General features: G+C 73.2%; 49 protein-coding genes (2 of these 49 running past the window's edge). 22 read left to right on the plus strand and 27 right to left on the minus strand.

What is annotated here, in order from left to right:
* The 6 genes from ACIBH3_RS06280 to ACIBH3_RS06305 all read right to left on the minus strand — a co-directional run.
* Positions 1-1,624, minus strand: partial view of a xanthine dehydrogenase family protein molybdopterin-binding subunit gene (locus ACIBH3_RS06280; protein ID WP_396310727.1) — the 5' portion only. Its footprint begins 548 nt before the window's first position; 1,624 of the gene's 2,172 nt are visible here — the first part of the coding sequence; the start codon lies at positions 1,622-1,624; the stop codon falls past the left edge of the window.
* Positions 1,617-2,723 (minus strand): FAD binding domain-containing protein, encoded by a 1,107-nt coding sequence (locus tag ACIBH3_RS06285; RefSeq protein WP_396310728.1) that lies wholly within the window; start codon positions 2,721-2,723, stop codon positions 1,617-1,619. The genes ACIBH3_RS06280 and ACIBH3_RS06285 overlap by 8 nt, the downstream gene beginning before the upstream one ends.
* The gene (locus ACIBH3_RS06290; RefSeq protein ID WP_396310729.1) at positions 2,720-3,265 is read right to left on the minus strand and encodes a (2Fe-2S)-binding protein; all 546 of its coding nucleotides are present in this window, start codon (positions 3,263-3,265) and stop codon (positions 2,720-2,722) included. The genes ACIBH3_RS06285 and ACIBH3_RS06290 overlap by 4 nt, the downstream gene beginning before the upstream one ends.
* 275 nt (positions 3,266-3,540) lie before the next feature.
* Complete coding sequence (locus ACIBH3_RS06295; protein WP_396310730.1) at positions 3,541-3,702, minus strand: hydrophobic protein; 162 nt, start codon at positions 3,700-3,702, stop codon at positions 3,541-3,543.
* Positions 3,703-3,845: 143 nt separating this feature from the next.
* Positions 3,846-7,400 carry a DNA polymerase III subunit alpha gene (gene dnaE, locus ACIBH3_RS06300; RefSeq protein ID WP_396310731.1) on the minus strand — a complete coding sequence of 1,185 codons (3,555 nt, stop codon included), beginning with the start codon at positions 7,398-7,400 and terminating at the stop codon, positions 3,846-3,848.
* Positions 7,401-7,723: 323 nt separating this feature from the next.
* Positions 7,724-8,665 carry an NADP-dependent oxidoreductase gene (locus ACIBH3_RS06305; RefSeq protein WP_396310732.1) on the minus strand — a complete coding sequence of 314 codons (942 nt, stop codon included), beginning with the start codon at positions 8,663-8,665 and terminating at the stop codon, positions 7,724-7,726.
* Positions 8,666-9,068: 403 nt separating this feature from the next.
* On the opposite strand from ACIBH3_RS06305, the gene ACIBH3_RS06310 reads away from it, so the two are divergent.
* Both ACIBH3_RS06310 and ACIBH3_RS06315 read left to right on the plus strand, forming a co-directional pair.
* Positions 9,069-9,488 (plus strand): YybH family protein, encoded by a 420-nt coding sequence (locus ACIBH3_RS06310; protein ID WP_396310733.1) that lies wholly within the window; start codon positions 9,069-9,071, stop codon positions 9,486-9,488.
* Between the two features lie 139 nt (positions 9,489-9,627).
* Positions 9,628-9,849, plus strand: coding sequence for a hypothetical protein (locus ACIBH3_RS06315; protein ID WP_396310734.1), 222 nt, complete (start codon positions 9,628-9,630; stop codon positions 9,847-9,849).
* 95 nt (positions 9,850-9,944) lie between these two features.
* On the opposite strand, the gene ACIBH3_RS06320 is transcribed toward ACIBH3_RS06315, so the two are convergent.
* The 5 genes from ACIBH3_RS06320 to ACIBH3_RS06340 all read right to left on the minus strand — a co-directional run bounded on the left by ACIBH3_RS06320 (position 9,945) and on the right by ACIBH3_RS06340 (position 16,004).
* The gene (locus ACIBH3_RS06320; protein WP_396310735.1) at positions 9,945-11,420 is read right to left on the minus strand and encodes an MATE family efflux transporter; all 1,476 of its coding nucleotides are present in this window, start codon (positions 11,418-11,420) and stop codon (positions 9,945-9,947) included.
* 52 nt (positions 11,421-11,472) lie between these two features.
* Positions 11,473-12,501 carry a cysteine synthase family protein gene (locus ACIBH3_RS06325; protein WP_396310736.1) on the minus strand — a complete coding sequence of 343 codons (1,029 nt, stop codon included), beginning with the start codon at positions 12,499-12,501 and terminating at the stop codon, positions 11,473-11,475.
* A 74-nt stretch (positions 12,502-12,575) separates the two neighbouring features.
* The gene (locus tag ACIBH3_RS06330) at positions 12,576-13,970 is read right to left on the minus strand and encodes a Y4yA family PLP-dependent enzyme (RefSeq protein WP_396310737.1); all 1,395 of its coding nucleotides are present in this window, start codon (positions 13,968-13,970) and stop codon (positions 12,576-12,578) included.
* Positions 13,961-14,968, minus strand: coding sequence for an ornithine cyclodeaminase family protein (locus ACIBH3_RS06335; protein WP_396310738.1), 1,008 nt, complete (start codon positions 14,966-14,968; stop codon positions 13,961-13,963). Before ACIBH3_RS06335 ends, ACIBH3_RS06330 begins: the two co-directional genes overlap by 10 nt.
* 46 nt (positions 14,969-15,014) lie before the next feature.
* A complete protein-coding gene (locus ACIBH3_RS06340) occupies positions 15,015-16,004 on the minus strand; it encodes a TauD/TfdA family dioxygenase (protein WP_396310739.1) in 990 nt (329 codons plus the stop codon).
* 370 nt (positions 16,005-16,374) lie between these two features.
* Here ACIBH3_RS06340 and ACIBH3_RS06345 point away from each other — a divergent pair, with 370 nt between their 5' ends.
* Genes ACIBH3_RS06345 through ACIBH3_RS06360 form a run of 4 tightly spaced genes read left to right on the plus strand, consistent with a single transcriptional unit; the run spans position 16,375 to position 21,279 of the window.
* Positions 16,375-17,937, plus strand: coding sequence for an ABC transporter substrate-binding protein (locus tag ACIBH3_RS06345; RefSeq protein WP_396310740.1), 1,563 nt, complete (start codon positions 16,375-16,377; stop codon positions 17,935-17,937).
* On the plus strand, positions 17,922-18,953 hold the full coding sequence (locus ACIBH3_RS06350; RefSeq protein WP_396310971.1) for an ABC transporter permease: 1,032 nt from the start codon (positions 17,922-17,924) through the stop codon (positions 18,951-18,953). The genes ACIBH3_RS06345 and ACIBH3_RS06350 overlap by 16 nt, the downstream gene beginning before the upstream one ends.
* Positions 18,950-19,783 carry an ABC transporter permease subunit gene (locus ACIBH3_RS06355; protein WP_396310741.1) on the plus strand — a complete coding sequence of 278 codons (834 nt, stop codon included), beginning with the start codon at positions 18,950-18,952 and terminating at the stop codon, positions 19,781-19,783. The genes ACIBH3_RS06350 and ACIBH3_RS06355 overlap by 4 nt, the downstream gene beginning before the upstream one ends.
* Entirely contained in the window at positions 19,780-21,279 is a 1,500-nt protein-coding gene (locus tag ACIBH3_RS06360; protein WP_396310742.1) for an ABC transporter ATP-binding protein, read from the plus strand. Before ACIBH3_RS06355 ends, ACIBH3_RS06360 begins: the two co-directional genes overlap by 4 nt.
* Before the next feature lie 39 nt (positions 21,280-21,318).
* Here the strand turns inward: ACIBH3_RS06360 and yidD are convergent, their stop codons facing one another.
* Positions 21,319-21,858 (minus strand): membrane protein insertion efficiency factor YidD, encoded by a 540-nt coding sequence (gene yidD / locus ACIBH3_RS06365; protein ID WP_396310743.1) that lies wholly within the window; start codon positions 21,856-21,858, stop codon positions 21,319-21,321.
* A 658-nt stretch (positions 21,859-22,516) separates the two neighbouring features.
* Here yidD and ACIBH3_RS06370 point away from each other — a divergent pair.
* Positions 22,517-22,780: a hypothetical protein gene (locus ACIBH3_RS06370; RefSeq protein ID WP_396310744.1), complete on the plus strand. Its 264-nt coding sequence runs from the start codon at positions 22,517-22,519 to the stop codon at positions 22,778-22,780.
* A gap of 161 nt (positions 22,781-22,941) precedes the next feature.
* Here ACIBH3_RS06370 and ACIBH3_RS06375 read toward each other — a convergent pair whose 3' ends face one another.
* The 3 genes from ACIBH3_RS06375 to ACIBH3_RS06385 all read right to left on the minus strand — a co-directional run bounded on the left by ACIBH3_RS06375 (position 22,942) and on the right by ACIBH3_RS06385 (position 26,197).
* Positions 22,942-23,532 carry a DinB family protein gene (locus ACIBH3_RS06375; protein ID WP_396310745.1) on the minus strand — a complete coding sequence of 197 codons (591 nt, stop codon included), beginning with the start codon at positions 23,530-23,532 and terminating at the stop codon, positions 22,942-22,944.
* Positions 23,533-23,655: 123 nt separating this feature from the next.
* Entirely contained in the window at positions 23,656-25,131 is a 1,476-nt protein-coding gene (locus ACIBH3_RS06380) for an MFS transporter (RefSeq protein WP_396310746.1), read from the minus strand.
* A gap of 88 nt (positions 25,132-25,219) precedes the next feature.
* The gene (locus ACIBH3_RS06385) at positions 25,220-26,197 is read right to left on the minus strand and encodes a class I SAM-dependent methyltransferase (protein WP_396310747.1); all 978 of its coding nucleotides are present in this window, start codon (positions 26,195-26,197) and stop codon (positions 25,220-25,222) included.
* Positions 26,198-26,275: 78 nt separating this feature from the next.
* Between ACIBH3_RS06385 and ACIBH3_RS06390 the strand changes: the two genes are divergently transcribed.
* Both ACIBH3_RS06390 and ACIBH3_RS06395 read left to right on the plus strand, forming a co-directional pair.
* A complete protein-coding gene (locus ACIBH3_RS06390; protein WP_396310748.1) occupies positions 26,276-26,875 on the plus strand; it encodes a helix-turn-helix domain-containing protein in 600 nt (199 codons plus the stop codon).
* Positions 26,876-27,056: 181 nt separating this feature from the next.
* A complete protein-coding gene (locus tag ACIBH3_RS06395; protein ID WP_396310749.1) occupies positions 27,057-27,458 on the plus strand; it encodes a cytochrome C oxidase subunit I in 402 nt (133 codons plus the stop codon).
* 231 nt (positions 27,459-27,689) lie between these two features.
* Here ACIBH3_RS06395 and ACIBH3_RS06400 read toward each other — a convergent pair whose 3' ends face one another.
* The 3 genes from ACIBH3_RS06400 to ACIBH3_RS06410 form a co-directional block, all read right to left on the minus strand.
* The gene (locus tag ACIBH3_RS06400) at positions 27,690-29,339 is read right to left on the minus strand and encodes a cytochrome bc complex cytochrome b subunit (protein WP_396310750.1); all 1,650 of its coding nucleotides are present in this window, start codon (positions 29,337-29,339) and stop codon (positions 27,690-27,692) included.
* A 308-nt stretch (positions 29,340-29,647) separates the two neighbouring features.
* Entirely contained in the window at positions 29,648-30,271 is a 624-nt protein-coding gene (locus ACIBH3_RS06405; protein WP_396310751.1) for a dihydrofolate reductase family protein, read from the minus strand.
* A gap of 161 nt (positions 30,272-30,432) precedes the next feature.
* Positions 30,433-31,035, minus strand: coding sequence for a TetR/AcrR family transcriptional regulator (locus ACIBH3_RS06410; RefSeq protein WP_396310752.1), 603 nt, complete (start codon positions 31,033-31,035; stop codon positions 30,433-30,435).
* Between the two features lie 94 nt (positions 31,036-31,129).
* Between ACIBH3_RS06410 and ACIBH3_RS06415 the strand changes: the two genes are divergently transcribed.
* Both ACIBH3_RS06415 and ACIBH3_RS06420 read left to right on the plus strand, forming a co-directional pair.
* The gene (locus tag ACIBH3_RS06415) at positions 31,130-31,561 is read left to right on the plus strand and encodes an ester cyclase (protein WP_396310753.1); all 432 of its coding nucleotides are present in this window, start codon (positions 31,130-31,132) and stop codon (positions 31,559-31,561) included.
* 139 nt (positions 31,562-31,700) lie between these two features.
* Positions 31,701-32,447, plus strand: a complete 747-nt coding sequence (locus ACIBH3_RS06420) for an SOS response-associated peptidase (protein WP_396310754.1) — start codon at positions 31,701-31,703, stop codon at positions 32,445-32,447.
* A 267-nt stretch (positions 32,448-32,714) separates the two neighbouring features.
* On the opposite strand, the gene ACIBH3_RS06425 is transcribed toward ACIBH3_RS06420, so the two are convergent.
* Entirely contained in the window at positions 32,715-33,836 is a 1,122-nt protein-coding gene (locus ACIBH3_RS06425; protein WP_396310755.1) for a hypothetical protein, read from the minus strand.
* A gap of 164 nt (positions 33,837-34,000) precedes the next feature.
* On the opposite strand from ACIBH3_RS06425, the gene ACIBH3_RS06430 reads away from it, so the two are divergent.
* Together ACIBH3_RS06430 and ACIBH3_RS06435 are read left to right on the plus strand one after the other, a co-directional pair.
* On the plus strand, positions 34,001-34,621 hold the full coding sequence (locus ACIBH3_RS06430; protein ID WP_396310756.1) for a hypothetical protein: 621 nt from the start codon (positions 34,001-34,003) through the stop codon (positions 34,619-34,621).
* A gap of 307 nt (positions 34,622-34,928) precedes the next feature.
* Positions 34,929-35,108 carry a hypothetical protein gene (locus ACIBH3_RS06435; protein WP_396310757.1) on the plus strand — a complete coding sequence of 60 codons (180 nt, stop codon included), beginning with the start codon at positions 34,929-34,931 and terminating at the stop codon, positions 35,106-35,108.
* Positions 35,109-35,163: 55 nt separating this feature from the next.
* On the opposite strand, the gene ACIBH3_RS06440 is transcribed toward ACIBH3_RS06435, so the two are convergent.
* On the minus strand, positions 35,164-35,766 hold the full coding sequence (locus ACIBH3_RS06440) for a GDSL-type esterase/lipase family protein (RefSeq protein ID WP_396310758.1): 603 nt from the start codon (positions 35,764-35,766) through the stop codon (positions 35,164-35,166).
* A gap of 258 nt (positions 35,767-36,024) precedes the next feature.
* On the opposite strand from ACIBH3_RS06440, the gene ACIBH3_RS06445 reads away from it, so the two are divergent.
* Together ACIBH3_RS06445 and helR are read left to right on the plus strand one after the other, a co-directional pair.
* Entirely contained in the window at positions 36,025-36,669 is a 645-nt protein-coding gene (locus tag ACIBH3_RS06445; RefSeq protein WP_396310759.1) for a GAP family protein, read from the plus strand.
* Positions 36,670-37,245: 576 nt separating this feature from the next.
* The gene (gene helR, locus ACIBH3_RS06450) at positions 37,246-39,393 is read left to right on the plus strand and encodes an RNA polymerase recycling motor ATPase HelR (RefSeq protein ID WP_396310760.1); all 2,148 of its coding nucleotides are present in this window, start codon (positions 37,246-37,248) and stop codon (positions 39,391-39,393) included.
* Between the two features lie 159 nt (positions 39,394-39,552).
* Here the strand turns inward: helR and ACIBH3_RS06455 are convergent, their stop codons facing one another.
* Positions 39,553-39,906: a hypothetical protein gene (locus ACIBH3_RS06455; protein WP_396310761.1), complete on the minus strand. Its 354-nt coding sequence runs from the start codon at positions 39,904-39,906 to the stop codon at positions 39,553-39,555.
* Between the two features lie 109 nt (positions 39,907-40,015).
* Here ACIBH3_RS06455 and ACIBH3_RS06460 point away from each other — a divergent pair, with 109 nt between their 5' ends.
* The 4 genes from ACIBH3_RS06460 (at position 40,016) to ACIBH3_RS06475 (ending at position 44,344) form a co-directional block, all read left to right on the plus strand.
* Positions 40,016-40,495 (plus strand): GNAT family N-acetyltransferase, encoded by a 480-nt coding sequence (locus ACIBH3_RS06460; protein ID WP_396310762.1) that lies wholly within the window; start codon positions 40,016-40,018, stop codon positions 40,493-40,495.
* 344 nt (positions 40,496-40,839) lie between these two features.
* Entirely contained in the window at positions 40,840-41,754 is a 915-nt protein-coding gene (locus ACIBH3_RS06465) for a LysR family transcriptional regulator (protein WP_396310763.1), read from the plus strand.
* A gap of 110 nt (positions 41,755-41,864) precedes the next feature.
* Positions 41,865-43,445 carry an aminotransferase class I/II-fold pyridoxal phosphate-dependent enzyme gene (locus tag ACIBH3_RS06470; protein WP_396310764.1) on the plus strand — a complete coding sequence of 527 codons (1,581 nt, stop codon included), beginning with the start codon at positions 41,865-41,867 and terminating at the stop codon, positions 43,443-43,445.
* A 206-nt stretch (positions 43,446-43,651) separates the two neighbouring features.
* Positions 43,652-44,344: an ester cyclase gene (locus tag ACIBH3_RS06475; protein ID WP_396310765.1), complete on the plus strand. Its 693-nt coding sequence runs from the start codon at positions 43,652-43,654 to the stop codon at positions 44,342-44,344.
* A 477-nt stretch (positions 44,345-44,821) separates the two neighbouring features.
* On the opposite strand, the gene ACIBH3_RS06480 is transcribed toward ACIBH3_RS06475, so the two are convergent.
* Positions 44,822-46,210, minus strand: coding sequence for a helix-turn-helix domain-containing protein (locus ACIBH3_RS06480; RefSeq protein WP_396310766.1), 1,389 nt, complete (start codon positions 46,208-46,210; stop codon positions 44,822-44,824).
* 172 nt (positions 46,211-46,382) lie between these two features.
* On the opposite strand from ACIBH3_RS06480, the gene ACIBH3_RS06485 reads away from it, so the two are divergent.
* From ACIBH3_RS06485 to ACIBH3_RS06495, 3 genes are all read left to right on the plus strand, one after another.
* Positions 46,383-47,756: a M64 family metallopeptidase gene (locus ACIBH3_RS06485; protein ID WP_396310767.1), complete on the plus strand. Its 1,374-nt coding sequence runs from the start codon at positions 46,383-46,385 to the stop codon at positions 47,754-47,756.
* Positions 47,757-48,453: 697 nt separating this feature from the next.
* On the plus strand, positions 48,454-49,086 hold the full coding sequence (locus tag ACIBH3_RS06490) for a LysE family transporter (protein WP_396310768.1): 633 nt from the start codon (positions 48,454-48,456) through the stop codon (positions 49,084-49,086).
* A gap of 221 nt (positions 49,087-49,307) precedes the next feature.
* On the plus strand, positions 49,308-49,835 hold the full coding sequence (locus ACIBH3_RS06495; protein ID WP_396310769.1) for a cupin domain-containing protein: 528 nt from the start codon (positions 49,308-49,310) through the stop codon (positions 49,833-49,835).
* Positions 49,836-49,903: 68 nt separating this feature from the next.
* Here the strand turns inward: ACIBH3_RS06495 and ACIBH3_RS06500 are convergent, their stop codons facing one another.
* The 5 genes in view from ACIBH3_RS06500 to ACIBH3_RS06520 are tightly spaced (each overlapping or abutting the next) and all read right to left on the minus strand, a layout consistent with a single transcriptional unit that may run on beyond the window.
* Complete coding sequence (locus tag ACIBH3_RS06500) at positions 49,904-52,429, minus strand: acyl-CoA reductase (RefSeq protein ID WP_396310770.1); 2,526 nt, start codon at positions 52,427-52,429, stop codon at positions 49,904-49,906.
* A complete protein-coding gene (locus tag ACIBH3_RS06505) occupies positions 52,426-53,586 on the minus strand; it encodes an acyl-protein synthase (RefSeq protein ID WP_396310771.1) in 1,161 nt (386 codons plus the stop codon). Before ACIBH3_RS06505 ends, ACIBH3_RS06500 begins: the two co-directional genes overlap by 4 nt.
* Entirely contained in the window at positions 53,583-54,731 is a 1,149-nt protein-coding gene (locus tag ACIBH3_RS06510) for a GNAT family N-acetyltransferase (RefSeq protein WP_396310772.1), read from the minus strand. The genes ACIBH3_RS06505 and ACIBH3_RS06510 overlap by 4 nt, the downstream gene beginning before the upstream one ends.
* Positions 54,728-56,089, minus strand: coding sequence for an MFS transporter (locus ACIBH3_RS06515; RefSeq protein ID WP_396310773.1), 1,362 nt, complete (start codon positions 56,087-56,089; stop codon positions 54,728-54,730). The genes ACIBH3_RS06510 and ACIBH3_RS06515 overlap by 4 nt, the downstream gene beginning before the upstream one ends.
* Positions 56,086-56,641: the final stretch of a phenylacetate--CoA ligase family protein gene (locus ACIBH3_RS06520; RefSeq protein ID WP_396310774.1), read on the minus strand. Its footprint extends 707 nt past the window's final position; 556 of the gene's 1,263 nt are visible here — the last part of the coding sequence; its start codon lies beyond the right edge, outside the window; it ends in the stop codon at positions 56,086-56,088. Before ACIBH3_RS06520 ends, ACIBH3_RS06515 begins: the two co-directional genes overlap by 4 nt.

A 56,641-nucleotide genomic window follows, 5' to 3' on the forward strand; every position in this document is an offset into this window, starting at 1 on the left:
GCCGTGCGTACTCCGAGCCCGCCGTGACCAGCTCCCGGGTGTCGGCCCGGCCCACGGCGCCGGCCGCCGGCCGGTCGGCGCCCGCCGTCCGCCGCAGGTCGGTGGCGGCGGCGTGCACCGCCCAGCCCCAGGACGAGGTGCCGCTGGAACCGCCGGCGACCGACGCCCGCGGCAGGTCGCTGCTCCCGATCTCCATCCGGATCCGCTCCACCGGCACGTCCAGCACCTCGGCGGCGATCACCGCCAGCACCGTACGCGCGCCGGTGCCGATGTCGGTGGCGTTGACCCTCACCCGGTACCAGCCGTCGGGCTCGGCCTTGACCTCGGCCGCCGCCGGCGAGAACAGGACCGGGTACGTGGACGCCGCGACGCCGGTGCCGAGCAGCAGCCGGCCCTCCCTGCGGGCCCGCGGCCGGGGATCGCGGCCGGCCCAGCCGAACCGCCGCGCGCCCTCGCGCAGACAGTCGGCCAGGTGCCGGCTGCTGAACGGGCGCCCGGTGTCCGGTTCGGCCGCCGGCTCGTTGCGCAGCCGCAGCTCCACCGGGTCCAGTTCGCACGCGACGGCGAGCTCGTCCATCGCCGACTCCAGCGCGAACATGCCCGGGCACTCGCCCGGCGCCCGCATCCAGGACGGCGTCGGAACATCCTGCCGGACCACCCGGTGGGTGCTGCGCCCGGCGGGCGAGCCGTACATCACCCGCGAGGGTACGGCGGCCTGCTCCACGAACTCCCGCAGGGTCGAGGACCTGGTCAGGATCTCGTGCGCCTGCCCCCGGAGTACGCCGTCGTGCCCGGCGGCCAGCCTGATCCGCTGGACGGTCGGTGCGCGGTGGCCGACGACGGCCGCCAGCTGCCCGCGTGGCAGCGCGAGGCGCACCGGCCGGCCGACCCGGCGGGCGGCCATCGCGGCGAGCACCACGTGCGGCCGAGGCGTGCCCTTGCAGCCGAACCCGCCGCCGACGTGCTCGCTCACCACGAGGACCCGGCGGCGGTCGAGCCCGAACAGCTGCGCGAGGGTCTCCTGCACCAGGCTCGAACCCTGGCTGGAGTCGTACACCGTCAGCCGGTCGCCCTCCCACGACGCGGTGGCGGCGTGCGGCTCCATCGGGTGGTTGTGCAGCGGGCCGGTCCGGTACGTCGCGTCGATCCGGACCTCGGCGGCGGCGTGGGCGGCGTCGAAGTCCCCGCGCTCGCGGTCCGCCGGGTGCCCGCCGTTGGCCAGTTCGGGCGCGTAGATGCCGGGGTGGTCGTCCGTCAGCACCACATCGTGCGGCTCCTCGGCGTACGTCACCCGCACCCTGGCGGCGGCCCGCTCGGCAGCCTCCGGGGTCTCGGCCACGACCAGCGCCACGTACTGGCCCCGGTGGGCGACCCGTGCGGACTGGAGCACGGCCAGCGTCGGGTCGTCCGCCGGGGCGAGCCGTGGGGCGTCCTGGTGGGTGACGACGGCCAGGACGCGCGGGTCCGCCAGCGCGGGGCCCACGTCGATGGCCGTCACCTCGCCGCGCGCCACGGTGGCCGGCACCGGCCGGGCGTGGACGCAGCCGGGCGGGCGGTGGTCGTCGGCGTACCGGGCCGCGCCCGTGACCTTCTCCCGGCCCTCCAGCCGGAGCTGCTCAGCCATCAGCGTCCCCTGCCGGGTCCCGGTGCTCCGGGCGGGGGCGGTCGTCGTCCGGGCCGGACTCGGGCCCAAGCTCCGCGTGGGCCGGCCCGGGCAGCCCTGAAGACCCGGAGGGCCCGGACAGCCGGGCCAGCCGGGCCAGCAGGCGGACCGCCAGGTTCTCCGCCAGCGCCACCTTGTACGCGTTGTCCCGAAGCGGCCGGGCGGCCGCCAGCTCGGCCTTGAGCGCGCGGCGGAACGCCGCCTCCTCGGCCGGCCCGCCGAGCAGCAGCTCCTCGGCGGTCCACGCCCGCCAGGGCTTGGGTGCCAGCCCGCCGAGCGCGAGCGCGATCCCGGCCACCCGGCCGTCGCGGACGGTCAGGACGGCGGCGGCGGAGGCGAGCGCGAACGCGAAGGACGCGCGCTCCCGGGCCTTGCGGTAGCCGCTGCGGCTCTGCGGCGCGGGTGGCGGGAGAGACACCGCGGCGATCAACTCCCCGGGCAGCAGACGGTGCTCCAGGTCCGGCCGGTCGCCGGGCAGCCGGTACAGGTCGGCGACGTGCAGCGCGCGCGGCCCGTCGGGTCCCAGCAGTTCGAGCGAGGCGTCCAGCGCGGATAGCGCGACCGCCAGGTCGGAGGGGTGGGTGGCTACGCAGTGCTCGGAGGCGCCCAGCACGGCCAGGTCCCGGTGGACGCCCTCGATGGCGGGGCAGCCGCTGCCCGGGATCCGTTTGTTGCAGGGCTTGGTGACGTCCTGGAAGTACAGGCACCGGGTGCGCTGGAGCAGGTTGCCACCGGTGGTGGCGACATTGCGCAGCTGCCCGGAGGCGCCCGACAGCAGTGCCTGGCAGAGCGCCGGGTACCCGGCCCGCACGGCCGGGTGGGCGGCCAGGTCGGTGCCCCGCACCCCCGCGCCGATCCGCAGACCGCCCTCCGGCGTCTGCGCCATGCCGTCCAGCCCCAGCCGGCCCAGGTCCACCAGCAGCCGGGGCCGCTCCACACCGAGCTTCATCAGGTCGACCAGGTTGGTGCCGCCCGCCAGGTACCGCGCGCCGGGGGAGGCCGCCAGCAGGGCCACCGCCTCGGCGGGGTCGGTGGGCCGCAGGTAGGCGAACTCCCTCACGAGGCGGACTCCGTGATGGCGCGGACGATGTTGGGGTAGGCGCCGCAGCGGCAGATGTTGCCACTCATCCGTTCCCGGATCTCCTCCGGGTCCGGTTCGACGGGCCGCGCCTGCACCGCCTCCTCACCCCCGTCCGCGTTCCGCGTCGCCGTGACCAGGCTCGGCCGGCCACTCGCCGCCTCGGCCAGCATGCCGACCGCCGAGCAGAGCTGCCCGGGGGTGCAGAACCCGCACTGGAACGCGTCGTGGTCCAGGAACGCCTGCTGGAGCGGATGCAGTTCGCCGTCCGGCGCCAGGCCCTCCACCGTGACCACCGCGGCGCCGTCGAGCGTCACCGCCAGCAGCAGACAGCTGTTGACCCGGCGGCCGTCCACCAGCACGGTGCACGCCCCGCACTGGCCGTGGTCGCACCCCTTCTTCGCGCCGGTCAGCCCGAGCTGCTCGCGCAGGACGTCCAGCAGGGTGGACCGGTTGTCCAGCAGCAGCCGGTGACCGGCGCCGTTGACCTCGAGGCCGGTCTCGGTCGCGGTGGTGGTGAGCATGAACGCCTCTCTCGGGCCCTTGGCTCTTCTCTCCGGCCCTGGCTCTGCGGCCCGGGGCCGGTCGGCAGCCCGGCTCGGCAGGACCGGGGCCGCGTTCACGCGTTCCACCCGGCGCCGCCGCGCACACCTGGGCGCGGTACCGACCACCGGTTCGCCGCAATCCGGCGGCGCGCCCTCCCCGCCGCGCGGGCAGTGAGCGGTCGCCGGGCCGGCCGAGGCGTGAGCCCCGGTCAGCCCGGCGACCGGTCACGGTTGTCCGGGGTCCGGGTGGCGCATCACCACCGGTACCACCGCCCTCGCCCACTACCCGAGGCGAAGACGAATCCGAGCAGCCAGAGCACCAGCACGGCCAGTGCGATCCACCACAGCATGTGAACGGCGAAGCCGGCGCCACCCAGGATCAGGGCGAGCAGCAGCACGACGATGATGAGAGCCATGGGGTATCACCTCCATGGCCGCGTCTGCCCACGATGCGGCCGGTCATGCCCGCCGGACGCGCGCCGACCTGGGCCGATGCCGCGCCGCAGGGGGCGCCGCCGCCGCTGCCGCCCCCCACAGCACCGGGCGGCCGCGCCGCCCGCTACGTCGTGCCGGCCCAGGCGTGGGTGCCGAGCAGCGTCTTGATGTCCGAGGCGAGCCCGTTGTCCGGGTTCACCAGGAACCCGAGCTCGTACAGCGTGTTCTTGTCCCAGTTGGTGGTCAGCAGGCGGACGGGCACGTCTCCCGGGTGGGCCTGGAGCGAGCGCCGCAGCTCGGCCACCAGGTCGGGGGTGATCTTGCCGGCGGGGACGACGATCTGCACGGGCGGCTTGGTGCCGAGTTCGGCCGAGGAGACGTCCAGGGTGGTGATCTCCTGGCCGAAGATGCTCAGGGACCCGTCGCGCTCGTTGAGCCGGCCCCTGGCCGAGATGACGTTGTCCTCGATCATCTGGTCGGCCATCAGGTTGTACGTCGCGGGGAAGAACAGCACCTCGACCGAGCCGTCCCGGTCGGCGAGGGTGATGATCGCCCAGGCGTTGCCCGCCTTGTTGATCCGGCGGTCCACCCCGGTGATCAGCCCGGCGAGCCTGACCTCACCCTCGGAGCGGCCCGAACCGAGAAGCTCGGCGATGGAGATGTCGCGGTTGCGGGAGAGGATGTGCTCGGCGCCGTCCAGCGGGTGGCTGGAGACGTACAGCCCGAGCATCTCCCGTTCCAGGCTGAGCAGTTGCTTGCGCGGCCACTCCCGTTCGGTCAGTTCGAAGTCCAGGCCGATCGCCGGGGCGTCCTCGCCGCCGCCCAGCGCGCCGAACAGGTCGTCCTGGCCGATCGCCTGCTGCTTCTTCACCCCGGTCACCGCGTCGATCGCGCTCTCGTGCACCGTGCTCAGCGAGAGGCGGGTGTGCCCGAGCGAGTCGAACGCGCCCGCCTTGATCAGCGAGTCGACGGTGCGCTTGTTGCACACCACCAGCTCGACCTTGTCCAGGAAGTCTGCGAACGAGGCGTACTTGCCCTTCTCGCCCCGGGTCTTCACCAGCGACTCGATGACCGGCACACCGACGTTGCGCACCGCCTTCAGGCCGAAGCGGACGTCGCTGCCGACGGCGGTGAAGTCGACCACGGACTCGTTCACGTCCGGCGAGAGGATCTTGATCCCCATCTGGCGGCACTCCGCCAGATAGACCGCCATCTTGTCCTTGTCGTCCGCCACCGAGGTGAGCAGCGCGGCCATGTACTCGGCCGGGTAGTTGGCCTTGAGGTAGGCGGTCTGGTACGAGACCAGGCCGTAGGCGGCGGAGTGCGACTTGTTGAACGCGTAGCCGGCGAACGGCACCAGGACGTCCCACACGGCCTGGATCGCCTCGTCGGAGTAGCCGCGCTCCTTGCAGCCGGCGTGGAAGGGGACGAACTCCTTCTCCAGGACCTCCTTCTTCTTCTTGCCCATGGCGCGGCGGAGCAGGTCGGCCTGTCCGAGGCTGTAGCCGGCCAGCACCTGCGCGGCTCGCTGCACCTGCTCCTGGTAGACGATCAGACCGTAGGTGGGGCCGAGGACCTCCTTGAGGGGCTCCTCCAGCTCGGGGTGGATCGGGATGATCTCCTGCTGGGCGTTCTTGCGCAGGGCGTAGTTGGTGTGCGAGTTCATGCCCATCGGGCCCGGCCGGTACAGGGCGCTGACGGCCGAGATGTCGGCGAACTCGGTGGGCTTCATCAGCCGCAGCAGGGCGCGCATGGGGCCGCCGTCGAGCTGGAACACGCCCAGGGTGTCTCCCCGGGCCAGCAGCTCGTAGGTGGTGGGGTCGTCGAGGGCGATCTTCTCGATGTCGACCTCGACACCGCGGTTGGCTTTGATGATCTTGATGGCGTGGTCGATGATGCCCAGGTTCCGCAGGCCCAGGAAGTCCATCTTGATCAGGCCCATGGCTTCGCACGACGGGTAGTCGAAGCCGGTGATGATCACGCCGTCCTTGTCCCGCTTGTGCAGCGGGACAAGCTCCAGCAGCGGGGTCGAGGAGAGGATGACCGCGGCGGCGTGCACGCCGGTGCCGCGGATCAGGCCCTCGATGCCCAGGCCGGTGTCGATGATCTTCTTGACGTCGGGCTCGTTGGCGTACAGCGCCCGGATCTCGGTGCCCTCGTTGTAGCGCGGGTGGCTCTCGTTGAACAGGTCGGCCAGCGGGACGCCCTTGCCCATCACGTCCGGGGGCATCGCCTTGGTGATCCGGTCGCCCATCGCGAACGGGTAGCCGAGGATCCGGTTGGCGTCCTTGACCGCGGCCTTCGCCTTGATGGTGCCGAAGGTGTTCACCTGGGCGGTGTAGGCGGCGCCGTACTTGTCGGTGACGTAGCGCACCATCTGGTCGCGCTGGCGGTCGTCGAAGTCGATGTCGACGTCCGGGGGGTTGATGCGCTCGGGGTTGAGGAACCGCTCGAACAGCAGGTCGTGCTCCAGCGGGTCCAGCTCGGTGATCCGGGTCAGGTACGCGACCATCGAACCCGCCGCCGAACCTCGGCCCGGGCCGACCGGGATGCCGTTGTCCCGGGCGTACTGGCAGATGTCGGCGACCACGAGGAAGTAGGCGTCGAACCCCATCGGGGTGATGACGCCCATCTCCAGCTCGATCCGGTCCAGCACCTCCTGGCTCGGGCTGTCGCCGTAGCGCACCTTCAGCCCCGTGGCGATCTTCTTGCGCAGGTACGAGGCCTGGGTCTCGCCCTCGGGCACGTCGAACTGCGGCATCCGGTCGACGTAGGTGAAGACCTCGTCGTACGACTCGATCCGCTCGGCGATCAGCAGGGTGTTGTCGCAGGCCTCAGGCAGCTCGCGGAACAGCTCGCGCATCTCGGCGGCGGTCTTGATGTAGTAGCCGGTGCCCTGGAACTTGAAGCGGTTCGGGTCGTCCTTGTTCTTGCCCACGCCGACGCAGAGCAGGCTGTCGTGCGCGTCCGCCTGGTCGGCGGTCACGTAGTGGGAGTCGTTGGTCGCCAGCAGCGGGATGTTCAGCTGCTTGGCCAGGCGCAGCAGGTCCTGGCGGACGTCCTTCTCGATGGACAGGTCGTGGTCCATCAGCTCCAGGAAGTAGTTCTCCCTGCCGAAGATGTCCTGGTACGCGCCGGCGGCCTTGACGGCCTCCTCGTACTGCCCGAGCCGCAGCCGGGTCTGCACCTCGCCCGAGGGGCAGCCGGTGGTGGCGATGATCCCGGTCGCGTTCGCGGCGATCAGTTCGCGGTCCATCCGGGGCTTCATGTAGTAGCCCTCCATCGACGCGAGCGAGGAGAGCTTGAAGAGGTTGCGCAGACCGGTCGCGTTCTGGGCCCACATGGTCATGTGGGTGTAGCGGCCACCACCGGAGACGTCCTTGCCGCCCTCACCGTCCGCGCTCGCCGGGCGCTGGCCGCCGGGCGACCAGAACACCTGCTTCTTCTCGAAGCGCGAGCCCGGCGCCACGTACGCCTCGATCCCGATGATCGGCTTCACCCCGGTCTTCGCCGCGGCGTGGAAGAACTCGTACGCGCCGAACATGTTGCCGTGGTCGCTCATGGCGATGGCCGGCATGCCCTGCTTCTCCGCCTCCGCGAACAGCTTGCCGTTCTTCGCCGCCCCGTCCAGCATCGAGTACTCGGTGTGGACGTGCAGGTGCGCGAACGTGTCAGACACTGAGGGGGGACTCCTAGCGGATCGGGCGCGTGGTGCGGGTGCGCGGGTACAGCGGCCCGACCCTCGGGTGAGGCTGCTGGGGGTCAAGGTGCTCAACCCTAGCGGGCCGCACCGACGACTCGTGGGGCTTCGGGCGGCTGCCCGGCCGCGAGGGGTGTGCGGGGCGGCCGGGAGACCATTGGGTGCCCGATCGGGAGCGGATCGGACCACGGATGAGCGAGGCCGACCGGACCTGAATGGTCGAACGGTGCTTGCGGCAGCCGAGCCTTCCAGATCGCCGCCCGGCACACGAATCCGGCCCAGCTGCGCGCCGCCCCCGCGCTTCAGTGCGGGGCGGAGGCCACCACGACCTTCCCCCGGATGTGCTTCCCGGCGAAGTCGGCCACCGCCCGCACGGCGTCGTCGAACCGGTAGCGGGCGCCGATCTCGACCCGCAGGCGTCCGTCCGCCGCGCGGCTCGCCAGATCCTCCAGGTCGCCCGGCTCCGGGACGAACGAGCCGATGTAGACACCCGTGACGTCCCGGTCGAACCCGCTCGGACCGAACAGCGGCGACACCAGGCGGCCGCCCGGCCTGGCCGCCCGCGCGGTCGCGGCCAGGCCGTCCCCCCGGTTGATCAGATCGACCACCACGTCGACGCCGCCGGTCACCAGCGCGAGGGTCTGCTGCACCACGTCGGCCGTCCGGTAGTCGATGCTCTCGGCGGCGCCGAGCTCACGGACGTAGTCCGCGTCCTGCGGGGTGGCTGTGGCGATCACCCGGGCACCGGCCGCGCTCGCGAGCTGCACCGCGTACAGGCCGATCCCACCGGTGGCCCCGATCACCAGGACGCTCTGCCCCGCGCCGACGCCGACCGCCCGCAGCAGGCAGACCGCGGTCATACCCGACTCGGGGATGGCCGCGGCGCGCGCCGCGTCCAGGCCGGGCGGCCGCCGCGCCAGCCGGGGGCCGGCCACCGCCACCGTGTACTCGGCCACGGCGCCCGCCTGCCCGGTGAACGCCAGTACCGGATCGCCGGGCGCGTACCCGGTGACGTCGGGGCCCACCTCGACGACCGTCCCGGCGGCGTCCATCCCGATGACGAGCGGGTGCTCGACCGGGTAGAAGTCCTTCATCGCGCCCGTGATCAGCGCCAGATCGAGCGGGTTGAGCGCGGCGGCCTCGACCCGCACCACGACCTCACCCGGCCCGGCGGTCGGGCGGGGCAGATCGGCGAGGGTGATGCCGTCCAGCGGCTGGTACGCGGTGGCGACGAGGGCTCTCAAGGGTGACTCCAGGGGGTGACGTGGCGGACGGGCTTCGCCGGGGGCGGGCGGCACGGCTGTGGCGCGGAGGTGCGTGAACGCCCACCCGTTTCTACGCCCCCGGCCCGGATCGCGCCCGGAGGCTGACCGGACGGGGGACGGCTGCGACACGTACGGGGGCATCACCGCCGTGGAATCGCCGCGACGAGACCGGCGGGGGCGGTCCCGTCACGTCACCCGGTGGGTCATGTCACCCGGGTGACAGCGTCGAGTTCGGCGGCTGAACCGATCCGTCCTCGGAGCCTCCGGTCCTTGCACTGCCGGGAACTTGACATCAAGTCAGCTTCAACTTCTACGGTTGCGTCATCGATCTTCCGACGCATCCGAAACACCCGGACCCCCGAAACACCGACGGAGAGTACTGATGACCAAGCGCCCGGACGTCCTGGACCACACCGCCGACCCGCAGGACCGGGAGGCGATCCTCGAACTCCTCGCGGGAGTGGAGGCCGGCTTCGACCGGAAGGACGCGGCCCTGCTCGGCCGCGGCTTCGCCGCCGACGCGATGGTCGTCGTGCCCGACGGCACGGTGCTCCGGGGCTGGGACGAGCTGAACGCCCACCACTTGAGGCGGCTCGGCGGCCCGGCGCGTGAGTGGCGGATGGTCCTCACCACGCTCGACCTCCGGTTCCTGGGCGCAGACGCCGCGGTCGTGCTGTTCCGGCAGGAGATGACCACCCCTGAACGGCTCTTCGCCAACCACGGGACGGCCACGGTGGTCAGGAGGGACGGGCGGTGGTGGATCGCGGCACTGCAGAACACCAATGTGGTCGTCCGGGACTGACGGGCCGCGCCGGGCACGGTCGCCCGGTCACGCGGTCGCCCGGAGGGGAGGCGACCGGGGGCGCGCACTGCGCCGCCTGCCGCTCCGGGGCGGTGGGGCCGTGGGACGCCGCCCGGCCAGGGGTGACACACTGGCGATCATGACCCCTGATCGTCGCAGCCCCGTGCTGCCCAGCTTCTCCGAGCCCGCCACCGACGCCCCCGTCCCCGCCCCGGGCGGTGGCCGTCGGCCGCTGCCGGTGGAGCAGGGTGCGGACTTCCGCCAGCCGCCCGGTGAGGACGTCCCCGCGCCGCGCAGCACCGTCCGTCGGGAGGTGGCGGCCGGCGGCCTCACCTTCTCCGACCCCGACCGGCAGATCTGACCGAGGACGACCGGGCCGACCGGCCGGGGCACGGCGGCAGACGTCAGGGGGTGGCCCCGCCCGGCAAGGCGCGGGACCACCCCCTTGCCGCGTCGCTACGCGGTCGCCGTCTCGGGCACCGCGTGGCCGGCCGCGGCGGCCCTGGCGCCGAGGGCGTGGCCGTAGCGGCGCAGCAGCAGCACGGCGGTGGTGGCCAGGCCGATGAGCAGGCCGAACCACAGGCCACGGGTGTCGCCGCCGAGCGGGTAGGCGAGGAGCCAGGCGGCCGGCAGGCCGACCAGCCAGTAGCCGACGAGGGTGATGCGCAGGCCGCTGGCGGTGTCGTCCAGGCCGCGCAGGAGGCCGACGCCGATGTTCTGCGCGCAGTCGAAGAACTGCAGGACGGCGACGACGGCGAGCAGGCCGGAGGCGATCTGCAGGGCCTGCTGATCGGCCGGGGTGTCCGGGTCGAAGTAGGGGCTCAGCACGAGGTCGGGCAGCGCCAGGTAGCCGATGCCGACGACGGCCATCACCGCGCCACCGCAGGCGAGGGCGGTGTTCTTGATCCGGCGGGCGGCGTCGTACGCGCCGAGTGCGAGTTCGCGGCTGACGTTGATGGACGCGGCGTGTGAGAGGCCGACGGTGACCTGGAAGACGATGTAGATCAGCTGGTTGACGGCGGTGTGCGCGGCGAGGGCGGCGGGGCCGAAGCTGCCGGCCAGCAGGGCGGTGACGAAGAAGAAGCCGGCCTCCGAGCCGTAGGTGGCGGCGATCGGGGTGCCGAGCCCGAGCAGCTTGCGTACCGTCCCGGCGTCGGCCTTCCAGAAGGCGAGGCTGAGCAGGGGGGCGAGCTGCGGGTCGCGGCGGGCGCTGGCGTGGAGGGCGAGGAAGGAGAACAGGTAGACGCTGCTGGTGGCGACGCCGATGCCGGTGAGGCCGAGCTCGGGGGCGCCCCAGGTGCCGTGGATGAACGCCCAGTTGAGGGCGGCGTTGACGGCGATGGAGGCGATGGTGATCCGCAGCAGGGCCTGCGGGCGGCGCATACCGACGGTGAACTGCCGGATCGCCTGGAACCACAGGCAGGGGATCAGGCCCGGGGCCAGTGCGAGGAGCATGTGCTGGGCGCGGTCGGCGACGGCGGCGTCCTGGCCGAGCAGGGTCGCGGCCTGCCCGATGAGGATCATCAGGATGCCGCCGGCCAGACCGGCGATGGTCGCGACGGCGAGGGCGGCGCGGACCAGGGCCCGGACCTCGGCGCCGGCCTCGGCACCGGCGGTCAGCCCGCCCGGCGCGTCGGGGCCGCCCGGCCCTGCGGTTCCGTCCGGCCCGCCGGCGTCGGCGCGCTCCGCGCGGGCGGCGGCCGCGGCGATCTGGTTGCCGACGGAGGTGGTGAGGCCCACGCCCATGGTGCGCAGCTGGTTGAAGATCACCAGGGCGAGCCCGCCGGCCGCCAGTGCCTCGGTGCTCAGGGCGCCCATCATCACGGTGTCGGTGGTGGTCAGGGCGACCTGGGCGAGCTGGGTGAGGGCGAGCGGGACGGCGAGCGCGGCGAGCGCGCGGCTGTCCCGGGCCAGGGTGGTCAGCTGCTGCATGGTGGTTTCACGGTTCCCTGCTTGTGGGTCACTGCGGTGCGGCGCCCGCGGGTCACGGCCTGCGGAGCTTGCTGAGGGTCTCGTCGATCTCGGCCTCGACGGCGGTGTCGATGAGGTTGCGGGCGTTCATCCAGTCGTCGTTGAAGACGGTGTCCAGGTACTTCTCCCCGCCGTCGTTGACGAAGGCGACCATAACGGCGTCGGGGGCCAGGGTCTGAAGCCTGGCCAGGGCCTCGTGCACGACGCCGCCGGCCGAGCCGCCGATCAGCAGACCGGTACGACGGGCCACGACGCGGGCGGTGGCGAACGCCTCGACGTCGCCGACCTTCACACCCTCGTCGATGAGGTCGAAGTCGACCAGCAGGCCGAGGGTGGCGCCCTCGGGGGTCCCGGTGCCGGACTGGTAGTAGTCGTGGGCCGGCGGGCCGAAGGCGATGGAGCCCTTGGGCTCGACGCCGATGACGGTGACGTCCGGGACGCTCTTCCTGAGCTCCAGTGCGGTGCCGCACAGGCCGCCGCCGGTGCCGACCGCGCCGATGAACACGTCGACCCGGTTGTCGAGGGCCTGGGCGATCTCCCGGCCGACGGGGTAGTAGCCGACGGCGTTGCTGGGGTTGTTGTGCTGCTCGGTGAAGAAGGTGTTGTCCTTGCCCCGCGCCATCTCCTCGGCGAGTTCCTCACGGGCGGCGGTGTTGAGCTCCTCGCCGCCGTTCTCGGCGACGTGGACCAGCTCCGTGCCCATGGCCTTCATGCCGCGCAGCTTGTCGGCGGCGGCGTGGTTGTCGACGACCGCTGTGAAGCGGTAGCCGCGCTCGGCGGCGACGACGGCGAGTCCGAGGCCCGTGTTGCCGGAGGTGGATTCGATGATGTGCCCGCCGGCGCGCAGCTCGCCGCGCTCCTCGGCGTCGAGCACCATCTGACGGGCCATCCGGATCTTCGCGCTGCCGGTGGGGTTGTACATCTCCAGCTTGAGCAGCAGCCGGGCTCCGTTGTCGGCGCGGCACAGCTCGAACAGCGGGGTGTAGCCGATGAGGTCGGATATCCGGGTGACCACCGGGGGGCGGACCAGGGCGTCGGTCATGGGGGGCTCCTTGCGGGGCAGCGGTGGGGCGGTGGGGCGGTGGGGCACAAGGCCGCGGGTGGAGCGGCGGGGGGTCAGCAGGCGGGGCGGTGGTCCAGCCGCCAGCGCAGGCGCCCGTCCTCCTGCTGGAGGACGACCTTGGCCGGCAGCGGGAGGTCATGGAAGGGGGACTCGTTGGAGTCCATCTGGTAGCCCGCCGTGTTGGGGTAGACCAGCAGGTCCCCGGCAAGGGGGCGGACCGGGAAGGCGATCTTGCGCCAGGTCAGCAGGTCGGAGTCCAGACAGCTGGCCCCGCCCACGCAGGCCCGGTACGGCTGCGCGTCGCCGTCGCCGGCCGCCCGGCCCGGCAGCCCGTCGTCCGCGCGGCCGGCGGTGAGCAGGACGGGGTCCGGCAGGTACTCGCTGTTGAACCACTGCTCGGACAGGCTCAGGCTGGTGCCGTCCACCGTGACGATGCCGTACCCGGCACGGTCCTTGACACCCTGTCGGTCCTTGACGCCCTGGACGCGGAAGACCGAGGATCCGGCGCCGTCCAGCAGGGCGCGGCCCGGCTCCAGGAGGAGCGTCACCCCGGCCTCGCGCAGCCGTGCGGCGAGGGGGCCGCCGACCCCGTGCGGGCGGGCGGCGAGGACGGCCCGCAGCGCGTCGGCGCCGGCCACGGGGGAGTGGTACGGGTAGAAGTCACCGGCGGCGAAGGTCTTGCCCGCGTGGTAGTCGGCCGGCCCCTGGGCGGCGAGGAAGGCCTGCCAGTCCCCGGCGCCGGCGTAGTCGACGGCGAAGCCGCCGCCGATGCTGATCCGGTCGGCCGGCAGCCCGAGGTTCCGGGCCTTGACGCAGAGGTCGACCAGCTCGCCCGCCAGGTCGGCGCGCGGCTGCACCGCGTAGCCGGAGAGGTGGAAGCTGAAACCCTCCATCCGGATCCGGTCGCCGGCGTCCGCGCAGCGCAGCAGGGCGGCGTCCAGGTGGGCGTCGTCCAGGCCGAAGCGGCTGTTCGGCTGCGCCGGCGGGTGGCGGCGCAGCAGGATCCGGACCGGCCGGGGGGAGTCGAGGCGCAGGATGCGTTCGAGCTCGTCGGGGGAGTCCACGGCGATCAGCGCGCCCTGCAGGGCGGCGACCCGCAGCAGTTGGCCGGCCTTGGCGGGGCCGGTGACGACGAGGTCCTCACCGCGGACGCCATGGCCGAGCGCCTCGCGCAGCTCGCCGTGACTTGCCACGTCCACGCCCGTGCCGGTGGCCGCGCAGCGTTCGATGAACGCGGCGGCCTTGTTGGCCTTCTTGGCGAAGTACACCCGGCCCTCGACGCCGGCCTCGGTGAGCGCGGCGCGGAAGGCGGCGAGGTTGGCGTCGAAGCGCTCGGGTCGCAGGAAGTGGAACGGGGCGCCGAAGGCGTACGAGAGGTCCTGGAGCAGGCCGCTGCCGAGGATCTCGTCATGCACCGGATCGGGGTGGGCGGGGAGGGTCAGCGCCACAGCGCGACCTCGGTGCCCAGCCCCTGCGCGGCGGCGAGCTGGGCGAAGCGGTGGCCCAGGGCGATGTCGGTGACGACCAGTCCGCTGTTGTAGGCGAAGATCCGCTGGGCCGGGGACGTACGGGCGCTCGCGGCGCCGGAGAGGACGGCGGGCAGCTCCACGTCGACCGCCGGCAGCCTGCCGTCGGCGTCGGCCATGTCGGTCCCGGTGACCTGCATCTGGGCCTCGCTGGTGGCGATCACCCGGTCGGCCCGGTGCAGGGTGGAGGGGGCCAGGCCGTGGCCGACCAGGATCGACACGGCGCCGGGCCGCAGCCAGTGGGCCTCGACGGCGGCGGTGGTGTGCCCGCCGGCGGTCGCGACGACGACGTCGGCGTCGCGCGCGGCCTGCTCCAGGTCGGTGACCAGCTCGACCTCGCGCCCGGGGAAGTACCGGTCGAGCTGCGCGCGGACGGCTGCCGTCCCCTCCGGGTGGGTGCCCGAGAGCATCAGCCGGTCCAGCTGCGGCAGGGTGGTGAGCAGGAACGGCAGTGCCAGCCGCCCCTGGGTGCCGGTGCCGATCACCAGCGCGGTGCCGGCCTCGGGAGAGGCGCACTCGCGGGCCAGCAGGGCGGAGACGGCGGGGGTGCGCAGCGAGCCGATCCGGCCGCAGTCCATCATCGCCACCGGCAGACCGGTGACGTCGTCGTAGATGCTGAGCGTGGTGTAGTAGTGCTGCTGCTCGCGGCTCTCGTGCAGGCCGTGCTTGAAGGAGGTCTTGATGGCGACGACGTTGCGCTCGCCGTCGCGCCCCAGCATCGCGTACGCGACGGAGTGGCCGTCGGTGGGCTTGACGGTGAGTTTGCGCGGGTTGTCCGACCGGCCGTCGGCGAGCGTGCGGTAGGCCTGCTCGACGGTGTCCACGACGTCGGCGAGGGTGATGTCGATGTCGGCGAGGTCGCTGGTGCTCAGGACGCGCAGGGTGCCGTCGTGGGGTATCGCGGGATCCTGGGGTGCCATCGGGGGTGTCCCTTCGGGGGCGGGCGGGTGGGGGCGAGCGTCCGGTTCAGGCGTTCCAGGCTTCGAGGGCGGCCTGGCCGTAGCCGTGCTCGGCGGCCTCGGCGTCGGGGCGGCTGCGGCGGCCGGGCACCCGGACCGAGGCCCGCTTGAGCCAGCGGTCGGTGCCGTCGTACCGGGCCGTGAACGGCACCCGGCCGTGCACCACCAGGTCGTTGTCGACCACCAGTACGTCGCCGGGCTCAAGGCTCACCGCGACCGAGACGCGGGCGAGTTGGTCCTCCAGGCGGCCGTACGCGGCGCGCCAGGCCTCATCCGCCTCGTCGAGCGGGGTGTAGGCGGGGTCGAAGCGCAGCGTGAGGCCGTCCTCGGCGGCGAACAGGGTCGGCACCGGTGCCGGCCTGCCCTCGAACTGCTGGGCGTCCTCGTAGGCGTCGTCGGGGAGGATCGGCACGACCGGGCGGGTCAGCTGGGCGATGTCCTCGTCGGCCAGTTCGGTCCGGCGGATGCTGGCGGCGGTGGTGGCGATGTTGTCCTGGTTGCGCATGCAGCAGAGCAGCAGCAGGTGGGCGCGGCCGGGGTGGAAGGCGTCCTCGGTGTGCGGGGTGAGCAGGACGCTGCTGCTGGCGCCGGTCTGGACGCTCTCGTGTCCGGGCGAGGGGACGATGTTGTGCACGAACCGGCCCTCCTGCTGGCCGTCCCAGGCGATCGGAGTGCCCATCAGACCGGACACGAGCAGCAGCACGACGTCCCAGACGGCGCCGGACCCGCCGGCCGTGGACCAGTGCCCGGGGGTGGCGCCCAGCCGGGTGTCGTCGACCTGGAGCCCGCGCAGGACGAACAGGCCGTCGGCGGTGTCGACCGGGCGCAGCGCCGTGCGCAGCGATTCGCTGAGCTGGGAGCAGGCCAGCGGCAGGTCGGCGAGCAGGGCGGGGCTGGTGGCGGTGCCGTGGAAAGCCAGCAGCTTGGCCGCGGTGGTGGTGAGCTCCTCGATGGAGCCGGCGTCGAGCCGGCGTACCGGGGCAGGGGCGGTGGGCACGGGGCACCTTCCGTTGCGGGTGGGCAGGACGCAGCGCGGGCTCGCGGCGGACGCGGCCCGGGAACAGGCGAGGACGGGGGTGAGGCCGGCCCGGTGCGGCTCTGACTGCCGGGCGACGACCGAAACGTAGCAACCACAAATCGGTAAGGCAAGGCTTACCTGAGGTGGCCGCCCGTGTCCGTATCGATATCTTCCGGGAGTGTGCACGAACGGCCGCCCGCTAGCCGCAATTCCCTGCCGTCAGAGCAAATTGACTGTGCGTCGGCCGACACTGCCACCGGCCCCGGATGTCGCGAGAAGCTTGCAATGACCATCATTTTTAGGATAGGCAACCCTAAGCAACTTCTGCTCCACCGGAAAGAGGAACGACGTGAGCGTCACCAGACGACAGCTGCTGTGGGCCGGTGCCGGGATCGGGGCGGCCGGTGCGCTCGCGGCCTGCAGCAGCGGCAAGGACGGCGGCTCCAAGGACGCCGCAGGCACCGCCGCCGCGGGCCGGCAGCCGCGCGCCGGCGGCACGTTGAAGGTCGGCGCGCTCGGCAAGGCGTCCGCCGTCACCCGCGACCCGCACGGCTCCCAGGCCAATGAGAGCGACTACCTCGTCATCAGCCTGCTCCACGACACCCTCACCGCACCCGGCGAGAAGACCAACACGGCCCCCCGCCTCGCCGCCAGCTGGAAGCCGTCCGAGGACCTGAAGACCTGGCGCTTCACACTCGCCGACGGCGCGAAGTTCCACGACGGCACGCCCGTCACCGCCGACGACGTGGTCTGGTCGCTCAAGCGACTGCGCGCCACCCCCGCCGGCGCCTCCCGCCTGCCGGGCATCCAGCCCGAGGGCATCACCGCCGAGGACGCCAGGACCGTCGTCCTCGTCTCCGACTACGCCAACGCCGAACTGCCCCTGCTCACCCGCCTGACCACCTTCGTCCTGAAGAAGGACACCAAGGACGACGCGGTCGGCTCGGCCCCCGGCACCGGACCCTTCAAGCTCGACTGGTTCCGCGACGGCAACGCCCGGCTGGTCCGCAACGACGACTGGCACGGCGGCAAGGTGCTGCTCGACGCCATCGAGGTACGGATCTTCGAGAGCCCCCAGGCGATGGCCAACGCCCTGCTCGCCGGCCAGATCGACGTCGCCTCCAACGTCGGCGCCGTCGCCGCCCGCACCGCCGAGGCCCGCAAGGACATCCAGATCCTGCGCCGCCCCAACGACATGGCGATGCCCATCGTGATGCGCACCGCCGACGGCCCCTTCGCCGACCCCAAGGTCCGCGAGGCACTGCGCCTGGCCGTGGACCGCGATGCCATGGTCAAGCAGGTCCTGTCCGGCTACGGGAGCGTCGGCAACGACATCCTCGGCACCGGCGACCCCGCCTTCGCCAAGGACATCCCGCAGCGCCGCCGCGACCTCGACAGGGCCAAGCAACTGCTCGCCGAGGCCGGATTCGACACCGCCAAGACCTACGACCTCGTCACCAGCGAGGACATCTCCGGCCTCGCCGAGTCGGCCACCCTCTTCGCCACCCAGGTACGCGAGGCCGGGGTGAAGATCAACGTGGTCAAGCAGGACTCCAAGGTCTTCTGGGACGCCACCTGGCTCAAGGCCCCGCTCTACACCACGTACTGGGGCACCAACGACTCCGTCGTCTTCCTCGCCTCCAAGACCATGGTCTCCGAGGCCGGCATGAACGAGACCGCCTGGAAGGAACCCGCCTTCGACGAGGCCTACCGCAAGGCGATCGGCGCCGCCGACACCGCCGGACGCGCCAAGGCCCTGCACCAGCTCCAGGAGATCGAGCAGGTCAGGTCCGGCTACCTCCTGTGGGGCATGGCCGACGGCATCGACCTCGCCGGCTCCGCAGTGCGCAGCCTGCCCACCCTGCCCGGGTACGGGCGCGTCCAGCTCGAGAAGACCTGGCTGGCCCGTTGACCCCGGCTCAGCGCGCCGCGGTGGCCGGCGCACCGCCGGCCGCCACCGGCCCGGCCCGCCTCCTTCGGGGGCCGGGCCGGGCCGGCCGGCTCGCGCTCAGGCGCCTGGGCATGCTCGTCCTGCTACTGGCAACCGTCTTCGCCGCGATCGAGCTGCTGCCCGGCGACGCCGCGAACACCACCTCCGAACGCGGCGAGAGCGCCGCCGACATGGCCGCCCGCCGCACCGCGCTCGGCCTGGACCGGCCGCTCGCCGAACGGTTCTGGGACTGGATGACCGGCCTGCCCACCGGCGACCTCGGCACCACCGCGCACGGACAGCCCGTCACCACCGTGCTGGCCGGCCCGTTCCCCAACACCCTGCTGCTCGGCACCCTCGCCCTCGTCGTCAGCATCACCGGCGCGCTCGCCCTCGGCTGCTGGGCCACCCTGCGCCCGGGCGGGCGCACCGACCGGACGATCGCCACGCTCTGCACCGCCGCCTTCGCGCTGCCCGAGTTCGTCATCTCCGTCGCGCTGCTCCTGGTGCTCTCACTCTGGACCGGCTGGCTGCCCGCCGTCACCCTCACCGGCCCCGACGGCGCCCCCGCCTCCTGGGACATGCTCGTCCTGCCGCTGCTCGCCCTGGCCATCCCGCAGATCGGCTGGAACACCCGGATCGTGCGCGGCGCCCTCGCCGACCAGGCCGCCCTGCCGCACGTCCAGGCCGCGATCCTGGACGGCCTGCCACGCCGGCGCATCCTCAGCCACCACATGCTGCCCGGCGCACTGCCCGCCATCGCGGTGGGCACCGCCACCTCGGCCGGCATGCTGCTCGGCGGCGCCGTCGTCGTCGAGACCCTCTTCAACTACCCCGGCATCGGCGCCGTGCTCTCCGGCGCCATCTCCGACCGCGACACCCCGCTCGTGGCCGGCGTCGTGGCCGCCGGCGGAGCCGCGATCAGCGCGCTCCTGCTCCTGGCCGACCTCGTACGCGAGCACGCCCTGGGAGAGCACACCCTGGGAGAGCGCACATGACCGTCAAGACCCTCCGGCCACGCCGCCGCCGCACCCGCGCCCTCACCCGGGTGCTGCCCGCCCTGCTCCTGCTGGTCCTGGCCCTCGCCGGGCCGCTGCTGGCCCCGCACGCCATCGACCAGCCGCTCACCTTCCCGTACGCCGGCGCCGACGACACCGCGCTCCTCGGCGGCGACCTGCTCGGTCGAGACGTCCTCAGCCGCCTGCTGTCCGGCGGCGCGCCCCTGATCGCCACCGCGCTCGGCATCGCCCTGGCGGTCACCACGGCCGCCACCGCGATCGGCATCCTCGCCGCGCTGCGCCCACGCCTGGGCCGCTGGGTCGAACGCACCGCCGACCTGGTGATCCTGCTGCCGGCCGTCCTCGGCATCATGCTCGTCGCGCTTGCCTGGCCCGCCGGGGGCCGCCTGGCCGTCGGCGCCGCGGCCACCGTCCTCGGCATCCCCTACGCCGTGCGGATCGTCGCCGCCGCAGCCGCGCCGATCGCCGCGACCGGCTACGTCGAGACGGCCGCCGCGGGAGGCGAACGCCTCTGGTACCTGATGGCCCGCGAGGTGCTGCCCAACCTCCGCGCCACCCTGCTCGCGCTGTTCGGACTGCGCTTCGTGGAGGGCGTCTACATCGTCTCCATCGCCGCCTTCCTCCAGCTCGGCCCCCAGCCGCCCGAGGCCGACTGGGCCCTGATGATCCGCGAGAACGCGCCCGGCATCATGCTCGACCCGTGGGCCGTCGGCGCCCCCTGCCTCGCCATCGGCCTGCTCGCCGTCAGCGTCAACCTCGCGGCCGAAGCCCTCGCACCTGCCCGGCCCACCCCGGAGAGCGCACTGTGACCCCCACCGACCCCACCGCCCGGGTCACCGGACTCTCCATCGCCCTGACCAGCGGCACACCGCTGCTCGCCGACGCCTCGCTCACCCTGACCCCGGGCCGGATCCAGGCCGTCACCGGGCCCTCCGGCGCCGGCAAGACCACCCTGCTCCGGGCTATCGCCGGCGCCCTGCCACCGGACGCCGCCGTCACCGGCGGCACCGTCCACGTCCTCGGCCGTGAGCTCCTCGGCCACGGCGCACCCGCCCTCGCGGCCGGCGAGCTGCGCGAACTGCGCCGCCGCCACCTGGCCTACCTCGGCCAGGACCCGGGCTCCGGCCTCAACCCCCGGATGCGGGTCGACCGCCTGATCACCGAGACGGCCACCGACCGCTCCCGCGCCGCGCTGCGCGAGCTGCTCGCCCAGGTCCGCCTCCCCACCGAAGAGGCGATCGAACGCCGCCGCCCCACCGCGCTCTCCGGCGGCCAGCAGCGCCGGGTGGCGCTCGCCCGGGCCCTCGCCCGCCGCCCGGACGTGCTGCTGCTCGACGAGCCCACCGCCGGCCTCGACCCCGCCCTGCGCACCGAGATCGCCGACCTGCTACGCGAACTCGCCGACCGGCACGGCCTCGCCATCGCGCTCTCCAGCCACGACCCGGACCTCGTCGAGCGCTGCGCCGACGACACACTGGTCCTGCACCCGGCCGCCGCCTCCGAGCCGGTCGGCGCCCCGGCGCTCACCGCGTCCGGCGCGCTGGTCGCGCACCCGCGCACGCGTCCGCGGCCCGGTCCGCCACCCGCTCGGCCGGCCGGCGCCGCGCTGAGCGCACGCGGTGTCAGCGCCCGGGTCGGCGGCGGGCGTGAGCGGCGCGAGGTGCTCACCGACCTCGACCTCGACCTGCACCCCGGCGGCTGCACCGGCATCATCGGCCCCTCCGGCTCCGGCAAGACCACCCTGGTCCGCGTCCTGGCCGGCCTGCACCCCGCCACCACCGGCACCCTGACCCTCGACGGCACCCCCCTCGCGGACTCGCACCGCCGCCGCACCCGCGACCAGCGCCGCCGTATCCAGCTCGTCCCGCAGAACCCGCTGGGCGCGCTCAACCCCGCCCGTACGGTCGGCGCCACTCTCACCCGACCGCTACGGCTGCACTTCGCCACCCCGCGCAGCCGGGTCGCCGACCGGGTCGCCGAACTCCTGGCCGCCGTCGACCTGCCGGCCGACTTCGCCGCGCGCTACCCCCACGAGCTCTCCGGCGGGCAGCGCCAGCGCGTCTCCATCGCCCGCGCGCTGGCGGCCGAACCCGACGTGCTGCTCTGCGACGAGGTCACCTCGGCCCTCGACGCCGGGACGGCCGCCGGCATCATGACCCTGTTGGCGGGCCTGCGGGCCGACCGGGGCCTGGCGATCGCACTCATCAGCCACGACCTCCCCCTGGTCACCGACCACACGGACGACCTGATCACCCTCGACCACGGCCGCGCCGCCGACCCGGCCGTGACCGTGCCGGCGCCCTAGCCGCCCGGCGCCGGCGGCGTACGCCGGCCCGGCCGGCGCTCAGCGCCCCGGCACCGGATCGGATCCGCCGCCGGTGCCCGGGCGGCAGCGCAGCAGGCGACCCGCCGTCAGCCGGGCACCGCGCAGCGCGCCGTGGCGGTGCAGCGCCTGGACCGCGTAGGTCGAGCAGGACGGCGTGTACGGGCAGCAGGCGCGCCGGGTGGGGCTGATCCGCGAGCGGTAGTAGTGCACCGCCCCGTACATCCCCGCCGCGACGGCGCCCTGCGGTGGAGGCGCCGCCGGGTCCGCCACCCGGCCGGTGCGCCGGCCGGAGAGGGCGCCGGCGGCCGACTTCAGCGCGGACGCCAGCATGACCGGGATCAGCGCGATCATGCAGGGATCGGCCAGCTCGCCCAGGCACTCGCACCCGTCGCAGCAGTCGTTGTCGCGCTTCTTGTTCCGCCGCCGGTGCTCCTGCCAGGCGTGCTGCTGCCGCTTGCGACGCCGGCGCTCCTGCTCGGGCAGCCACCACCAGGCCCGCCCGGGCCACTTCGGCGGACCGGCCTGCTGCGGCACACCGTACGGGTCGTAGTGGGACACGGCTGTCGGCCTCCCGGGTCGGTTCGTCGATCACTGCGGCAGCCGCCCAAGGTACGGCATGCGCCCTGCTGCCTCGGACGACGAGACACCGCGCGCGGTTCCCCGGCCGTGCCGCGCGCCGGGCCCCGGGCCCGCTCGGGACACCCGGTGGCCGCCGGAGGCGAGGCCGCCACCCGGGAGACGGTCGAGGCGGTGGCGAACGGCCTCCATCGGGTCCACGCGGGCCGGAACTCGCGGGCCTGCTGCAAGGCCTGTGGGAGGGGAGCCCACGCCCCCGCCGGGCCCGCCGCCCTACCCGGGCCTCGAACGGCTGCCGGCGATCCTCTGCTCCGAGAGCCCCGACCCGCGTGACCCGCAGCGCCACCACGCCATCGAGGAGGCCCGCTTCGTGCCGGCCGGGAACGTCGGACGGTACTGGGCATGGCTCGGCGAGGTGTGCGTCACCCCGCCCGTGATCCCGCCCCCGAGAGCAGCTGAGCATCCGCCCTGGCCAGGAGGGGAGGCCCGGCCGCACGCCTGCCTCGTACTGCTGAGCCCGCCCGCGGCTCCGTGGAGCCGCGGGCGGCGGGTGCCGCGCCGGACCGGACCGGGCGGCAGGGCCGTGACCCGGGGCGCCGACCCCGGTACGGTCGGAGCAGCGAACGAGGGAGGGGTGGCGATGACCGCGACGGTGGAGCCCGGGGCGCTGCGCGTGCCGCGCAGCATCAACGGCATCGAGGCGGCGCTGACGCCCGATCAGCGGGCGGCCTTCCACGCCGAACTCGGGCCGGTGAAGGATCCGGTCGACCGGGAGACCGTGATCGCGGTGTGGTGGCTGAGGGCGATGAGCGCCGCGTACGGCGCCGACCGCCCGGCCTTCCGTCGGGCGGTCGCACCGGTGCTGGCGGCCGGCCGGGCCCGGCTGCTCGACGGCGCCGCCTGAGCAGCCCGGCGCGCCGCTGTTCAGCGTGCTGGGGCGGAGGAGAGCGCTGCCGGGGCTGGAGCGGGAGGCGCTGATGACGGGCCGGGAGATGGTTCAGGAGACCTGCGCGGCGGCCCCGCCTCCAAGGGGGGCGACCGCCACCGGCGCAGGCCGCCTCGCTCCTACGCGCCCTGGTCGGCCTCCCGCGCTGCGCGCTCCAGTCGGCGGCGGTGGTTCTCCCACCATGACGGGTCGCCGGGCGCCAGGTCGTCACTCTCCTCCCGCAGGCCCGCCGTCCCGTCGATGAGCTCCCGGACGATATCGGCATGTCCGGCATGCCGGTCGGTCTCGGCGATCATGTGGACGAGCGTCCGGTGCAGCGTCACCTCGCTCCGCTTCCCCCAGGGCACCCGGCCGACCGCGTCCAGCGGCAGTGCGGCGATCGTCGCGTCCGAGTGGGCCCACACCTCGCGGTACAGCCCCACGATCTGCTCACGCGTCTCGCCGGGCACCGCCCACAGGTCCGAGTTGGGCTCGGCGTCGCCGGCGATCCAGAGCGGCGGTGCGTCGAACGGCCGCCCGAAGGCGTCGCCGAAGTACACCGCCTCGGCGCTGGTCACGTGCTTGACCAGCCCCAGCAGGTTGGTGCCGGTCGGGGTCATGGGCCGGCGGATGTCGTACTCCGACAACCCTTCGAGCTTCCACAACAGGGCGTCGCGGGCATCCTGCAGGTAGACGCGCAGGTCTGACTTGGGGTCTGTGTCGGTGGCCATGGAGCCAGTCTGCCGCTGACGCGATCCCTGTCCACCGCATTTCGCCCTTCGCCAACGGCCCGGGCAGCCACCCCCGGCAGCCACCCCGGGCAGGCCACGTCGTGCAGTCCGCGTGCCGCGGCCTCACACGCTCGGACAGCTGGCCTGCTCACGCATCGAGGTGCGTCGCGAGGTAGCGCGGCGGCCTGCCACCGTGATCGCGAGCGCGAGGACGATCAGCGCCGCCGCGACCGCGAAGGTGGTCCGCATGCCGGTGGCCACGGCGTCGGGACCGGCCACGGTGATGTCGGTCGTCGCCGACGCGAGTGCGAACACCGCGCCCATCACGGACGCACCGGTGACGAGCCCGAGATTGCGGGACAGGTTGAGCATCCCGGAGATTACGCCCCGCTGGTCCGGGCTGACATCGGTCATGACGGCGGTGTTGTTGGCCGTCTGGAACACCGCGTACCCGGCGGTGACCACGACGATGGGTGCGATGTAGCCGGCGATTCCGAGCGCCGGGGAGATCACGGACAAGGCCGAGCAGCCGGCCGCCATCGCGACGAGCCCGGCAACCGTCATCCGTGCTGCGCCGAAGCGGTCCGCGACCCGGCCGGCCGGCACCCCGGTCAACGCGGCGACCAGCGGACCGGCCGACAGGACGAGTCCGACGAGAGCCTCGCCGAGCCCGAGCGCGCGGGAGAGATAGAACGGCCCGACGACCAGCGTCGCCATCATCACCGTCGAGACGAGCGCGCTCGTGGCGAGGCTCGCACCGAGCGCCGGAGCGCGGAACATCGCGGGCCGGATCAGCGGCGACGCCGCTCCCGCCTCCGCGCGCACGAACAGGCCGACCCCCAGGGCAGCGGCCACCAGCAGAGCGATGTTGAGCCCCCCGAAGCTGCCGCGCCCCAGCGTCATGGCGAGCGCGTAGGCCCCGAGCGTCAGGGCCAGCAGCAGAGTCCCCAGCCGGTCGAACCCGGCCCGGCCGCCGCCGGGCGCCCGCCGGTCGGCGGGCAGGTGGCGGTGCGCGAGCAGCAGGGCCAGGATGCCCAGCGGCGCGTTGACGAGGAAGATCGCCCGCCAGCTCAGCCCGGAGATCAGCACGCCGCCCAGCGACGGACCGAGAGCCGTCCCGATCGCGGACATCGTCCCGAGCAGCCCCATCGCGCTGCCGGTCCTCGCCTTCGGCACCGTCTCGCCGACGAACGCCATGGTGAGGGCCATCATGACGGCCGCTCCGATCCCCTGCACGGCCCGGGCGGCGATCAGCAGCCAGAGCGTGGGCGCGACGCCGCACAGGGCCGAGGCCACCGTGAACAGCAGGATGCCGGCCAGCAGCAGCCGCCGGCGGCCGATGAGGTCACCCAGCCGTCCGACGCTGACGATCAGGGTGGTGATGGCCAGGAGGTAGGCGAGGACGATCCACTGGACCTGCTGGAAGGAGGCGCCGAACGCCTCGGCCAGCGTCGGCAGAGCGACGTTGGCGATGCTGGTGCCGAGCGAGGACAGCAGCATCGACAGCGAGAGCGCGGCGAGCACCCACCGAACCGCGGGTGCCCCCTCCGTACCTCTGTCGACCACGGCTTCCTCGCGCGCTGGACTGATCGGCTTCAACGTGAACTCCGTTCGCTGGTGACTCCCCGAGCCCCGTCGGGTGACGGCGGGGCAGAGCGGGCGGTGCCGAACCCCGTGTCCGGCAGGGTCACCGAGCCGGGCGTACGCCCGTGTGGACCGTGGTGGCGGAGAGGAGGAAGGCGTCGGGCCGCCGCAGGATGCCCTCGGCGGCTTCGGGATCGAGCAGCACGTCGAGGGTCGCGACGTCCTCCGGAGCCAGGGACTCGCTCATCGCCTCCCGCAACCGGGTCAGATGGCCGTGAAGGAAGGCGCGGGCCGTCCCGCCCAGCGGTGCGGGCAGGTCGAGGAGGGAGGTGAAGCTGCCGACGCCGGTGAGGCCGGCGCGGCCGAGCATCGCGGGCCAGTCCTCCACCACGGAGGTACTGCCGGGCAGCTCGGTGCGCATGATCTCGAACCAGTGCTCATGGACGGCGTCGAGCCGGGCCTGGAGGCCGGGCCTGCCGATGCCGATGTCGCGCGGCAGGAAGCGCATCGGCAGCCCGCCCTCCGCCACGGCGAGCACCCCGCCGGGCCTCAGCACGCCGGCGAGCGCGTCCAACGTGTCCTGCTGGTCACCGAGGTGGTGCACGGCCTTGCTGCTCCAGACCAGATCCGCCGTGCCGAGGCCGCCACCCTCCCCGTGCCGGTCTCCGCCGTCCAGGCCCTCGGGCAGCTCCGCGTGCCGGACGGCCACCCGGCCGCCGAGGCCGAGCCGCTCGGCGCGGGCCAGGGCACGCTCCAGCAGTCCGGGTGTGCCGTCCACGGCGACGGCCTCGGCGTCCGGGAAGGCCTCGGCGAACACGCAGGTCATCACGCCGGGGCCGCTGCCGATGTCGAGGATGCGCCGGACTGCGTGCTCCCTGCCCAGCAGGTCGCTCAGCTGCGCTGCGATCCGGCGCAGGACCGGGAGCTGCAGTTCGCCGTTGTTCTCCAGCAGGGAGGCCATGACCTCCCAGTCGATGTCGGTGTGGTGCTGTCCGTGTCCGTCGCCATGTCCGTGCCCCTGTCCGTGCCCGCGCGTGGCTGCGGGTCGGTGTCCGTGTCCGGAATCGCTGTGTGCGCTCATGCCGAGGAGCGTGCACCTGCCCGGCGCGGGGCGGCAACTTCTGTTGCCAATCCTGGGACAGCGCGGTGGAATGCCCGTATGGACACGCCACCGCCCCTCCAGCCACCGCCCCTCCAGGCGGTCCTCGACGAAGTCGCCCCCCGGCTCAGACGGCTGCGCGCCAAGCACGGTCTCACCCTGGCCGCGCTCGCCGAGACGACGGGCATCTCCAAGAGCACGCTGTCCCGGCTGGAGTCCGGACAGCGCCGCCCTAGCCTGGAACTGCTGCTACCGCTCGCCGGCGCGTACCGCGTGCCCCTGGACGACCTGGTCGGCGCCCCCGAAGTGGGCGATCCCCGGGTGCGGCTGGCGCCCCGCACCCTGCCGAACGGCGGCACGGTCATCCCCCTGACCCGGAGCCCGGGCCCGCTCCAGGCCTACAAGATGATCATCGCCGACCGCGGCGCGGAGCCGGAGCTGCGTACGCACGAGGGCTACGAGTGGCTCTACGTGCTGGACGGCCGGCTGCGGATCGTCCTCGCGGAGCACGACCTGGTCCTCGGCGCAGGCGAGGCCGCCGAGTTCGACACCCGGCTGCCGCACTGGTTCAGCAGCGCGGACGGCCGGCCCGTCGAGATCCTCAGTCTGTTCGGGAGGCAGGGCGAGCGCATCCATGTCCGCGCGAAGTCCCGTACCTGACGGCCTGCGCCGGCCGGTGGGGCGCAGCGCGCCGCGTGGATCACGGGGTGCGTCACTGGTAGTAGTGCAGTGGCGACGCTGCGGCGCAGGTGCCGACGCCGGGCCGGGTGCTGCTGTTCGGCCCGGTGCGGGGCGTCGTCGTCGATGGGCTTCCGACGGGCTACGGGGCAAGGAGTGGTCAATGGGCGGCGGACGGCCGACGCGTGGCGGGAAGGGCGCTCGACGGGGCCCGGGCAGCGGAGCGGACGGCACCGAGGAGTGCCGCACGGGCGTCTCGCAGCTGGAGAGCTACCTCGTGTGGCAGTCCGAGGTCGCCTCCGCGGAGCGGGACGCGGTGCGCTTCAGCGGGCAGTTCGGCTGGTTGCCGGGGGCGCAGCGTGAAGAGCTCGAACGGGCCTACGTCGCCGACCGGTTGGAGTACGCCGAAGGGGTCGTCGACCGGGCCGCGCGGCGCTGCCGCCAGATGGGGGAGTACTACCGCCGCCGGTGCTGGCAGATCTGCGCGCGCTGGGCCTCTCTCTGCATGGCGGCGGTCGCGGCGACGGCCCTCCTGGCGGTGCTGCCCGTGGTGCTCCGGGGGTAGCCGGGGCGGAGCCGGAGTGCGGAGCGGGGTGGGGGGGGGGGGCGGGCCCCCCCCCCCCCCCCCCCGGGGGGGGGGCCCCGGGGGGGGGGGGGGCCCCGCCCCCCCGCCCCGCCCCCCCGGGGGGGGGGGGGGGGGGGGGGGGGGGGGGGGGGGGGGGGGGGGGGGGGGGGGGGGGGGGGGGGGGGGGGGGGGGCGCCCGGCCCCCCCCCCCCCCACCCCTGGTGTGCGGCCTCAGTGGTGGGCGTGGCCGCTGACGACTTCCCGGTGCTCCTCGGCGGTGGGCTTGGGGATCTGCCCGTACAGGCCGAAGTAGTTCCGCGACAGCCAGTGCTTGAATCGGGCCACCCTCCCCGGCTTGCCGTTCGGCTGCTTGGGCTGGGGCGGCGGCAGCGGGATGTACTGCTCGTGCGCGGTGAGCTCGTGCATGCGCTCCGGCGGAAGCGGGAGGTGCACCTCCACGTACTCGCCGTGGGGGAGGCGCTTGATCACGCCGCTCTCGCGGCCGTGCAGCACCTTGTCGCGGTCGCGCCGTTGCAGGCCCAGACACCACCTCTTGGTGATGTAGTAGACCACCACCGGTCCGACGAAGAACCCGATCCGGACCGTCCACGTGATCGCGTTGATCGACAGATGGAAGTGAGTGGCGATCAGGTCGTTGCCGCCTCCGATGAGCAGGATCACGTACAGCGCGGACCAGGCCGCGCCGAAGCCGGTGCGCACCGGGGCGTTGCGGGGCCGGTCCAGGAGGTGCCGCTCACGCCGGTCGCCGATGAGCCACGCCTCGAAGAAGGGGTAGCTCCAGATGGCGGCCAGGACGAGGGGGAAGACCACCAGGGGCACGAACACGCCCATGTTCAGGGTGTGGCCCCACGCCCGGATCTCCCAGCCCGGCATGACGCGCACCAGGCCCTCCGAGTACCCCATGTACCAGTCGGGTTGCGCGTCTGTGGACACCTGGTCGGGCCGGTACGGGCCGTACGCCCAGATCGGGTTGACGGTCGCGATGGCCGACATCACCGAGACGATGCCGAAGACCAGGAAGAAGAAGCCGCCGGCCTTGGCCATGTAGACCGGCATCAGGGGCATGCCGACGACGTTCTCCTCGGTGCGGCCGGGCCCGGCCCACTGGGTGTGCTTGTGGTAGAAGACCAGGATCAGGTGCGCCGCGAGCAGGCCGACCATGATGCCGGGGATGAGCAGGATGTGGACCGTGAACAGTCGCGGCACGATGACGAAGCCGGGGAACTGCCCGCCGAAGATGAACATCTCCAGGTAGGTGCCGATGATCGGCACCGACAGGATGGCGCCCTCCATGAAGCGGATGCCGGTACCGGAGAGCAGGTCGTCGGGCAGGGAGTAGCCCATGAAGCCGTCGAACATGCCGAGGATCAGCAGCGAGGCGCCGAAGATCCAGTTGAGTTCCCGGGGCTTGCGGAACGCACCGGTGAAGAACACCCGCATCATGTGGACGAGCATCGCGGCCACGAAGACGATCGCGGACCAGTGGTGGATCTGACGGATCAGCAGTCCGCCGCGGATGTCGAAGCTGATGTCCACCGTGGAGGCGTAGGCCTCGGACATCCGGATGCCCCGCAGTGGCAGGTACGAGCCCTGGTAGACGACCTCGGCCATGCTGGGCTGGAAGAAGAACGTCAGCCATACACCCGTCAGGATGATGATCACAAAGGTGTAGAGCGCGATCTCGCCCAGCATGAAGGACCAGTGGTCCGGGAAGATCTTGCGAAGGTTGGCCTTGGCCAGCGAGTAGGTGCCCACCCGGCCGTCGGACCAGTCCGTGAGCGCCTCGAACGCATTGGCCGGCGCGTCGCGGCTGGTGGCGCGCGCGGCCGCGTGGGCCGACTGCTTCCTGTCACCCCTCATGGCGCCCTCCCCGCTGGCGTGCGGCGGCCGTTGCCGCCTGGTGTCCGCCCGGGGCGGAAGGCAGGGCCGATGGTCGTCGGTCAAGGAGTCTGGTCATCGGGGCCTCTCGGGAAGACGGCCACCGTCGGAGGCGCACCTGACCCCCCGGCGGGCGCCGCCGTACGGCTACCGCGGTCGTCGCCGACGGTAATGGAACGGTTACGCATCCCATGCTGTCGTGGCGATGCGGTGCGCGCACGCTCATCGCGTCCTGTCGGCCCGTGTCGGCTCGTGTAGCCCCGCTCGGCGGCCGGTGCTCGGGGCGCCGGTCACTCGTCGAGTGCGAAGCTCCCGAAGGTCGCCCGCCCCGTCGGCCGGTAGGTGTGGATGGCCACTCCCGCGCCGGTGGTGCGGGAGTCCGTCAGTCGGAACGAGGTCGGCACGCCCCCGTCCGCGAACAGCCGGGCTCCCGTGCCCAGCACGACGGGGTAGACGAGCAGGCGGTACTCGTCGATCAGGTCGTGGGCCATCAGCGACCGGGCGAGTGCGCCGCTGCCGTGGATCTGGAGCTCACCGTCGGAGTGCCGCTCCTTGAGCCGGGCGACCTCGCCCGGCACGTCGCCGCCGAGGATCGTGGAGCTCTGCCAGTCGGCGTGCGAGAGGGTGGTGGACGCCACGTACTTGGGCAGGGTGTTGAGGCGAGAGGCGACCAGGTTGCCCGGATCGGTCACCTTGGGCCAGTAGGAGGCGAAGATCTCGTACGTCCGGCGGCCGAGCACGAAGCCGCCGGCCCGGTCGAAGCCCTCGTTGACGAAGCGGCCCAGGTCGTCGTCCGCGAACGGGACGAGCCAGCCGCCGTACTCGAATCCGCCGCCGGTGTCCTCCTCGGGGCCGCCCGGGGCCTGCATCACGCCGTCGAGGGTGAGGAACGTGGTGAGGGTCAGTTTGGCCATGGCGCAGCTCCGCTTCGTCCCGTCAGGTCTGTTCCCTCAGGCTCCCAGACGGTGCGGAGGTCGGTGCTGAGCGCCGCGCCGACCCTGCCTCTCCCGGTCCCGGCCCCGATCCTGGCGCCGGCCGTGTCCCGTCCTCGCCGGTCTCGACCCGGTGGGCCGGGTCATTCGAAGGCGGGCAGCAGCGCCCCGACCACCGCGTCGACCGGAGGCAGGAAGCGCGTGGCGGCGGCGCCCAGCAGGTAGCGGTGCATGGCCCGCTGGTGGGCGGCCCCGATCAGCAGGAGCGCTCCCGCGGTCGGATCCAGGGTGTCCCGTACCCGTCCGGCCGCGCATTGCGTCCGCAGCAGGTCGGCGACCGGCTGGAGTGCCAGGTGCGGGCCCACCTCGCCGCGCCGCTGCGCGAGCAGTTCGCGCAGCTGGCTGTCGGACTGCAGGGCGCCGAGGATCGGCATGATCCGCAGATAGAAGCGCTCCAGGCCGGTCACCACCGCCGTCAGATCGGACTTCAGGTCCCCGCTGGGAGTTCGGCCGCCCAGGACCACGGTGGCGTCGGCGAACACCGGCAGGTGCAGGCCGATGACGGCCTGGAGCAGGCCCAGCCGGTCGCCGAAGTGGTAGAAGATGCTGGACTCAGCCACCCCCGCCCGCCGTGCGATCTCCTTGGTGGACAGGGCCAGTCCGGCCTCTCCCAGGACTTCCTCGGTGGCCTTCAGTACCGCCTCCCGCACCCCGGTGGAGGGCCGACCGCGCCGCGCGTCCGCCACGATGTGTCTCCGATCTCCTTGAGTAATCGCTCAGGAAAAGGGTAACTTACTGATGGTTCACTCAGTAATCAGGAGCTGAAGGGGAGACAGATCCATGACCACCACCACGCAGTCCCGCAAGGACGCCATCCGCCGTCTCTACAAGGCACTTGAGGCCGGCGACCTCGACGTGGCCGACGAGCTGTTCACCTCGGACTTCGTCACCAGCGAGGGCCGGCACCAGAACGTCATCGGCCCGCAGGGCTTCAAGGACGCCATTCGTGAGGTGCACGCCACCCACACCGACCCGAGCTTCGAGATCCTGGACATGGTGGCCGAGGGTGACCAGGTCATGGTGCGCTGGCGGATGCGGGCGATCCACGGCGGCGAGCTGATGGGCGTGCCCGCCACCGGCCGGCCGCTCACCATGGAGGCCTTCGCCCTGTTCCGCTTCGTCGGCGACCGCATCAGCGAACGGCACGCCGTCATCGACCGCCTCGGCCTGCTCCAGCAGCTTCAGGCCGGGCAGGCGGAGCAGGCCGAGTAGCTCGCGGAGGCGTCCGGCGAGGGCCGCGGCGGCAACCGCGGCCCTCGCCCTCGCGCCTACAGCGCGGCCGCGGTGGCGCCTCCTGGCGTTCCGGCCGTGGGTCGGTGCGAGCCCGGCGGTTGCGTGGCACGGTGGACGCATGTGCGGTCGCTATGTTTCCACGAGTACGCCCGAGGACCTCGTCCAGTTGTTCGACGTGAACCGCTGGGACCCCAGCGAAACGTTGGAGCCGGACTGGAACGTGGCGCCCACCAAGCCGGTCTGGGCGGTCCTGGAGCGGCCCGTGAGGCACCAAGGACCGGAGGCGGTACGCCAGCTGCGCGCGCTGCGCTGGGGTCTGGTGCCGTCCTGGGCGAAGGACCCCTCGATCGGCAGCCGCCAGATCAACGCCCGGGCCGAGACCGTCCACGAGAAGCCCGCCTACCGCAAGGCCTTCGCCTCCCGCAGGTGCCTGCTCCCGGCCGACGGCTTCTACGAGTGGCAGACACTGCCCGCGCCGCCCGGCGGCAAGGCCCGTAAGCAGCCGTACTTCATCGCCCCGGAGGGGGAGGGGCAGCTGATGGCGATGGCCGGCCTGTACGAGTTCTGGCGCGACTCGACCCGCGCGGACGACGATCCACTGGCCTGGTGGACCACCTGCACGATCATCACCACGGACGCCACCGACGCCGCCGGCCGCATCCACCCCCGCATGCCGCTGACCATCGCCCCCGACGCGATCGACGAATGGCTGGACCCGGAGCACAAGGACCCCGGCCGCCTCCGCTCCCTCCTCACCCCACCCGGAGCCGGCCACCTCCTCGTCCGCCCGGTCTCCACCGCCGTGAACTCGGCCACCAGCAACGGCCCGCAGCTCATCGAAGAGGTCGAAGCCCCGACACCGTAACCGCTCGCCTACAGGAACCGTCCCGCGCACGGGAGTTGCGTGCACTGAGCGCGAGGGCAGCATGCGCCGAGGGCGTCGTGCAGTTGTCCGATCCGTCAACGGGCGGCCACTTTGGCCGATAGGCCCTCGGGGGAAGTTGACGGTGACGGCGGCGGATGCGAAGGCGGGGAAGTTCGCGGGGGTGCTGAGCTGAGCTGAGCAGCCCGCAGCCCGCAGCACGGTTCGGATCGGGGCGGCCTGGCGCGTTAGCGTGCTGGAGCTGGCCGGTCAGCGGGGCTCGATGTGGTAGGTGTCGGCGAGGAAGAGGCTGAAGACCGTTCGGTGAGACTCGCGGATCTGGGCCACGGTGGCCGCCCGGTCCGGTTCCTGGCTGTGATGCTGGAAGATGACGTCCCGGCCGGCGGAGGGGGCAAGGGGCTCGCCGATCTCCTTGGCCCAGGGGACGTCCCAGGTGAGGCGGCCCGAGCCGGCGAGCACGATCATCGGGACGGCCAGGTCGGCGCCGCGGTCGTCGACGCCGGCCTCGCGGTAGTAGCGCAGCGCGCGGGCGACCGAGTGGTAGCCGTCCACGGCGAGTCCGGTCGTCTCCAGGCGCCGGAGGACGTCCGGTACGTCGTCGTCGGTGCCGAAGTACGCGGTCAGGTGCACTCCGCACACCATGGCGGGCCCGGACGTGCCGGCCTTCCAGTCCGGACCCGAGCCACGTCGGCAGGTGTCCTGGAGCACCGTGAACACGAGGGTGAGGCCGGCCTCCTTCGCCAGGACGCCGGCGCTCCTGTCGCGCAGTTCCCGCTCGGAGCGCGCCCGCTTCGCCTGTACCTCCTCCGATTGGGCAAGGGCGCGCAGCCTTCCGGCGCGCGGGCCGCGCTCCCGCGTGGCCAGCCACATGAGGCCCAGGCCTAGGAGCAGCCCGAGCGCCCGGGCCGGCGGCCGTGTCTTGGCAAGGAACCAGCGGCCGGCGAACGCCAGCACGTCCCGGGCTCGGACGGCGTCGGGGTCCGCCGGCGGCACCTCCGTCCTGCCGCCGGGGAGCAGGAGTGCCCCGATGAGAAGCTGGCCGGGCATCAGACAGGCGGAGGAGCGGAGGTAACGGAAGTCCCAGAGCGAGATCAGCACCAGGACGACGCACAGCGGGATCCGGATTCGCCGCCCCTTGGCCGCGCTGCCGGAGAACAGCTGGATCGCGATCACGGACGGCGCCCCGATGAACAGGCCCCACACGATGTAGACCAGGCTCGCCTCTTCGGCTGAGAAGCCGGGCGTCGTCACGGCCAGCCAGATCGTGATGACGACGCACTCCAGCACGAACGCCACGACGTACAGGCCGACGGCCTGCAAAGCCCAGCGCAGGCTGTAGTCCTTGCCCTCGCGCACCGTGAACACGGACATGCCGACTCCCCCCGGTAGTCATCCCTCGCGCAGGACGATACCCGGCGGGCGCGGTCCCGGCCGGACAGCCGACGTGGCTCCGACGGTGCAGCCGTGGTGTCGGCCCGCGCAGGTATGCTCCGACGGCACGCCGGGCGGGCGGGGCGGAGGCGATCGGGGGAGCCATGAGTGGACCACTGCTGTTCCTCGACGTGGACGGCCCGCTGAACCCGTACGCGGCGGAGCCCGGGAAGCGGCCGGTGGGTTACGCGGCTGTTCGCCTGCCGCCGGATCAGGGGAGCGGCCTGGCAGGGGAGTCCGGCGGGAGGCCGCGAAGCCGTGCGAGGCCGGCGCAGCTGTGGCTCAGCCCGGGCCACGGGCCCGCGCTGCTGGCGCTCGGTTACGAGCTCTGCTGGGCCACCGCCTGGATGGACGATGCGAACAGGTGGATCGGTCCCGTGCTCGGCCTGCCCCGGTTGCCGTTCGTCGACTTCGGTGACGCGCTGCTGCGCGAGCGCCCCGACGGGGTCCACTGGAAGGCCGAGCCGCTGGTGAGGTACGCCGGGGGCCGGGCCTTCGCATGGGTGGACGACGAACAGGGGGAGGCGGATCACGCGTACGTGGCCGCCACCCACGGCGGCCCCGGCGCCGTCCTGCTCCACCACGTCAATCCGCGGATCGGCCTGCGGGAAGCCGACTTCACCGCTCTCGCGGCCTTCGCCGCATCCGACGCCCGACCCGGTACGTCCGCGGGGCCGCGAGTCGGCGGGCGCAGGTACGGGCTGGGCCGATCAGGTGGTTCGTGAGCACGGAGGGCCGGTGTACGGTTCCGGCCCGGCTCCGGCTGGGCAAGGGGTGAGGCATGGGACGGGTGATGAGGGACGGTCGGGAGATCGGCTCCCGGGGCGACGCGTACCGCCGCGCGCGCCCCTCGTCCGTACGCCGCCGTGGCCGGCAGCTGTCGCGCTGACGCCGGCGTGATCATGGCTCCCCGCTCCCGGGGAGCGGCGTGACGGCCTGTCAACCGGTGGTGCCACGGCGATCCGGTGCCGGGGTTCCGTCCGTGCATCTGCTCTGCGACTGGAACGGAGATGAGCTGCTGTGATCCTGACCGTGTCCGCCGTTGCGTTCTTCGGCATCCTCCTGTTCTTCCTCACCCGTCGGCAGGAGGGCGCCGGTTTCACCGTGTGCGTCGCCGTCCTGTTCGGGTTCCTGCTGGCGTCCACCGGCGCCGCCCCGGCCATCCACAACCTTCTGAACAGCGCGGCCGGAGTGGTCGGCCCGCACGGCTGAACCCCCTGCCGTGAGCTCGGGCTGCCGCCGTGCGGTTGGGGGTGTGGAAGCGGGGTCAACCGCCGAGCGCCCACTCCCGCCAGCCGCCCCGGAGTACCAGCTCGGCCAGTCGCCCGTAGCCTCCCGCGCCCGGGTGCGCGCCGTCGCCGGCGCCGGCCTCGTCGACCCAGACGGGGTCGGCGGCGAGCGCTCGGGTGACGTCGATGAACGGCACTCCCCGGCCCGCGCACAGCGCCGCCATCTCCTCGGCGGTCCCCAGCAGCCGGCCCAGGTGCTCGGCGCCCCCGATGACGACCGGGGACGGCCCGACGACGAGCGTGCGGATGCGCTGCCGCGCGCTCTCGTCCAGCAGCGCGGCCAGGTTGTCGAGGCACCGGGACGCCTCGACGCGCGGCTTCCCGTCCTCCAGGACGGCGTCGTTGCTGCCGAAGGAGAGGACCAGCCGGTTGTCCGCCTCGGGGAGGGTGCGCGGGGTGACCTCCTGCCGCCAGCGGCGTGCGATGTCCTCGGAGGTGTTGCGGCGGATGCCGAGGTTGAAGGCGGTGATGTCCCCGCCCGTCGCCTGCAGTACCCGGCCGACCCACCCTCGGTACTCCGGATCCCCGATGCCCTGGGTGAAGGAGTCACCGATGAAGCTGATGCGCAGGTTGGTGGTCATCGCGTCACCGTAGGCGGTCGGACCCAGCGGAGGACCTCGTGTCTCAGAGTCCGGCGAGCGGCCCGGACCACTGCCGTTCCTGCCGTTCCTCCGGGCAATCGGGCAATCGGGCGAACGGCGCCGTGGCCTGCTTGACTCGCCAGGGCAGGAGGCCGAGAGTCGGCATGAGGCGTGACTGACGCGGCGTCACGCATACCGATCCGGCCCGGAACCGCAGGCCCGCCGATCAGCCGACAACGTGGGGGAGCTGCACCCTAGATGGTCCTCGACCTCCTCCTGATTGGCACGGCGATCTCGCTGGGGCCGATCCACAACAGCGCCTTCATCCTGCTGCTCTCCTCCGACAACGGCGTCCGCAAGGGGCTGGCGTTCGTGCTGGCCTGGCTCGCCAACCTGGTGGTGGTGATCGCCTGCGTGGAGCTGGTGACCGGCGGGACCCCTCCCGCCCGCAACAGTGCGCCCTCGACGGCGGTCGTGGCGTTCAAGCTGGCGCTGGGCGTGGCGTTGGTCCTCTTCGGCGAGCGCAAGCGCCGCGCGCCCCGCAGCCCCCGTAAGACGCCCAAGTGGATGGCCAAGGTGGACCGGGCATCCGTCTGGGCGGCGGCGGGGCTTGCAGTGCTGCTCCAACCGTGGGGGCTGGTGGGGGCCGGCGCCGCCACGGCGGTCGACGCGGACCTCTCCTCCATCCAGTCGTACCTGGCCCTGTCCGGCTACTGCCTGCTGGCCACGCTCAGCCTGCTGGTGATGGAGGTGTACGTGGTCTGGGCGCCGGTGGCCGCGCGGGCGAAGCTGGGCGGACTGCGAAGCTGGATGGACAGTCATCAGGATCAGGTGGTCGTGACGTTGCTGCTGCTGATCGGCCTGTTGCTGATGGGCAAGAGCATCTACCAGCTGGTTTCCTGAGCCTGCGGGTGAGCGTGCGTCCGCGCGGAGGCATGACGGTGATGGTTCCGGGCGCAGGCCCGGTGCGTGGACGCGGGGTCAGGCGCGGGGCGGCGAAAGTCGGCGGACCCCCGGGCCGCCGGGTCGCCGCGTCGATGTCCTCGGGGGTGAGCAACGGGATCGCCCTGGACGGCAGTGCTCCGCTCGCCCGCACCGTCATGGACCGGCGGCCATGGACACATGGTCGGGGAGGCCGACGATGCAGGACAGGTCGTCGTCGCCGAACGCGAAGGGCTTGTCCGGCCACGGCGGACGAGGGAAGGAGGAGTACCCACCCCTTGCCACTCTTAATCTATAGCGCACCGGGGGGCTTGCGGCAAGACCCCGGTCATACCGCAGAATCGCTGGCCTAGGCCAGAAACCTGCGGAAATCGGAGATCCACTAAGTGCGTGTGTTGTTGTCGGTTCATGTGCCGTGCGGTGACGTCGAGCAGCCGGTGGTGGGACTCGCGCCGCGGTTGCGGGCACTCGGCGCCGAGGTGCAGGTGTGCGCGCCGCCGGACTTCGTGGGTGCCACGGCAGATCGGAGCTGCTGACATGAACCACCTGACCACCAGTGCGTTCGACCTGCCCGACCACCTCTCCCCCAAGGCCGACCCGGCGCTGATCGCCGGCGACGAGCAGCACTTCGCGGCCATCGCGGAGAGCCTTGAGCAGGCGATCGCCGAACTGTCCGACCGTCTCGACGCCGAGCGCAAGGCGCCCGGCGGCGTCGGCCGGGAGGCGATGGACCGGGACATCGAGATCCACCGGCTGAGCGGGCGTCTGCGCGCCCTGCGTCGCTTCGGTCTGGACCTGTGCCTCGGACACATCGTCAGCACGGACAACCCCGAGCCCGTGTACATCGGCCGACTCGGCCTCACCGACAGCGAGGGCCGTCGGCTGCTGCTCGACTGGCGCTCGCCCGCGGCCGAACCGTTCTTCGCGGCGACCCACGCCAACCCGATGGGGCTGGCGAGCCGCCGCAGGTATCGCTGGACCCGAAGCCGGATCAGCGACTACTGGGACGAGGTGTTCACCGCCGACGGGCTCGAAGGGCACGCCGCGCTCGACGACCAGTCCGCCTTCATCGCCAGCCTGGGCAGCAACCGGTCGTCCCGGATGCGAGACGTGCTCGCGACCATTCAGGCCGACCAGGACGCCATCATCCGGGCGGGATCCCGCGGCGCTCTCGTCGTCGACGGCGGTCCGGGTACGGGGAAGACCGTCGTCGCTCTGCACCGCTCGGCCCACCTCCTCTACTCCGACCCGCGCCTCGGTCACCGTCGGGGCGGTGTGCTGTTCGTCGGTCCGCACCAGCCCTACCTGGCCTACGTCGCCGATGTCCTCCCGAGCCTCGGCGAGGAGGGCGTGCGGACCTGCACCGTCCGCGACCTCGTCGCCGAGGGTGCCACGGCGGCGATCGAGTCCGACCCGGACATTGCCCGCCTGAAGTCGTCCGCGAACATGGTGAAGGCGATCGAGCCGGCCGTCGGCATCTACGAGGAGCCGCCTACCGAGGGGATGACGGTCTCGACCCACTGGTCCGACATCTGGCTGAGCGCCGACGACTGGGCCGCGGCGTTCGAAGCGGCGGAGCCGGGCACGCCGCACAACGAAGCTCGCGACCAGATCCGGGAGGAGCTGTTCACGATCCTGATGGACAAGGACGACAGCGACGCCCCGCCCGAGCTGCTCCGGAGGTCGTTGCTGCAGAACCGGGAGCTGATCGGGGCCCTCAACCGCGCATGGCCGATGCTCGAAGCCACCGACCTCGTCGGAGATCTCTGGTCGGTGCCCGCCTACCTGCGCAAGTGCGCTCCCTGGCTGAGCGTCGACGAGGTCCGCAAGTTGCAGCGTAAGGACGCCCAGGCCTGGACGGTGTCCGACCTGCCGCTCCTGGACGCGGCCCGGCAGCGGCTCGGCGACCCGGAGGCGGAACGCCGCAAGCGTCGGCACGACGCCTCCGTCGCCGCCGAACGCGCGCGGATGGCCAGCGTCATCGACGGCCTGCTCCAGGCCGATGACGACGGTGAAGGCGCGGTGACCATGCTGCGCGGACAGGACCTTCAGGGCAGCCTGGTCGACGAGAGCGCACTGCCGGGCACCGACCTGGAGCCTCTCGCCGGCCCGTTCGCGCACGTCGTGGTGGACGAGGCTCAGGAACTCACCGACGCGGAGTGGCAGATGCTTCTGCTCCGCTGCCCGTCCCGGAGCTTCACCATCGTCGGGGACCGGGCCCAGGCCAGGCACGGGTTCACCGAGTCGTGGCAGGAACGGCTCGAACGGGTCGGGCTCGACCGGATCACCGTGGCCTGCCTGAGCGTCAACTACCGGACGCCGGAGGAGGTCATGGCGGAGGCCGAGCCGGTCATCCGGGCGGTGCTCCCGGACGCCAATGTGCCGACCTCCATCCGAAGCAGCGGCATCCCCGTCGTGCACGGATCCGTTTCTGACCTGGACGCGATCCTCGACACCTGGCTCGCCGAGCACGCCGAAGGGATCGCCTGCGTCATCGGCGATCCCACGTTCCGGCCGACGTCCCGCGTCCGGTCGCTGACCCCGGGTCTGTCGAAGGGGCTCGAGTTCGACCTGGTCGTCCTCATCGACCCGGAGGCGTTCGGCGAGGGCATCGCAGGAGGCGTCGACCGCTATGTCGCGATGACCCGGGCGACGCAGCGGCTCGTGATCCTCACGAGCTCCTGACACCGGCCAAGGCAACGTGTGTTCGGCCGGCGCGAGCCGGACGGACGAAGGGAGGGGCGGGCGGATGTGCCGAAGGCACCGCGGGGTGCGCGGTGCCTTCGGGGTGAGCGATCGTACGGTCGGGCGCGCGGTGTCGAGGCCGCCCGGAGTGGCGCACCGTCAGGCGCGCACGGTCAGCCAGGCGCCGAGGCCGCTGCAGCCGCGTGCGTCGTAGGTGGTGCTGCGGTAACCGGCCGGGATGGGGGAGTAGGGGCAGGTCCAGATGCCGTTGCGGACGAGCTGGTGGTACCAGGAGCCCGCGCCGCCGCACCCGTTGCGGTCGAACGCGGTCAGGACGTACCCGGCCGGAATCGGTGCCCCGGCGCAGGACCACCCGCCTGCCGCGATCTGCGACCCGCCCGCTGCGGCGGGGGCGGGGGCGGCGTTGGCGGTGGCCGCGCCGGCCAGGAGGACGGTCGCGACGAGTGCGATCACCCCCGCCAGGGCGGCGATCCTGCGGCGGGCGGATGCCATCGTCGTGCGGCTCTGAGCCGAATGGGCCCGGTGGGGCTCTGTTCCGGACGGTGCGGATGGTGTGGGGGAGGCGTCCGGCCCGGCGGGTGTGTGGGCGATGATGACCTTCATGAGCGATCGAGTGATCAGGGCGGGTGTGCGCCAGGCGGTGCCGGCCGATCTCGCCGAGGTGGAGGTGCTGGCCGGCGAGCACGCGGCGTACGAGCGGGCGGCCCCGCCGGCGGAGGGGTTGGCGGCACTGCTCGCGGCGGAGCTGTTCGAGCGGGCGGAGCCGCGGCTGGGCTGCCTGGTCGCCGAGCTGCCGGGCGGCGGGCTGGCGGGGTACGCCACCTGCACCACCGAGTTCAGCACCTGGGAGGGCCGGCCCTATCTCCACCTCGACTGCCTCTACCTGCGCGAGGAGCACCGCGGGCTGGGCCTCGGTGCGGAGCTGATGGCGGCCGTGCTGGCAGAGGCGCGGGCGCGCGGGCTCCGGCAGGTGCAGTGGAACACGCCGGTCTGGAACGAGGGCGCCATCCGCTTCTACGACCGCCTCGGTGCCACGCGCAAGGAGAAGCAGCGCTACAGCCTCGCCGTCGAACCGTCCTGACGACGCGTCCTGACGGTCCGTTCGGGCGGAGGTGTGGTGGCCGCGCCATCGCTGCCATCGCCGCCTCCATCGCCCGAAAGTTCGCTGGAGACGGCGCCTGGGTGCCAGGTGAGGGTCGGGGTTCCTGCTCGACGCGCGGTTCCGGCCCGTGCTCGGCGGTCGCAGCTCCCGTAGCCGGGACCGCGGCGACTGGGACCCGCGCCACTCGTACCCCGTAAAGTGGCACGGGTCAGCGCATTCGGGCTGCCCGGGACGGGATGTCACAGTCGGATCGGGTGTCAAAGCGGTCGGGTGCCGCTGCCGGGGGCCCGTCCCGTCGACCCTGCTAGGACCCGGATCTTCCCATGCTCGAACTGCGTCATCTCCAGGTGTTGCGCGCCATCGCGCGTGAGGGCTCGCTGGCGGCCGCCGCGCGCTCCCTGCACTACTCCCAGCCCACGGTGACGCATCACCTCGACCGGCTGGAATCCCACTTCGACGCGCCGCTGGTGCACCGCGGCCCGCGCGGCACCGCGCTCACCGAGGTCGGCGAGGCCCTGCTGCCGCACGCGGAGGCCGTCCTGGAGCGGATCAGGCTCGCCGAGCGGGAGGTACGGCGTCTGGTCGAGCACGGCTCCACCACCCTGCGGGTCGGGACCTTCCCCACCGCCGGGGCGTTGCTGCTGCCGCCGGCCGTGAAGAAGCTCCACCACTCCGGCGCGCACGTGTCGCTCACCGAGGGGGAACTCCCCAACCTGCTCGCCGGGCTGCGTTCGCGCGAGCTGCACCTGGCGCTGGTCTTCTCGCAACCCGGCGAGCGGCTGGAGCTCGAACCGGAGTTCGTCGTCCACCCGCTCCTGGAGGACCCGCTGCTGCTGGCCCTGCCCGCCGACCATCCGCAGGCCCGGCTCGACCGCGTGCCGCTGGCCGCGCTGCGCACCGAGGGCTGGATCATGGGCACCACCGACTGGGATCCGGTCGACCGCGCGCTCGGCTGGGCCTGCGCGCAGGAGGGCTTCGAGCCCGTCCATGTGATGCGTACGGACGACTACGCCGTCCTGCAGGGATTCGTCGCGGCCGGCATCGGGATCGCGCTGGTGCCCCGGCTCGGCCTGGGCACCCCGCGTGAGGACCTGGTCGTCCGGCCGGTGGACGGCCCGCCGCTCAGCCGGCAGATCGGCGTGGCCATGCCGCGCACCGGTCGGTCGCGGAGCGTGGAGGTGCTGATGGCTGAGCTGGTGGCCCAGGCGGAGCGGATCACCGCGGCCTGGGCAGGCTGACCGGGGCGGTCTCGGCCAGGTTGCCGGGCCGAGCTCCAGAATTCATCTGGATATCCCCAGACAACCGGGGCGTTCTCTTCGCTCCGCCCGGCTGCCAGTCTCGCAGTGTGATGATCCGAACCACCCGCGACTCCGTTCGGCCGGCCCAGAACTCGGCCGAGCCCCACCTCGAGCCCAAGCCCGAAGCCGGGCTCCAGCGGCACGCCCCGTACGCCGCCGCCGTGAGCGCCCACGGCGAGCTCGACTGGCTCCGGCTGAACGTGCCCGGCCACGCCGCCGACGGTGCCCGCTTCGACGCGCTGTCGGCGCTCCTGGGCGACGCGCCGCTGCGGCTGGACGTCCCGCCGCTGCTGGACGGGATCGATCTGGGCGCGGGCAGCCCGCTGGAGCAGGCGCTCGACCTCGCCGCCGAGGCCTGGGGCGCCCGCCGCACCTGGTTCCTGACCAACGGCGCCTCCCAGGGCAACCGGATCGCCGGCCTGGTGGCCCAGGCCCTCGGCGAGACCCTGGTGGTGCAGCGCAGCGTGCACTCCAGCGTCATCGACGGCCTGGTGCTCTCCGGTCTGCGCGCCGCCTTCGTCCAGCCGTCGCTCGACCCGGAGCTCGGTATCGCGCACGGAGTCACCGCGGCCGACCTCGCCACCGCGATCGCCGCGCACCCGGACGCCGCGGCGGCGTACGTCGTCACCCCCAGCTACTTCGGCGCGGTGGCGGACGTCCGGGCGCTCGCGCGCACCGCGCACGGCGCCGGCATACCGCTGATCGTCGACGAGGCCTGGGGCTCGCACTTCGGCTTCCACCCCGAGCTGCCCGCCAACGCGCTGGAGCTCGGCGCCGACCTGGTCATCTCCAGTACCCACAAGCTCGGCGGCAGCCTGACCCAGTCGGCCATGCTGCACCTCGGCCACGGTGCCTTCGCCGACCGGCTGGAGCCGCTGATCCAGCGGGTCTTCAACCTCACCCAGTCGACGAGCGCCAGCGCTCTGCTGCTCGCCTCCCTCGACCTCGCCCGGCGCGGCCTGGCCACCGGCCGGGAGCGGATCGCGGCCTCGCTGGACGCGGCGGACAAGCTCCGGGACGCCGTCCGCGCGGCCGGGCGGTTCACCATCGTCAGCGACGGCTTCGAACGCTTCGCGGACATCGTCGCCGCCGACCCGCTCAGGGTGCCGATCGACACCCGGGCGGGCGGCATCTCCGGCCACGAGGCGCGCTGGCGGCTGATGAACGATCACCGGATCCTGGTCGAGGTCGCCACCGACTCGGCGATCGTCGCGGTGGTCGGCGCCGGCGCCGTCCCCGACGCGGATCGCTTCGTCGAGGCCCTGCACGCCCTGCCGGCGCCGCTCGTGCCCCGGGACGGCCTGCGGGTGGGCGGGCAGCCGGGCGGACGGCGGTCCGAGCCGCCCCGGCTCCGGCTCCCGCAGCCCGGCCCGGTACGGATGACGACACGTCAGGCCTTCCTCGCCCCCAGCCGTCTCGTGCGCGCGCAGGACGCCGTCGGGCGTGTCTCGGCGGACACCCTGGCCGCCTACCCGCCGGGGATCCCCAACGTCCTGCCGGGCGAGGTCATCACCGCGGAGCTGGTCGAGTTCTTCCAGCTCACCGCCGCCACCCAGGGCGGTCACGTCCGCGGCGCGGCGGACCCGGCGGTGTCGAAGCTCCGGATCGTCGACGAGCCCACCGCGCCCTGAGCCGTCGCCGCCCCGGCGCAGGTGTGAACGGGGGGCGCGCCCCCGTTCAGGACACCAGGCCCAGGCGGCGTGGTCGGCGGCCGTCGACCGGATGAGCCGAGGGCCGGCGTTCGGGTGTTCTGGTGCCCGGGGCGCGGGGGGAGGAGAGTGGAAGGCAGCGCGGTCGGTGGACGGAGGCAAGCAGGGGGAGTGATCGGGAGGTCACGATGACCTTTGTACAGATCGTAGAGTGCCGTACGGAGCGGCCGGACGAGCTCAACCGGCTGATGGACTCCTGGATCGAGCAGACCCACGGCAGGCGCACCGCGACCCATGCGATGGTCGGCGCGGACCGGGCGGACGCCGGGCACATCGTGGAGATCGTCGAGTTCCCCTCGTACGAGGCGGCGATGCGCAACTCCAGCCTCCCGGAGACCGACCGGATCTTCCGGGAGATGGTGGCGCTCTGCCAGGAGCCGCCGACCTTCACCAACCTCGATCTGGTCCGGGACGAGCAGCTCCACAAGGACGCGGCTCGCCGGCTGCTGGAGGACCCGCCGAAGGGGGACATGTCCCCGATCGACGAGTTGCTGGCGCCCGACTACTGCGACCACGACCCGTCGATGGACGGTGACACCGTCGGCCCGGCGGCGGTCAAGAAGATGATCGAGGGCTACCGCAAGGCCTTCGACTTCACCTTCGACATCCAGAGTCAGCTCGCCGAGGGCGACCAGGTGGTCACCCGCTGGATCTGGCGTGGCACCCACATCGGCGAGTACATGGGCATGCCGGCCAGCAACAAGACCATCGAGTCCGCCGGGATGACGATGTTCCGGTTCGAGGAGGGCAAGGCGAAGGAAGGCTGGTGGAGCTGGGACGCCGTCGCCATGATGCGCCAGATGGGCATGATGCCCGAGTGATCGGGAACGCCGCGCACCGCGCACCACGGCACCGCGCCCGCTGGTAGGCGCGGTCAGGGTCACCTACCGTCGTCGTGCTGCGCCGAAGCGTCGAACATCCGCCGCGGGCGGCCGCGGAGGGCGCGCGCGGCGGGGGTGGCGGGACCGTCGGCCCCCCCGGCGCAGGCACAGCACCCCCCCAGCGCGGGCCCGGGTGGGGCCCCCGGGGTCGGCGGCCGCCACCCGCGGGGGGGGGGGGGGCGCCGGGCCCCCCCGCGGGGGGGGGGGGCCCCCCCCCCCGCCCCCGCCCCCCCCGCGGCCCCCCCCCCCCCCCCCCGCGGCGGGGGTGACGGGACCTTCGGCCCGCCAGGCGAAGGCAAGGCACCCGCGCAGCTCGGGCCCGGTTGCGGCCAGCGGGATCGTCGACCGCCTCGCGAGGTCGTCGCCGGGGCTGACGGCCGCGGCGCTGGGCTCTCGGGTGAGGATGTCGGCGGCCGGTCAGCGGCCGGTCGTAGCTGGTCGTGACAGGCCGAGGACGCCCGGGGGCAGGGGCGGCCGGGCCGGGGCAGGGCCCAGGGTCGTCGTGCCCGGGGTCTCGCGGTGGCCGAGGCCGGTGCGGTAGACGTCCAACGCCAGTTCGGTCCTGCCGGTGCGGCGCAGGAGGTCGCCCAGCAGGCGGCAGAGGTCGGCGAGGTCGCCGGCCGCTCCCGCTCGTTCGAGCAGGGACAGGGCGCTGACATAGTGCTCCTCCGCGGCGTCCGTGGCGCCCCGGTCCTCGGCCATGAGCCCCAGCAGGCGGTGCGCCCCGGCGGCGTGGACGGCGCCGCGGTCCGGGCCGATGCGGTCGAGGAGACGGCTGAGCAGGTCGCCGGCCTCCCGGTGGCTCCCGCGGCGGCGCAGCACGTCCGCGAGTTCGACCTCCACCTGGTGGGTGTAGAGCTCGGCCTGGTGCGCCGCCAGCATGTCGCGGGCGGTGCGCAGTTCGCGCTCCGCGCGGTCCAGGTCACCCGCCTGGGCGTGGACGTACCCGCGCATCCAGTGGCACTTGGCGAGGTCCGGGCTGAGCCGCAGCCGCTGGTACAGCTCCTGCGCCCTGGCCAGTGACGCGTCGGCCTCGGCGGTGCGGCCCTCGGCGATCAGGGTCCGGGCGACGCTCCGGTGCAGGCCGGCGACGAGTGCGGGGTCGGTGGCGGCGGGGGCGAGGGCCAGGGCGAGTTCGGCGGCCTGGGCGGCGCGGGCGTGCGCGCCCATGTCCAGGTAGGGCCCGATCGCCGCGGAGTACAGCAGGAGCAGCGCGTCGGGGTCGTGCAGCCCGCTGGTGTTGAGCTGGTCGATCGTGGCTTCCAGCAGGTAGCAGGCGTACCGGAGTTCACCCGCGAGCAGGTGGGCTACGGCCCGGCCGCGGATCGCGGCGGCGCGCAGCGGCAGCGGCTCGTCGCCCTGGAGCCGCTCGGCCGTCTCGAAGTGCTCGCGGGCCTCGTCCAGGCGCCCGCTCTCCAGGGCGCAGTCACCGAGGCCGAGCCGTGCGGCCGGGAGCAGGGACGGGACGCCGTACCGGGTGGCCCGCTCCAGGCAGCTGGCGAAGCGTTCGGCCGCCTCGTCGGTGCGGCCGGACGCGAGTGCTTCGTGCGCCTCGGTCAGGGTGAGCCGGAGCTCGGTGGCCAGGTGGGCGGGGCGGCCGGTGGCGAGCTCGTCGAACGTGGCGCCGAGACGTTCGGCGAGGTACCGGAGTGCGGGCTCGGAGGGCCGGACGCGGCCGGCCTCCAGTGTGGAGATGTAGGCGGCGGTGTACGCGGGTTCGGCGAGGGCACGCTGGGTCAGCCCCCGCTGCCGGCGCAGTCGTCTCACCCGCTTGCCGATGTCGGCCGGGCTGCTCTCCTCGTCCATGTCCGTTTCCTTCCGTTCCTTCCGCCCTGCACCTTCGCGGTGGCGCGCATGCTCGCCATCATCGCCGCCCCCATTGCCCGACGTGCCGGGGTGCCCTACATTAACCCGGCAGTTAAGTGTGGTTACGAGCGTGATTACACGTCAACTTAACATCGGACCTGGAGGTTTGACAGTGCGCATCAGCAGACTGACCGCCATCGCCCTGGCCGGCGCCACCGTCCTGGCGGTCCTAGGTGCCGGGACGGCGCCCGCCGCCCGGGCCACACCCGACACGTCCGACGCATCCGTCGCGTTGCCCGCCGCCTCGGGGGCCCGGGTGGCCCCGGTGTCCGCAGCGGGCGGCGCGAGCCCGGCCGGTCGGCGGGTGGAGGCCTTCGGCGAGGACGGCAGCATCAGCCGCGCCGTCGTTCCGGCGCAGTCGCCGTTCCTCTCGCCCAGGCTCACGGCCGGGATCGCCGGCGACGGCGCCGTCACCTCCGTCGTCCGCAACGGTGGTATCGACGCCAAGCTGGACGTCGTCGTCATCGGGGACGGCTACACCGCCGAGGAGCAGGAGAAGTTCCACGCCGACGCCGCAGCGAAGTGGCGGGAGATCACCGCCGTCGAGCCCTATGCGACGTACCGCTCGCTGTTCAACGTCTGGGCCGTGGACGCCGTCTCCGCACAGTCGGGCATCTCCGGTGACCCCGAGCGTTCGACGGTCCGCGACACCGCCCTCGGGGCGTACTTCTGGTGCGAGGACCTGGAGCGCCTGCTCTGCGTCGACACCGCCGCGGTGGACCGGTACGCGGCCAAGGCCCCACAGGCGGATCTCGTCGTCGTGGTCGCCAACAGCGCCAAGTACGGCGGCGCCGGCTACAACGACGTCGTCTCGCCCCTCGGCTACTCCGGGATCGCCACGGTGGCCGGCGGCAACCCCCGCTCCGGCCAGATCGCCGTCCACGAGACCGGCCACTCGCTCGGGAAGCTCGCCGACGAGTACTTCTACGACGGCTACGGCACCTACGGGGGCGACGAGCCGCCGGAGGCCAACACGACCGTACTGACCGCGCGCGAGATGCGCCGCGAACACGAGAAGTGGTACCGCTGGCTGGGCCGGACCTCGCCCGACGGCGGCACCGTCGGCGCGTACGAGGGCGGCGGCTACTACCCACTCGGGATCTACCGGCCGACCGACAACTCGATCATGCGATCGCTGGGCCGGGAGTTCAACCTCCCCGGCCGGGAGGCGATGATCGCGGGCTTCTACCGCTACGCCTCGCCGCTGGACAGCGCCACCTCCACCGACACCGTGCTCACCGGGGCCGACCGGCTCGCCGTCGACCTGCCGGTCGCCGGTACCCGGCTGCGCTGGTACCTCGACGGCAGGGAGGTCAGGGGGCTGGCCGGCGGGACCGCGATCAGCGTCGCCGACCTCGGCCTCACCGGCCCCAAGGGCCGGCGGCACCGGCTCACCGCCGTAGCGACCGACCCGACCCCGGCCGTCCTCGACCCCGAGCCGCGTGAGTCCCTCACCGACGCCCTCAGCTGGGAGGTCACCCGCTAGCCGGGCGCGAGCGGAGTGGCGGCGGGAGGGCTTGGGAGGGCGCGGGAGGGGCGGGAGGCGTAGGGGTGCGGGCCGGGGTGGGGCCGGTGGTGAGTTCCGATACAAACGGTGCAATGTGGGCTGTGTGCATATCTATGCGAAATATGACAAAATATGCGTAATGCCGCACTCTACCGAGGAGCATCACCGCATGGCCCACGGAGCCCACCCCAACGCTCCCGTCCCGGCCCCCCGCGCGGTCATAACCCTGGCCCGCGACTGCCGCGAATGCCGCGCCTGGGGCACTGTGGTCACGCCGGAAGGGCACCACGAACTCTGCCCGGCGTGCCAGTACCCCGACCGAACCCCGCCGACCTCCGCACCGACACCCTCCGCCGACCGCCCGAGCGGAGTGACCTGCAAGCTGCGAAGGGGTGGTTCCCGAGCAGGGGAACGGTGATCCTCCCCGTGGCGGGCCGACGGCTGCGGGGCGGAAGCCTCGACACCGCGGCCCGCTCCCGGCCGGACTCCCCGGCTTCCGCCGAAGGCGCTCGGACGGTGCCGGCCACCCGCGAAATCGGTTGTCCGGGCGCCCGAGCTGCCCCCAGAATCTGCCCATGACCACGACTGCCACCATTCTGCCGCCGACCTCCACCGCCCGATCGGCGCGAGGCCGGCGGCAGTCCGGCCGACCGGTGAGGCCGACTCCCACGCACGCGTGATCGCCGCCCTGGTCGCCGGCCTCCTCGCCGGGTACGGCATCGCCCTGCCCGTGGGAGCGGTGGCGACCTACCTGGTGGCCCTGACGGCCCGGACGTCGCTGAAGGTCGGCGCCTGCGCCGCACTGGGCATCGCCACCGCTGACGGCCTCTACGCGCTGACCGCCGCGCTCGGCGGCGCCGCGCTCGTCCCGGCCATCGAACCGATCATGGTTCCGCTGCGCTGGGGCTCCGCGCTGGTGCTCGTCGCGCTGGCGGCCCGCAGCGGCGCCTCGGCGATCAGCCGGTACCGCTCGGACCGGGAGGCCACCCCCGCCGACGAGGTCCCCCTCGATCCCGCCCGGGCCTACCTGGGGCTGCTCGGGATCACACTCATGAACCCGATGACCGTGATCTACTTCGCGGCGCTCGTGCTCGGCAGCCGCAGTACGGTTGCCGCACGCCCGCTGGAGCAGGGTCTCTTCGTCCTCGCGGCCTTCGTCGCATCCGCCAGCTGGCAGCTGCTCCTGGCCGGCGGCGGCGCCCTGCTCGGCCGCACCCTGACCGGCAGCCCGGGGCGGCTGATCACCGCGCTCGCCTCCACCGCCCTGATCACGGCGCTCGCCGCACACCTGGTCATGTCAGGCCCGTGACCGGCTACCGCCGTCAGGCGCCGGCGACGCTCCGGATCGGCGGACTCGCGGTGCCGTCGGGGCCCCGCAGCGGGACGGTCGGGCGTCTGATCGGTCGTCGGAATTGACCCACTGATTCAGCGTCAAAGTGCACCATGTGGGCGGTCTATCGGGCCAATAGAGTTGTTCTCACGAGGTCACGGAAGAAGCCGAGGCCGCAGGTCAGCCCAGGGAGTACCACCATGAACGCCGCTACGAACGCCGCTGTGAACGCCACCGCCGCCTCCGCGCCGAAGCCGGTTCTGACCCGCGCCGCCGAGGCCGAGACGACCAGTGACCCGAGCAGCGTGATGACGCTGCTCGCCGACTGCGGTACCGACGGCAGCTCGCTGACCAGCTACCGTTCGCGCTTCACCAAGGGCGCGGTGGGTGCCCCGGCCCACTTCCACACCCGGGCCTCGGAGCTGTTCTTCGTGATCGGGGGCTCGCTTCAGGTGCTCGTCGACGACGAGGTGAAGGTCCTGCACGAGGGTGACCTGCTGCTGGTGCCGCCACACACCCCGCACGCCTTCGCGGCGGCGCCCGGCGCCGAGGCCGACGTCCTGTTCGTCTTCACGCCCGGCATGCCGCGCTTCGACTACCTGCGCCTGCTGGGCCGGGTGATGCGAGGCGAGGCCGGTGTGGAGGAGATCAAGGAGTCCTCGGAGTTCTTCGACAACCACTACGTGGACAGCCCGGTCTGGCGTGCCGCCCTCGAAGCGGCGAAGTGACCCCCGGACGTCGAGCGCGGGGCCGGGCCTGACCGCCCCGGCCCCGCGCCCGGCCCCACCGCGCCGGGTCAGCTGCCCGTCGGCCGTCGGTCGATCACCGCACGCAGCTTGCCGCTGCTCGGGGTCCGGTCGAAGGCGAGGGTGCCGGCCGTCTCGACCTCGCAGCTGAGCAGGTCCTCCGCGATCCCCGCGCGCAGCTCCGCGATCGCGGACACGAAGGCGTCGCGGGCCGCGTCGCTGGCGGGCGCGTACCGCTCGTCGAGCCGTACGGTCAGCCGCTCCCGGTCGGCCGCCGACGTCAGGATCAGCTGGAGCTCGCCGCGGTAGCCGAGCTCCTCCTCCGCGACCTGGACGAAGCGCCGGTAGTTGAGGAAGTACGTGCCGACCCGCACCACGTCTCCGTGCCGGCCGAGCAGCTCGATCCGGGGCGTGTGGCTGCCGCACGCGCAGACGCCGTCGACGGCCCGGCCGAGGTCGCCGATCTGGTACCGCTCCAGGCGCTGCCCGGACCGGGCGCGGCTGGTGAAGACGAGGCGTCCCGGCTCTCCGGCGGGCACCGGGCGGTCGGCCTCCGGGTCCAGGATCTCCAGGGTGTGCAGGTCGGTCAGGACGTGGTGGACCGAGCCCTCCGACCGGGCGCACTGGTAGCCGAGCGGCCCCAGATCGGTGCTGCCGTACGCGGCGGAGCGGATGACCTCGACACCGAAGTCGGCGGCCAGGACCCGGCGCTGCTCCGCGGTGAAGTGCTCGCCGCCGTAGAACACCTTGCGGATCCCGCCGTACTCGCGCAGCAGCTCGCCCTGCGAGTGGAACAGCTGCCACAGGTAGGAGGGCATACCGAAGAGGGTGTCGGCCCGGTACATCACGAGGGCCTCGGCCACGGCGGCGTGGTCGGGGCCGGCGGCCATCGGGATCTGGGTGGCGTTGAGGCGTTCCAGGATGGAGAAGAAGCTGATGAAGCTTCCGTACATGCCGCCGCAGTAGAACAGGTTGGCCGCGCGGTCGTGCGCCGGGTCGAAGCCGGCGGTGAGCAGGCCGTCCGCGGCCGCGCGCATCTGGACGTCGTAGTCGTGGTTGGTGAACACCGACAGGGCCGGGGCCCCGGTGGTGCCGCCGCTGCGGAAGTACAGGTGGGCGTGTTCGGGCGAGAGGGTGGCGAGTTGCTCCTGCACCGCTGCCTTGTCCAGCAGCGCGCCGGTCGGTGCGGCGGGCAGGGCGGGGGCGGCGATCAGGTCGTCCAGGCAGGCGGTGGCGCGGAAGGCGGCATCCGTCTGCACGCTGACCCGGCGGCTGTAGCGCTGCAACGCGTAGACCCCGTCGTGGGGTTCGCCGTCGTAGCTGTCGAGCATCGCGCCCACCGGGGTGACCCGCAGGACGCCGGCCGTCAGGACGGCGCGCGAGAGCCGGGCGATGTCGGCACGGCTGCCGCCGATCGCCGCGGTCTGGAGGTAGCGGCGCATGGGCCGCAGGGTGGCCGTGGCGGTGGCGCGCGGCAGCGGCTTGACCCAGATGCTGCGGTGCAGCGGGGACGCGGCGAGGGCCGGCCGGGTGTCCGCCAGCACCCGCCAGGAGCCGTCCTCGGCGGTGATCACCCTGGTCAGGCCCAGGTGCTGCTCAAGGCGGGCGATCAGCTCGGTGGTGGTGATCTCGGCGTGCTCGGCCGGGTCGAGCTCGGCCCGCGGGCACTTGGCCGAGGCCTCGGCGAGCCGGGGCGCGAACCGCTCGGCGAAGGCGAAGACCTCCTCCGCGCGGTCGGTGTCCAGGTAGACCACCTGCGGGCTGGAGCAGGCCTGCTGTTCGAGGCGGCAGACGTCGGCGGCGAGGGCGTCCAGGGTCGCCTCGTCGGACCACGCGTCGCGGGTCAGGTAGGCGAACGAGATCTTGTGACCCCATTCGATCAACCGGCAGCCGGGGGTGACGAGTCCGGCCACCCCCCGGACGGCCTCCTCGCCGCCCCAGACGGCCACGGCGTCCGCGGGCTCGCACAGCATCCGCAGCCAGTCCGTGCGGGTGGAGGAGAACCGCAGCACGATGATCCGCCGGGCCACGGCGCCGGTCGGGTCCGCGGCCGCCAGCTCCGCGAGCAGGTGCTGGGCGAGGAGGGTGTCCGTACCGCTGGTCTTGAGGACGTTGAGGTTGCCGGTGAGCAGGCCCTCCACCACGCTCAGCGGGGCGACGGCGGCGGCGTTGCCCGGGGCGATGTGGACCAGCAGCCCCACCGGCGCCCAGGCCTCGAAGACGGTCTCCCGGGCATCGGGGCGCGCCAGCCGTTCGGGGTGCGCTCCGCCGAGTTCACGCCGGAGCTTGCGCTCCAGCGCCGGGCGGGCGAGTGCGGCCGCGAGCTCGGCGAGGGTCGCCGCGCTCTCCTCGGGGTCGGTGCCGCCGTCGGCGAGCTGCGCGGCCAGCCGGGTGTGCACGGCGCTGCCGGGCACGCCCAGGGCCGTGCTGATGGTCTGGCAGGCGTTCAGGACGGTCTCGGTGGCGAGGGGCTCGGCCAGGCTCTGACCGGCGAGTGCGGGCAGGTCGGCGAGCCGGCGGGCCGCCTCGGCGTCGTCGATGAACGAGCCCTGCCAGAAGTGCGGTCCGGTGGTCACGACATTCCCTTCAGGAGTTCGGCGGCGGCGGCCGCGCAGTTGCGGTTGCGGCTCACTCCGGCGCGGCCGTGAATGGTGAACCAGGGCGTGGGCAGCGCGCAGGGGCAGTCCTGCCCGGGGTGCAGCGAGGCGAGATCGCCCATGACGACGCTCTGCGCCGGCACCGAGGTGATGTACGGGGAGACCAGGTGGAGGAAACCGCGCTCGCCGTAGGGCAGGGGCTCCAGGGTTCGGGGGTCGCGCACGGCCGCCCGGGACCACACCGGTACGTGCAGCCGGTGCTGCTCGCACTCGATGTACGGCACGCAGTGCTCGACGGAGCCGAAGGTGTCGCGGATCCGCCCGGAGGGGATGCCCAGCTGTTCGGTGACCTCCGCGTAGAACTCCTCCTTGCCGATCTGCCGGTCGGTGTGGCCCTTCCAGCCGCCGCCGAGCAGTACCAGCGAGCCGGCGGGCAGCTCCAGCGGCGGCAGGCCGAGGGCGCGCATCCGCTCCAGGGTGAAGTGCAGGAACGCCGGGAAGCCCAGGATCCGCACCGGCAGCCCGTCCTCGGCGTACCGATGGAGTGCGGCGATGCAGCCGTGGACGTCGAACTCGTGGCCGGTGCCGGTGTGCCGCAGCGCGTGCGTGGTGTGCCGGGCCGGGGCGAAGTCGCACAGGTAGTTGTCGGTGAACGAGGTGCCCAGCTTCAGCTGAGGGGCCGGTTCGTAGCTGTACAGCAGGTAGTTGACGGGCTGCTCCGGGGTGATCCAGCCGTAGTGGTCGAAGATCCGGGCCACCATCCGCTGCGCCGAGCGGATGGTCCACTCGTCGAAGAACATCTGCGACTTCTGGCCGGTGGTGCCGGAGGAGGTGAGGTGCAGGAACACCTCCTCGCGGGGGATCGAGAGGATCTCGTGCCGCTTGAAGAAGTTGGCGTGCACCAGCGGGGTCCGGACGTCCGGGCCGAACGCGGGAGTCTCGGTGGCGCCCTCCAGGGCGGAACGGAGGAACGGCGAGCGCTCGGCGTGCCAGGCGTTGCTCTCGGCCATCGCGGCGGCGAACAGCGTGTCGCACTCCGGCCCCGCCGCGTACGGCGAGGTGAGGTCGCAGAGCTGCTGTACGTGCGGGAGTGCGGCGGGGTCGGGCACTTCGACGGGGGCGAGATGGATGTTCATGAGGCAACCTCGTGACGGGGTAGGTAGGTCGAGGTCCAGGCCGTCAGGTAGGCGCTCAGGTACGGCTGGAGCAGCCCGCTGACGGCGGTGGTCCTGAAGTCGATCTGACGGCTGGTGCGGGACAGCACCACGTGGTCGTGGAAGCCGTCGCCGATCCGGCGCATGGCCGGGTAGAGGGCGCTGGGGATGAAGCCGGAGGCCAGGAAGGCGCTGAGCCCGGCGGTGTCGGCCAGCGGGAGCAGGGTCTCGACGTAGTCGGCGCCCGCGCGGGTGACGGCGGCCATCAGGGGTTCGAGCGCGTCGGCGGCGGCCGCGGGGCACGGGTGCACCGCGACGAGCGAGCAGCTCGCCGCGACCGGGTCGAGGTCGGCGTAGGCCTCGAACGCGCCGTCCGGCGGGGTGAGCAGGGCGTTCGGGGTGTGCAGCGGGAAGAAGCGTTCGCCCGGGTCCGGGAAGCGCTCCAGGAAGCGGCGCCGGACGAAGCCGGGGGCGGTGATGACCTCCATCGGCGCGGTCGGGGGCTGCCCCGGACGCGCCGTGCCCGCCGCGGGGGTGGGCGCCGGTCGCAGGCCGCCGTAGTCGATGCCGCTCGCCCGCTGGGCCGCGTCGAGCAGGGGTGCCAGGGCGGCGGGGACGCGGGAGACGGTCGCGCGGCGGGCCAGCACGCCGTCGGCGTAACGGGCGAACAGCGCCAGGCTCTCGCAGCCCGCCACCTCGACGGCGTTCGGCATCAGGCCCAGCGGCCGGAAGCCGTTGCGGGCGAAGACCTGCTGAGGGCCCGGCGTGACCACACGGACGGTGGCGTAGATGGAGTCGAGCGCGCCGGTGGCGAAGGCGTCCGCGCACACCGCGCGCGTCAGCTGCCCGGCCAGGCCGCCCTGGCGGTGCTCCGGGTGGACCGCCAGGCCCACCAGCTTGCCGACCCGGCTGCCGGGGTCGGTCTGCACCACCACCGAGCCGGCCGGCTGACCGGTCCCGGCCCGGCGGGCGGTCAGCCACCGGGTGTGCGGGTCCTCGATCAGGCGCCGCATCTCTGCGGGGTCGCTGCCCAGGGCGACGGGGTAGCCGTGCCCGTAGACGTCGAAGTACAGCTGGCGCAGCTGGGCGATGTCCTGGAGGGTCGCGGGGGAGAGCGTCACGGTCATCGCGGTTCCCCCACCGTGATCGCCACGGCGCCGGTGTCGGTGCCGGCGTCCACAACCGAGCCCAGGCCCGTGCCCGCGTCGGCGTCCGCGCTGACGTCCGCGTCCTGCGGGACGGTACGGCCGCCCCGGCCCAGCCACCACAGGGCGGCGGCCACCGGCACCAGGCCCAGGGCCTGGACCAGGCACAGCGTGCGCGGTGAGAGCTGGTCGCCGAGTACGCCGAAGACGAGCGAGGACAGCGGGAAGGTCGCGCCGAGCAGCGCCTGCATCACGGCGAAGAAGCCGGGCCGGTCGGCCACGGGCACCAGCCGCTGGAACAGGGCCACGAAGCGTACCCCGATGACGCCGACGCACCAGCCCGCGACGGCCAGCGCGCCCACGGCGGCGGTCTGGGCGGCGAGCAGCCCGGGCAGGCCCAGTGCGGCGGCCGTCAGTGCCAGGCAGCCGGCGCCCACCGCGGTGGGGGAGCCCGGCAGTCGCCCGCCGGTGAACGAGCCCACCAGCGTGCCCACGCCGAGCGCGGCTTCCAGCGCGGCGACGGTCGAGCCGTCGGCGTGCAGCACCGAACGCGTGTACAGCGGCATGACCACGAACACCGCGGTGGTGAAGACGTTCGCCGCGGCGAAGCAGATCAGCACCCGCCGGATGAACGGCAGACCGGCCAGGATCTGACGCAGCGTCCGCCGCGGCGGCTCCTGCTCGCCGGCTCCGGTTCCAGGTCCGGTCCCGGCTCCGGCCGTGGCGGCCGACGGGAAGCCGGTGGCCCCGATGAGCGCGGCCGCCAGCAGGTACGCGCCGGCGCAGCCCGCGACGATGCCCGCCAGCCCCCAGGAGTCGACCACCAGCGGGCCGAGCAGCCCGCCGGCGAGCCCGGCCAGGGACTGGGTGGCGAGTTCGAATCCGGTCGCGGCCTCGATGTCCTCGTCGTCGACCAGCTCGGGGACGGCCGTCGTCAGGCAGGGGTCGAAGACGGCCTGGCAGCCCGCGAGCAGCAACGCCGCGGCGTACGCGACGCCCATGGGCAGCGTGGCGGCGTACGTCCAGCCGGCCGTACCGGCGGCGACCAGGCCGGCGACGGCCGCCGCGCCGCCGAGCACGGTCCGGTGCGGGCGGCGCGCGATGAGCGAGGCCACCAGGGGCGCGAGCGCCACCGCGGGCAGGGTGCTGACCGCCAGGAAGGCCCCCGAGGCGAGGCCGCGGTCTGCGCCGGCCGCGTAGCCGACCAGCCACCACACCACGCCGACCTGGAACATCCGGCCGGCGGCCTGGGTGAGGACCTGCGCGGACCACACCGCGCCGAAGGTGCGGTTGCGTAGGACCACCGGAAGCTGCCGCGAGCGGGCAGGGGAGGCGGTCACGAGCGCGGCCGTTCGTCGATGACGCGGATCAGCTTGCCGGTACGCGCGTTGACGGCGAGGTCCCGCTGCCGTACCCACTCCACCGACATCGGCTGGACGTACCCGGCGGCGACGGCCTCCGGGTAGAGCGCCCTGGCGGCCTGGATCCGGTCGACGACGGCGGTCGCCAGCTCCGGGAGTCCGTCCGCCGCGCCGTCGCAGGCCAGCCGCAGCAGCAGGCCGTCCCGCGCGTCCCGGCGGCGCACCACCAGCTGGACGCCGGTCACCCGCCCGGCGGGGTCGGCGGCGCGGACGAGGTCGAGCACGTCCTGGGTGTACAGCGACACCGGCCCGACCCGGACGCCCTCCTCGGCCCGGCCGAGGATCCGGAAGTGCCCGGCGGCGACGTCGGTCCACTCGGCGCGGTCACCGACGGGGTAGCGCAGCACGGGCATCAGCCGCCGGCGCAGGTCCGTCACCACGACCCGCCCCGGTACGCCCTCCCGCAGGATGGGCGCGCCGGTGTGGTCGTCCAGGATCTCCAGGACGGTCTGCGGGGTGCAGGCCCGGTGC

This window comes from Kitasatospora sp. NPDC050543, from assembly GCF_044457565.1.
In the GTDB taxonomy this organism is placed as follows: domain Bacteria; phylum Actinomycetota; class Actinomycetes; order Streptomycetales; family Streptomycetaceae; genus Kitasatospora.

Bases quoted from the DNA above. Each gene is read 5' to 3' on its own strand.
- ACIBH3_RS06455 (WP_396310761.1), bottom strand. From the start codon at position 39,906: ATGGCATCCGCCCGCCGCAGGATCGCCGCCCTGGCGGGGGTGATCGCA.
- ACIBH3_RS06430 (WP_396310756.1), top strand. From the start codon at position 34,001: ATGAGTGGACCACTGCTGTTCCTCGACGTGGACGGCCCGCTGAACCCG.
- ACIBH3_RS06335 (WP_396310738.1), bottom strand. From the start codon at position 14,968: ATGGCACCCCAGGATCCCGCGATACCCCACGACGGCACCCTGCGCGTC.
- helR (WP_396310760.1), top strand. From the start codon at position 37,246: ATGAACCACCTGACCACCAGTGCGTTCGACCTGCCCGACCACCTCTCC.
- ACIBH3_RS06405 (WP_396310751.1), bottom strand. From the start codon at position 30,271: ATGGCCAAACTGACCCTCACCACGTTCCTCACCCTCGACGGCGTGATG.
- ACIBH3_RS06400 (WP_396310750.1), bottom strand. From the start codon at position 29,339: ATGAGGGGTGACAGGAAGCAGTCGGCCCACGCGGCCGCGCGCGCCACC.
- ACIBH3_RS06470 (WP_396310764.1), top strand. From the start codon at position 41,865: ATGATCCGAACCACCCGCGACTCCGTTCGGCCGGCCCAGAACTCGGCC.
- ACIBH3_RS06445 (WP_396310759.1), top strand. From the start codon at position 36,025: ATGGTCCTCGACCTCCTCCTGATTGGCACGGCGATCTCGCTGGGGCCG.
- ACIBH3_RS06315 (WP_396310734.1), top strand. From the start codon at position 9,628: ATGACCCCTGATCGTCGCAGCCCCGTGCTGCCCAGCTTCTCCGAGCCC.
- ACIBH3_RS06290 (WP_396310729.1), bottom strand. From the start codon at position 3,265: ATGCTCACCACCACCGCGACCGAGACCGGCCTCGAGGTCAACGGCGCC.
- ACIBH3_RS06295 (WP_396310730.1), bottom strand. From the start codon at position 3,702: ATGGCTCTCATCATCGTCGTGCTGCTGCTCGCCCTGATCCTGGGTGGC.
- ACIBH3_RS06465 (WP_396310763.1), top strand. From the start codon at position 40,840: ATGCTCGAACTGCGTCATCTCCAGGTGTTGCGCGCCATCGCGCGTGAG.
- ACIBH3_RS06475 (WP_396310765.1), top strand. From the start codon at position 43,652: ATGACCTTTGTACAGATCGTAGAGTGCCGTACGGAGCGGCCGGACGAG.
- ACIBH3_RS06320 (WP_396310735.1), bottom strand. From the start codon at position 11,420: ATGCAGCAGCTGACCACCCTGGCCCGGGACAGCCGCGCGCTCGCCGCG.
- ACIBH3_RS06325 (WP_396310736.1), bottom strand. From the start codon at position 12,501: ATGACCGACGCCCTGGTCCGCCCCCCGGTGGTCACCCGGATATCCGAC.
- ACIBH3_RS06510 (WP_396310772.1), bottom strand. From the start codon at position 54,731: ATGACCGTGACGCTCTCCCCCGCGACCCTCCAGGACATCGCCCAGCTG.
- ACIBH3_RS06395 (WP_396310749.1), top strand. From the start codon at position 27,057: ATGGGCGGCGGACGGCCGACGCGTGGCGGGAAGGGCGCTCGACGGGGC.
- ACIBH3_RS06375 (WP_396310745.1), bottom strand. From the start codon at position 23,532: ATGGCCACCGACACAGACCCCAAGTCAGACCTGCGCGTCTACCTGCAG.
- ACIBH3_RS06440 (WP_396310758.1), bottom strand. From the start codon at position 35,766: ATGACCACCAACCTGCGCATCAGCTTCATCGGTGACTCCTTCACCCAG.
- ACIBH3_RS06355 (WP_396310741.1), top strand. From the start codon at position 18,950: ATGACCGTCAAGACCCTCCGGCCACGCCGCCGCCGCACCCGCGCCCTC.
- ACIBH3_RS06425 (WP_396310755.1), bottom strand. From the start codon at position 33,836: ATGTCCGTGTTCACGGTGCGCGAGGGCAAGGACTACAGCCTGCGCTGG.
- ACIBH3_RS06420 (WP_396310754.1), top strand. From the start codon at position 31,701: ATGTGCGGTCGCTATGTTTCCACGAGTACGCCCGAGGACCTCGTCCAG.
- ACIBH3_RS06460 (WP_396310762.1), top strand. From the start codon at position 40,016: ATGAGCGATCGAGTGATCAGGGCGGGTGTGCGCCAGGCGGTGCCGGCC.
- ACIBH3_RS06495 (WP_396310769.1), top strand. From the start codon at position 49,308: ATGAACGCCGCTACGAACGCCGCTGTGAACGCCACCGCCGCCTCCGCG.
- ACIBH3_RS06480 (WP_396310766.1), bottom strand. From the start codon at position 46,210: ATGGACGAGGAGAGCAGCCCGGCCGACATCGGCAAGCGGGTGAGACGA.
- ACIBH3_RS06505 (WP_396310771.1), bottom strand. From the start codon at position 53,586: ATGAACATCCATCTCGCCCCCGTCGAAGTGCCCGACCCCGCCGCACTC.
- ACIBH3_RS06415 (WP_396310753.1), top strand. From the start codon at position 31,130: ATGACCACCACCACGCAGTCCCGCAAGGACGCCATCCGCCGTCTCTAC.
- ACIBH3_RS06385 (WP_396310747.1), bottom strand. From the start codon at position 26,197: ATGAGCGCACACAGCGATTCCGGACACGGACACCGACCCGCAGCCACG.
- ACIBH3_RS06370 (WP_396310744.1), top strand. From the start codon at position 22,517: ATGACCGCGACGGTGGAGCCCGGGGCGCTGCGCGTGCCGCGCAGCATC.
- ACIBH3_RS06310 (WP_396310733.1), top strand. From the start codon at position 9,069: ATGACCAAGCGCCCGGACGTCCTGGACCACACCGCCGACCCGCAGGAC.
- ACIBH3_RS06390 (WP_396310748.1), top strand. From the start codon at position 26,276: ATGGACACGCCACCGCCCCTCCAGCCACCGCCCCTCCAGGCGGTCCTC.